We start from the raw sequence: 54,640 nt of genomic DNA on the forward strand, positions 1-54,640 counted from the left end.
TGGGCGAGTGCCGCGGCCGACAACACGCCGGACCACTTCGGCACGAAGCGCCACCTCGAGAACACCGGGATCGTCGAGCTCGAGGGGTCGTTCGACGACGGCTGGCGCCTCGTCGACTGGGAGGGCGAGCCCGTCGGCGGCGAGCAGCTCATCGACCGGACGGCGCAGGACCCGACCGGCGAGCGGTTCTGACGCGACCAGCAGACAGACGGGAGGCGCGGTGCCAGCTGGCACCGCGCCTCCCGTCCGTGGTCGGTCGCGTGGACTACGCGAGCTGCGAGGCGGACGTCAGCGGCACGATCACCCGGTGCGCTTCGCGCAGGACGTCGAGTGTCTGCTGGACCTCGTCCGCACGCTCCTCGGGCGTCCAGCCGAGCGACCCGGCGAGCACGTCGGCCAGCTCGTCGAGCAGGTCGATCGTGACGCCGCCGACGAACGCGAGGTTCGTGCGGCGCAGCACCACGTCGACCAGGTGCACGGCCTGCTCGTGCTCCGCGAAGTACGCGACCTCGGCGCGGGTCAGCGCCGGGTCCGACTCGAGGGGCTCGACCGGTCCGTCGACCAGGACGTCGACGACCTCGGCGGCACGGGTGCCGTAGCGCTCGAGCAGCCCCTCGACGACGGACGCGTCGAGACCGTCGCGGTGCGACTTGATCCAGAGGGCGCGCTGGGCGTCCGTGGTCGGGAAGTCCTTGCCGCCGCCGATCGCCATGCCGGTCGTGTCGACCGTCCGGGTGATGCCGAGCTTCGTCGTGACGTCGGTGGAGAGGTGCGCGGCGAGGGCGCGGAACGTGGTCCACTTGCCGCCGACGAGCGACAGCACCGTGGTCCGCGGCAGCCCGGCGATCGGGGTGTCCACGATCCGGTAGTCACGCGAGACGAAGCCGGGGGCGGTGTCCTCGTGCCGGGGGAGCGGGCGGATGCCGGAGTAGCTGTAGACGATGTGGTCACGGGTGAGCGCGATCTGCGGGAAGACGTGCTCCACCAGGCCGAAGAAGTAGTCGATCTCCTCGTCGGTGGTGGTGACGGGCTTCGCCGGGTCGGCGTCGATGTCCGTCGTGCCGATGAGCACCCGGCCCTTGAGCGGGTAGATGAGCACGATGCGGCCGTCGTTGTTCTCGAAGAACAGCTCGCGGCCCTTCGTCGCCTCGAGCAGCTCGGGGTTGTCGACGACGATGTGGGAGCCCTTCGTGCCGCCCATGAACTTCGTCTCGCCGCCGAACGCCTGGTTCGTGAGGTCGGTCCAGGGGCCGGACGCGTTCACGACGACGTCCGCCGTGAAGACGAACTCCTCGCCGGTCTCACGGTCGCGGAGCAGGACGCCACCGTCGCGGGTCCCGGCGGCCTCGACGTAGTTCACCGCACGGGCGGTCGACGCCGAGCCCTCGCCCGTCCCCGCGGCGAGGCCGTCCTTGAGCACGTCGAGCGCGAGGCGCTCCGGCTCGTGCACCGAGGCGTCGTAGTAGGTGCCCGTGTACTTGAGGTCCTTGTTGAGCGCCGGCATGTCCGCGAGTGCGGCCTTCTTCGTGAGGAAGCGGTGCTTCGGGACCGAACCGCCGTCGCGCGAGAAGGAGTCGTAGATCGTCATGCCGATCTTGATGAGCGCGGCACCGCGCTCCTTCGTCGAGCGCTGCTTGTGCGTGAGCATCCGCAGCGGGGCGTTCATGATGCCCGAGAAGGTCGAGAAGATCGGCATCGTGGTCTGCAGCGGCTTGACGTAGTGCGGGGCGATGCGGATGAGGCCGTTGCGCTCCTGCACGCTCTCGCGGACGAGGCGGAACTCGCCGTTCTCGAGGTACCGGATGCCGCCGTGGATCATGTGGCTCGACGCGGCGGACGCGCCCGAGGCGTAGTCACCGCGCTCGACGAGGGCCACGTCGACCCCCTGCAGGGCGAGGTCGCGGAAGGTGGCGATGCCGTTGATGCCGCCACCGACCACGAGGACCTGTGCGTTCGGGCGCTCCGTGAGCGCGTTCACCGTGTTCCGGGGCTGCGTCTTCTTCGACATTGCTGCGTCGCTTCCTTCGTGGGTTCCGTGGTGGTTCGACATCGATCGTGCGCCTCCGTGAGAAGGCGGGCAACTCGCGTGCACGAACGTGCAGCACACGTGTCCGGACGGGCCGATCGAGGGTCGGGAGGCACGACAGGGGTTGCAGAGGCCGTGCACGTCCGTGCATGCTCGGTTCCCATGAGTGACGCAGCGCAGCCCATGCGCACGCAGCAGGCGCTGCGCGCCGCGCATCTGTACTACCTGCAGGACCTGACGATGGACGCGATCGCCGACGAGCTCGGCACCTCGCGGTCGTCGGTCTCCCGCCTGCTGAAGTACGCGCGGGACACCGGACTCGTCGACATCCAGATCCGCTCGCCCCTCGACCAGGCCGCGGCGCTCAGCCGGAGCATCCGATCGCGCTTCGGGGTGCACGCGCACGTCGTGCCGGTGCCGGACCACACGAGCGACGTCGACCGACTCGAACGCGTCGCGCTGTCCGCTGCGCGCATCCTGACGCAGTACGTCGAGTCGAACATGGTGATCGGGATCTCGTGGGGCTCGACCGTCAGCGCGGTGAGCCGCTACCTCGTGCCGAAGACCACGCACGGCTCCACGGTGGTGCAGATCAACGGCGCCGCGAACACCCGGACGACGGGCATCGTCTACGCGTCCGAGATCCTGCGGCGGTTCGGCGAGGCGTACGGCGCGTTCGTGCAGCAGTTCCCGGTCCCGGCGTTCTTCGACGACCCGGCCACGAAGCAGGCGCTCTTCCGGGAGCGTTCGATCCGCCGGGTGCTCGACCTGCACGAGCGCATGGACCTCGTCGTCTTCGGTGTCGGAGCGCCCCAGGCCCCGGTGCCCTCGCACGTGTACTCCGGCGGGTACCTCGACCCGTCCGACCGCGACGAGCTGACCAAGGCCCAGGTCGTCGGTGACGTCTCGACGGTGTTCTACCGCGCGGACGGCTCGTGGAAGGACATCGGGGTGAACGCCCGAGCCGGGGCTCCGGACCTCGACACGATCAAGCGTGCGCCGCGCCGGGTCTGCGTCGTGGCCGGACGCTCGAAGGCCGCGTCGCTGAAGGGTGCCCTCGCCGCCGGGTTGATCACCGACCTCATCCTCGACGAGAGCGTCGGGCAGGCGATCCTGCAGCCCTGACCCCGGGGGTTCGGTCCCGATTGTCGGTGGTGTCCCGTAGGTTCTCGACCATGGTTGCCACGATGGACACCCGCCACTCCGGTGGCGCCAGCAGCGTCGGGGACACGCGGTACTCGCGGCGGATCGCGGGCACCGACGTCGACCAGGCGCTCGCCTTCTTCACCGGGGACTACGACTTCCGCTCGCCCGCGGTCCGGCGGACCCACCGCGACACCCGCTGGGACTTCGCCGGCGTGGGCGACGAGCTGTTGTCGCTCCGGTCCTCGCGCTTCCTGGTCGACCTGCGGAGCGACAGCCGTGTCGACGACGCGTTCCTGATCGCCTGGATGCGCAGCGGGTCGAGCACGATCACGTACGGCGGCACGAGCGTCGAGCTCGAACCGGGCGTCCCGGTCGTGCTGCCCTTCGCCGACACGTACGAACTGCACCACCGCGACATCGGCCTCAACCTCGTGCACCTCGACGCGGGGTTCCTCCGCTCGGTCGTCGGCGAGGACGACTTCGCGTTCGAAGCGCTCCGCCGCCCGACCGCCGACGGCATGCGGGCGTGGCAGTCGGTCGTGCGGGCGTACTCGTCGACCTGGCTGGACGTCGGGCACGAGCTCACCGCGGTCGCCCGGCGTGACATCGCCGAGGCGTTCGCCACCGCGGCGGTCGCGGCCTTCCCCGAGCGGAGCCGCTGGCGCACGACGGTCACCGGCAGCGGGCCCGAGCACGAGCGGGTCCGGCGTGCGCTCGAGTACGTCCACGAGCACGCGCGCGAAGCGATCGGGACGCCGGAGATCGCCGCGGCGGCGGGGCTCAGCCCGCGCGGTCTGCAGCAGTCCCTCCGTCGGCACCTCGACCAGACGCCGGGCGACCTGCTCCGCGGCGTCCGGCTCGACGGTGCCCGTGCCGACCTGCTTCGTGGCGACCGTGACGACACCTCGGTGGCCGACATCGCCAGGGCGTGGGGCTTCGGGCACCTCGGGCGCTTCTCGGCCACGTACCGGGCACGGTTCGGGGAACTGCCGAGCGAGTCCCTCCGCGCTCGGTAGCGTGGCGGGATGGACACCGTCGTCACCGCTCTCCGTTCCGCGCTCGCCGACCCGGACGGCGTGGTCGTCCGGACGGAGCGCGGTGTGCTCGACGCGGCACGGACGGACAAGTCCGGCTGGATCGCCCCGGGTGGGCCCGTCGCCGTGGTCGAGGCCCGGACGGTCGAGCACGTGCAGGCGACCCTCCGGACGTGCTCCGGGCTCGGCGTCCCGGTCGTCCCGCGTGGCGCCGGTACCGGGCTCGCAGGCGGGGCGAACGGCACCGAGGGCACCGTCGTCCTGAGCGTGGCGCGCATGCACCGCATCGTCTCGGTCTCGACGGAGGACGAGTACGCGGTGGTGGAGCCCGGCGTGCTGAACGGCGACCTGAACGCGGCCGTCGCCGAACACGGCCTGCGGTTCGCGCCGGACCCGGCGAGTGCGGCCATCGCGAGCGTCGGCGGGAACATCGCCACGAACGCCGGCGGCCTGCGGTGCGTGAAGTACGGCGTCACCAGAGAAGCGGTGCTCGGCCTCGACGTCGTCCTCGCGGACGGGCGGCTCGTCGCCACCGGGCACCGCACCGTCAAGGGCGTCACCGGCCTCGACCTCACGGCGCTGCTCGTCGGGTCGGAGGGCACGCTCGGGGTGATCGTCGGCGCGACCGTCCGGCTCGTGCCGATCCCGGCGGGGGAGCCGGCCACCCTCGGCGCCGTGTACCCGACCGTCGAGGCCGCCGCCCGCGCCGCGGCGTCCGTCGTCGCCGGGGCGGAGCGTCCGTCGACGGTCGAGCTGCTCGACGCCGCCGCACTCGAGGGGATCGCGGCCCACCTCGGGCCGCAGGTGATCGCCGAGACGGTGGGGAGCACCGCGGCGGGCGGGGTGTTCCTCCTCGTGGAGTACGACGGGCCGGGTGCGACGGAGGCGGCGCTGGGTGCCGTGCCGCGCCTCCAGGCCGAGGGCGGGACCGTGCACCTGGCCGGGTCGGCGGCGGAACGCGACCGCCTGCTGACGATCCGTCGGTCGTTCCACCCGGCCATGGAGGCGCGTGGCCGGGTCCTCATCGAGGACGTCGCGGTGCCGCGCAGTCGGCTCGCCGAGATGTTCGCGCGCGTCGAGGCCATCGGGGAGCAGTACGGCATCGCGATCCCCACGGTGGCGCACGCCGGGGACGGCAACCTGCACCCGAACTTCGTGTTCGAGGGCGACGAGGTGCCGCAGCACGTGTGGGACGCGGCCGACGCGATGTTCCGGGCGGCGATCGAGCTCGGCGGGACGCTGACGGGGGAGCACGGCGTGGGGGTGCTCAAGCGGCGGTGGATCGGCGACGAGCTCGGTGACGACGTGCTCGAGCTGCAGCGGGGGATCCGACGGGTGTTCGACCCCGCGGGGATCCTCAACCCGGGCAAGGTGTTCTGACGCCGAATCTCGGCACACGGAACCAGGCCACATTGCTCAGATGTTCGGCCGAAACAGTCCTGTAACGAACCTCGGCGCATCGTGGGTGTCGAACGCGCACCGCCCACGAAGGAGTCAGTGATGCTGATCGGCGTCCCAACCGAAGTCAAGAACAACGAGTTCCGCGTCGCCGCGACACCCGCCGGTGTCGCCGAGCTGGCGCTGCACGGACACGAGGTGCTCGTGCAGTCCGGAGCCGGTGACGGGTCGTCCTTCCCGGACGCCGAGTACGCCGCGGCCGGGGCCACCATCGTCCCGACGGCCGCCGAGGTCTGGGCGCGCGCCGAGATGATCCTGAAGGTCAAGGAGCCGGTCGCCGCCGAGTACGCCTCGATCCGACCAGGGCAGGTCCTGTTCACCTACCTGCACCTCGCCGCGGACCGGCCGCTGACCGACGCGCTCGTCGAGTCCGGGGCGACGGCCATCGCGTACGAGACCGTGCAGCTGCCGGACCGGTCGCTGCCCCTGCTGTCACCGATGTCCGAGATCGCCGGGCGGTTGTCGGCGCAGGTCGGCGCGAACCACCTGATGCGGGCGAACGGCGGGCGCGGGCTCCTGCTCGGCGGCGTGCCCGGCACCCCGAAGGGCCGCGTCGTCGTGATCGGCGGCGGGGTCGCGGGCGAGCACGCGGCGACGATGGCGCTCGGCGTCGGCGCCGAGGTCACCGTGTTCGACATCAGCCTGCCGCGCCTGCGTGCGCTGGATGCCCGGTTCGACGGACGCATCACGACGCTGCGGTCCTCGGCGCACGCGATCGCCTCGGCCCTGCGCGAGGCCGACCTCGTCATCGGGTCGGTGCTCATCCCCGGGGCATCGGCGCCGAAGCTCGTGACCGACGCCATGGTGGCGGACATGCAGCCCGGGTCGGTGCTCGTCGACATCGCGATCGACCAGGGCGGGTGCTTCGAGGGCTCGCACCCGACCACGCACGACGACCCGACGTTCGCCGTGCACGACACCGTCTTCTACTGCGTGGCGAACATGCCGGGAGCGGTGCCGCGCACCTCGACGATCTCGCTGACGAACGCGACGCTGCCCTACGCCGTGGCGATCGCGAACCAGGGGTGGGGGGCGGCGACCGCTGCCGACCCGGCCCTGGCGCTCGGGGTGAACGTGCACGCGGGGCAGGTCGTGAACGCCGCCGTGGCGGCGGCGCACGGCCTGGCGGCCGCCGCGCGCTGAGCGCGGGCGCGCGCGCGGCCGCACGCCGCGGCGCCGCGCGCGGCCGGGCCGCGGCGCTTCGCCGAGACTCGGCCCGACGGACGGTTTCGCGGCGCCCAGCCCGCGAAGGTGTCCGCGCAGCCGAGTCTCGGCTGCCGCCCGTGTGCCGCGCGTGGGCGCGCACTTTCGCGCTGAGCGACAGTTCACGCGGCCCGCGGGCCGTGAACTGTCGCTCAGCGCGAAACGTCGGGACGGGCCGCAGCCCCGCGCGCGCTCAGGCGGCCGCGACGCGCGCCGGCGCAGCCGCGCCGCGCCACCCCGCGCGAGCCCGCACCACGAGCGTCACGACGACCGCCGTAGCCGCGGCCACCACCGCCGCGACGGCGGTCGGCGTCGACACGAGCGGCCCGTCGAGCCGAGCGACCGCGACCCACGCCAACCCCCACGCGAGCGACGCCGTCGGCGCCAAGCGCCCCCGGCCCCACACCGCGAGGAGCACCCCGACGAGCCCGGCCACGAGCGCGATCACCACGCCCCAGACGTCCAGCGACAGCCCGAAGCCCCGGAAGCCCGCGGCCGTCAGCACCGCGGCCGTGTTCGCCGCCGTCGCGACGCACACCCACCCCAGGTAGAGCCCGAACGTGCCGTCGGTGACGATCGCCTCCACGATCCCGGAGGGCTTCGACCGCCGCAGCAGCACGAACGTCCACACCAGCACGGCGAGCAGCGCGACGATGATCGGCTCGCTCAACCACAGGAACCCGAACTGCACGCTCAGGATCCACGCCGCGTTGAGCAGGAGCGAGAGCACCGCCGGCACCGTCAGCCGCGCGTGCCGGTCGTCGTCGGCGGTGCGGAAGCACTGGCGGATCGCGTAGGCGAGCAGCCCGACGTAGATGACGCTCCAGATCGAGAACGCCGGCCCGTCCGGCGCGATCGCCGTCGACGAGGCCGAGAGTGCTCCGCCGGCAGCGTCCTGGATCGGCGTCCCGCCGGCAGCTCCCGAGCCGACGAACGCGCCGACCACCGCGACCACCGCGCTCACCGCGACTGCGATCCGCTTCCAGATCCTCTTCATGTCAGCCCCTTTCGTCAGCATGCTGATGACCTGCACCGTAGGCGCGTGGCCGGGCCCGGCGCGCAGCGCACGTCCAGCAGACGGGGGACGGGCCGGACTGGAGGCGCGGTGCGGGCCCGACCCGCGCCTCCTGGCCCGCACGTCGGTCGCGTCCGACCCCCGCACGCTCGCCCTGCGTACGGTGGTGACGTGTCTGTCGAACTGAACACCGTCTACGTCGACCGGATCGCCCCGATCCCGAGTCCCTCGCTCGACGACACCTTCCGCATGCTCGAGGACCAGGGAGCGAGCGCGTGCATCGTGCTCCACCAGCCCGACGCCGAGGAGCTCGGCGACGTCGCGGTCGCGCTCGGCCTGCACGAACTCGCGGTCGAGGACTCCGCCGAGGGGCACCAGCGGCCGAAGCTCGAGCGCTACGGCTCGACGCTCTTCGTCGTCCTCAAGCCCGCGCTGTACAACGACCAGCAGGAGGAGGTCGCGTTCGGCGAGGTGCACGCCTTCGTCGGGGAGGACTTCTTCCTCGTGGTCGTGAAGGCCGACCCCCGTGGCAAGCAGACCGTCCCGCGGGCACTCCAGCGGATGAGCGGCAAGCCGGGGCTCGTGACGGTGGGCCCGCAGGCGCAGCTCTGGGCGCTGATGGACTCGATCGTCGACGGGTACGTGCCGGTGATCGACGGCCTCGAGGAGGACATCAACCAGATCGAGGACCAGCTCTTCGCGGGTGAGGCCGGGGTCTCCCGTCGCATCTACGAGCTGTTCGGCGAGGTCGTGGACTTCCAGCGCGCGGCCCGACCGCTCATCCACATCATCGAGAACCTGCACCGCGGGGCGGAGAAGTACCACCTCCCGGTGGAGATGCAGCGCCGGTTCCGCGACGTGCTCGACCACGCGATCCGTACGGTGGAGCGCCTGGACACGTTCCGGCAGCTGCTGCAGAACGCGCTGACGGTCGACTCGACCCTGGCGGCGCAGAAGCAGAACGACGACACGAAGAAGATCTCGGGCTGGGCGGCGATCCTCTTCGCCCCGACGCTCATCGCGGCGATCTACGGCATGAACTTCACGCACATGCCCGAGCTCTCCTGGACGTGGGGGTACCCGCTGGCGATCGTCGCGATGGTGGCGTTCGCCGCGGTCCTGTGGGTGGTGTTCAAGGTCAAGCGCTGGTTCTGACCCGGATCGGTGTGCATCCGCACACGCCGTGCGCGCGTCGACTTGCTGGGAGCGCTCCCAGAGCGCGAGACTCGTCGAGCCGTCATCGTCGCCGACTGGAGCACTCATGCCGCACGACCTCGTCCACCTGACCGCCGGGGGCGTCTCCCTCGTCCTCGACTGCCGCGACCGTGCCCTGCCCGCGGTGGTGCACTGGGGCGCGGCGCTCGGTCCGCTCGACGACGCGGAGCTGGCCGCCCTGGCCGAAGCAGATGTGGCGCCGGTCGCGCCGAACGAGGCGGACGTGCCGGTCCGGCTGGCGATCCTGCCCGAGCCGCACCGGGGGTGGACCGGGCGACCGGGGCTGTCCGGGCACCGGGACGGGCGCGACTGGTCCCCGGCGTTCACGGTCACCGAGCTCGAGGTGACCGGCGCCGCCGACACCGCGGGCACCGCCGACACCGCCGACACCGCGGGCACCGCCGACACCGCCGGCGCCGCGGACATCGCGGGCGCCCGCACCGACACCGCCGGCGCCGCCGACGCCGCGGGCCCCCGCACCGGCACCGCGGGCACCCCCGCCCCCGCCCCCGCCCCCGCCCCCGCCTCCGTCACCGCCCACGCCGCGGACGCCACCGCCGGCCTCGCCCTCCGCCTCACCGTCGAGATGCTCCCCTCCGGCCTCGTCCGCACCCGCGCCGCCGTCACCAACACGGCCGCCGGCACCTACACCGTCGACGACCTCACCCTGGCCCTCCCGGTCCCGTCGCCCGCCCGCGAGGTCCTCGACTTCGCCGGCCGCTGGGGCAAGGAACGCACCCCGCAGCGCCGCGAGCTCGTCGTCGGCACCCACGAGCGCGAGGGCCGGAAGGGTCGGACGGGCGCCGACGCCGCCACGGTCCTGAGCGTCGGCGTCCCCGGGTTCGGGTTCGCCCACGGCGAGGTCTGGGGCGTGCACACGGCGTGGAGCGGCAACCACAGGCACCTCGCGGAACGCCTCGCCACCGGCCGCCAGGTCGTCGGGGGCGGCGAACTCCTGCTCCCCGGCGAGGTGCGCCTCGGCACCGGGGACAGCTACGAGGGACCGTGGGTGTACGCCGCGTACGGGGACGGCCTCGACGACCAGGCCCGCCGCTTCCACCGGTGGCTCCGCAGCCGCCCGCAGCACCCGAGGACGCCCCGCCCGGTGACGCTCAACGTCTGGGAGGCGGTCTACTTCGACCACGACCTCGCCCGGCTGACCGATCTGGCCGAGCGCGCCGCACGGCTCGGGGTCGAGCGGTACGTGCTCGACGACGGGTGGTTCCGGCACCGTCGTGACGACCACGCGGGCCTCGGCGACTGGTACGTGGACGAGGGCGTCTGGCCGGACGGCCTCGGTCCGATCGTCGACCGGGTGCGGGCGCTCGGCATGCAGTTCGGCCTGTGGTTCGAGCCCGAGATGGTCAACGAGGACAGCGACCTCGCCCGAGCCCACCCGGAGTGGATCCTGCAGGCGGACGGTCGCCTGCCGGTGCGGTCCCGGGACCAGCAGGTGCTGAACCTCGCGATCCCCGGGGCGTTCGCGTACCTGCTCGAGCGCATGACCGCGGTCATCGGCGAGTACGGCGTCGACTACGTCAAGTGGGACCACAACCGCGACCTCGTCGAGGCGGGCCACCCCGGCGGCGGCGCAGCGGTCCACGAGCAGACCCTGGCGGCGTACCGGCTCATGGCGACGCTGAAGGAGCGGTTCCCGGCACTCGAGATCGAGTCGTGCTCGTCGGGTGGCGCCCGCGTCGACCTCGGCGTGATCGAGCACACCGACCGCGTCTGGGTGTCGGACGACATCGATCCGCTCGAGCGGCAGCAGATGCACCGGTGGACGCAGCAGCTCCTGCCCCCGGAGCTGCTCGGCTCCCACGTCGCGAGCGGCCGGAACCACACGACCGGCCGGGTGCACGACCTGGCGTTCCGTGCCGGGACCGCGATCGTCGGGCACTTCGGCATCGAGTGGGACCTCGCGCAGGCGTCGGACGCCGAGGAGACCGCGCTCGCCGAGTGGATCGCGCTCCACAAGGAGTGGCGGGGGCTGCTGCACGGCGGCGACCTCGTGCGCGTCGACGAGGTCGACGAGACCCGGCTCGTGTCCGGCACGGTCGCCGCCGACAAGCGGCAGGCGCTGTTCTTCTTCGTCAGCACCGGCCGGTCCGAGGTGTCGGGTACCGGCCGCGTCACCTTCCGCGACCTCGACCCGGACACCGCGTACCGGGTCGACCCGGTCGTGGTCGGCGACGGGCACGGCATCGTGCCGCCCCCGTGGTGGTCGGGGGACCGGGTGTTCCGTGGGCGCGCGCTCGAGACGGTCGGCCTGCAGCCGCCGCTCGTACCGGCCGACTGCGTGGTGCCGTACCGGCTCACGGCCGTCTGACTGCAGCGGGTGCGGCCACCGCCCAGGAGGCGCGGCTCGGCCCGGCAGCGTCCGCCCGGTCGCGGGGGCGGTGCCGACGTGCCGCTAGGCTTCCGGTCATGCCGCACCCTGGACACGCGACACGTGCGACCCCGGTCTGGGCACTCAAGCTCGCGGTCGTCACCGGACTGGTGGGGGTGGCAGGCGGCATCGCCGGCATCTCGGTGTGGCTCGCGCTGCAGCTCATCCAGTTCGTCGCGTTCGGGTACCCGTTCGGCGGCCACCTCGAGGCCGCAGACGCACCGAGTGCCCTGAACCGCTTCCTCGCCCTCGTCGCCGCCGGCCTCCTGACCGGCGTCGCCTGGTGGGCGCTCCGACGCTGGGGCCGCCCGGTCGTCTCCGTGCCCGCGGCCGTCGGCGGGAAGCGGATGCCCGCCCTCGCGACGGTGGCGAACGCGGGCGTGCAGATCCTGGCCGTGGGGCTGGGCGCCTCGATCGGCAAGGAAGTGGCGCCGCGCGAGATCGGGGCGTGGCTGTCCCAGCTCGTGACGGCACGGGCCGGGCTGACCGCTCGCGAGACGAAGATCCTCGTCGCCTGCGGAGCCGCCGCCGGCCTCGCCGCGGTCTACGACGTCCCGCTCGGGGGCGCCCTGTTCGCGGTCGAGGTGCTGCTCGGCGAGCTCACCTTCGCGACCGCGCTGCCGGCCTTCGCGACGAGCGCGGTCGCGGCGTTCGTGGCACGCCTCGTGATCCCGGACGAAGTGCTCTACCACGTGCCGGCGATGCACCTCTCGCCGTCGCTGCTCGTCTGGGCGGTGATCGTCGGGCCGGTCCTCGGGTTCGCGGGCGTCGGCTTCGTGAAGCTCACGAACCGGCTGCAGGGCCTCGCGCCGAAGGGATGGCGGCTCATCGTCGTGCTGCCGGTCGTCTTCGCCATGGTCGGACTCATCGCCGTGCCCTTCCCCGAGATCCTCGGCAACGGGCGGGCGCTCGGCGTCCTCGCGATGAACACCTCGCTCGAGGACGGCTCCGTCGCCGGGCTCTCGCCGATCCTGTTCCTGCTCGCGCTCGGGGTCATCCGCACGATCACGACCTCGGCCACGATCGGTGCCGGGGCCGTCGGCGGCACGCTCACCCCGTCGATCGCGATCGGCTCCGCGGTCGGCGGTGGACTCGGTGGCCTCTGGCTGCTGCTCTGGCCGACCGACGGGCCGAGCCTCACGGCGTTCGCGTTCATCGGCGCCGCGGCCTTCCTCGCGACGACGATGCGGGCGCCCTTCACGGCCCTCGTGCTCGTCGTCGAGTTCACCCAGCAGGGGACCGACATCCTCATCCCCTCGCTCCTGGCGGTGTCCGGGTCGGTCGCCGTCGGCTACGTGCTCGCCCGTCGACGCAGCGCGCAGATGGTGTGAACACTTCGTCACGATCCGGCACACCCGACGGGCCACGGGCCTACGATCGGCCGCACGACGGGGCACCGGGCTCCGTACCGGCGACGAGGAGCAACCGATGGCGGGGTTCGACGACATCACGAAGAAGGCCCAGGACTTCCTGCAGGACAACAAGGTCCAGGACGCCCTGAAGAGCGAGAAGGCCGAGGACATCAGCGACAAGGTGCTCGGCGGTGTCGCCGACGCGGTCAAGAAGGCCACGGGTGGCAAGTACGACGACAAGATCGACGGCGCCCGTGACGCGGCGGACAAGCAGATCGGCAACGAGTGACGCGGTTCCCGCGCACCGTACGGACGGCCCCGGACCACGTGTCCGGGGCCGTTCGCCGTCAGCGGTACCCGTCCGACTGGACTCCGGGCCGCGAGCAGACCACCATTGTCTGGTGACTGTCGTGGCGCCCAACCAACCGCTCACCGAGTCCGAGGTCGAGGCGATCAAACGGGACTTCCCGATCCTCCAGCAGGAGGTGAACGGGTTCCCCCTCGCCTACCTCGACTCCGGGGCCACCGCCGAACGACCCCGCCAGGTGCTCGACGCCGAGCGACGCTTCCTCGAGCACGACAACGCCGCCGTGCACCGTGGTGCGCACACCCTCGCCGCGCTGAGCACCGACGCGTACGAGGACGCCCGGGCCACCGTCGCCGGGTTCGTCGGGGCGGCGTCACCGTCCGAGGTCGTGTGGACCGCGAACGCCACCGACGCCCTCAACCTCGTGGCGTACGGCATCGCGAACGCCAGCCGCGGCCGTGGGGGACCGGACGCCGAGCGCTTCCGCATCGGACCCGGCGACGAGGTCCTCGTCACCGAGGCCGAGCACCACGCCAACCTCGTCCCGTGGCAGGAGCTCGCCGCGCTGACCGGTGCGACGCTCCGCTGGGTCCCCGTCGCGGACGACGGCACCTGGACGGCCGAGGACGCCGTCGCCCTGGTCTCCGACCGCACGAAGGTCGTCGCCTTCGCCCACGTCTCGAACGTCACCGGCATGGTCGCCCCGGTGTCCGCCGTCGTCGCGGCCGCCCACGCGCACGGTGCCCTCGTCGTCCTCGACGCCTGCCAGTCCGCACCGCACCGGCCGCTCGACGTGCAGGCGCTCGGCGTCGACTTCGCGGCGTTCTCCGGGCACAAGATGCTCGGGCCGAACGGCATCGGCGTGCTCTGGGGCCGGCACGAGCTGCTCGACGCCCTGCCCCCGTTCCGGACCGGCGGATCGATGATCACCACGGTGACGATGGAGCACACCGACTTCATGCCGGCACCCGAGCGGTTCGAGGCCGGCACCCAGCCCGTGTCGCAGGCCGTGGCGCTCGCCGAGGCGGTCCGCTACCTGCAGGGCATCGGCATGGAGCGGGTCCGTGCGCACGAGGAGCACCTGGCCGAGCGCATGCTCACCGGACTCGCCGCGATCCCGGGCATCCACGTCGTCGGTCCGCCCGCCGGCGTGCCGCGGTCCGGTCTCGTGTCGTTCGACGTCGACGGTGTGCACGCCCACGACGTCTCGCAGTACCTCGACGCGCAGGGCATCGCGGTGCGCTCCGGCCACCACTGCGCCCAACCGCTGCACCGTCGGCTCGGCCTCGTCGCCACCAGCCGTGCGAGCACGTACGTCTACACGACCGAGCAGGACGTCGACCGGTTCCTCACGGCCGTCGGCGAGGTCCGCGGCTACTTCGGAGCGACCGCATGAGCGCCCTCGACTCCCTCTACCAGCAGGTCATCCTCGACCACGCGAAGGCCCGGCACGGCGACGGCGAGCTGCCCGACGCCGACGCCGAGCACTTCGAGCGCAACCCCACCTGCGGCGACGAGATCACCGTCCGCGTGCGCCTCGAGCCCGGCACGGACCGCATCGCCGGTCTCGCGTGGCAGGGCGACGGCTGCTCGATCTCGATGGCGTCGGCGTCGGTCCTCACGGACATGGCGGTCGGTCGCACGGTGCCCGAGCTGCTCGCGCTCACCGAGGAGTTCCGCACGATGATGCGGTCCCGCGGTGCCGGCGAGCCCGACGAGGACGTGCTCGAGGACCTCGTCGCGTTCCACGGCGTCTCGAAGTTCGTCATGCGGGTCAAGTGCGGGATGCTCGCGTGGGTCGCGGCCGAGGCCGCCGCGCGCGAGGCGACCACGCGCTCCTGACGCGACCGATCTGCGGTCCAGGAGGCACGGTGCGGGCCCGCACCGTCCCTCCAGGCCCGCAGTCCCACGTCATGGTTCGTCACCTTCCGCCGCCCGCCCTGGGACGGCACGTACCGTCACGCCCGTGAGCACGAGCAGCGAGCACCGACAGATCCGGTTCAACGCCTTCGACATGAACTGCGTGGCGCACCAGTCCTCCGGGCTCTGGCGGCACCCGCGGGACCGGTCCCGGCACTACAACGACCTGTCGTACTGGACCGACCTCGCGCAGCTGCTCGAGCGGGGCAACTTCGACGGGATCTTCATCGCCGACGTGCTCGGGACGTACGACGTCTACGGCGACTCGAACGAGGCCGCGCTCCGCACCGGGTCGCAGGTCCCCGTGAACGACCCGATCCTGCTCGTGTCCGCGATGGCGTCGGTGACCGAGCACCTCGGCTTCGGGATCACGGCGGGGACCGCGTACGAGCACCCGTACCCGTTCGCCCGGCGCATCTCGACGCTCGACCACCTCACGAAGGGCCGCATCGGCTGGAACGTCGTGACCGGGTACCTGCCGAGTGCCGCGCGGAACATGGGGCAGACCGACCAGCTCTCGCACGACGACCGGTACGACGTCGCCGACGAGTACCTCGAGGTCCTCTACAAGCTGTGGGAGGGCTCGTGGGAGGACGACGCCGTGGTCGAGGACCGCGAGACCGGCGTCTTCACCGACCCCGCGAAGGTCCACCCGATCGAGCACCACGGCACGCACTTCGACGTCCCGGGCATCCACCTGTCCGAGCCGTCGGTCCAGCGGTCGCCCGTGATCTACCAGGCCGGGGCCTCGCCGCGCGGCATCCGGTTCGCGGCCGAGAACGCCGAGGCGGTGTTCGTGGGCGCACCGACCGTCGAGCAGCTCGCGTCGACCGTCCGGAAGGTCCGTGACGCCCTGGAGGCTGCTGGTCGCGACCGGTACGCCGCCCGCGTCTACACGTTGCTCACCGTCATCACCGACGCCACCGACGAGCTCGCCCAGGCCAAGTACGAGGACTACCTGTCCTACGCCTCGGAGCTCGGCGCGCTCGTGCTGAACTCCGGCTGGATGGGCGTCGACCTGTCGCAGTGGGACCTCGACGAGCCGCTCGGCGACGTCGAGTCGAACGCGATCCAGTCCGCAGCGGCGAACATCGCGGCGGCCACCGGGTCCGACGGGTCGAAGTGGACGATCCGGGACCTCGCCCGGCACACGGCGATCGGCGGCCTCGGCCCGGTCGCGGTCGGCGGCGGGGCGACCATCGCCGACCGGCTCGTCGAGATCCAGGAGCAGACGGACGTCGACGGGTTCAACCTCGCCTACGCGGTGACCCCGGGGACGTGGGAGGACGTCATCGAGTTCGTCGTGCCGGAGCTCCGTGCCCGCGGCGTCTACCCCGACGGCTACGAGCCCGGATCGCTGCGGCACAAGCTGCACGGCCGCGGTGACCGGCTGCCGGCGGAGCACCGCGGGGCGTCGTTCCGGGTGGGGCAGTCCGCAGCCGTACGCTGAACGGGTGATCGGGTCGTCGTTCGTCGTGCGTGCCGCCGTCGAGGACGAGGTCACCGCGTGCGTCGACCTGTGGACGCGCGCCGTCGCCACCCGTGACGGTGTGCCCGAGTCGGACGCGGTCCGGGAACGCGCCCGGTCGAAGTTCGCGGTGCCCCGCGTCGCGCTCGTCGTGGCGTCGACGGAGCCGGACCGTGGTGCGGCCGCGGCGATCGCCGGGTTCGCGCTCGTCACCGCTCCGGGGACGGGGCGTCCGGGGGACCCGGAGGACGCGGCCTACCTCTCGCTCCTCGCCGTCGACCCGCGGGCCCAGGGGCACGGACTCGGACGGTCCCTGCTGCTGGGCGCCGTCGCCGAGGCCGGAGCCGCGGGCCACCGCCGAGCCCTGCTGCACGCGCTGGACGACAACGCGCCGGCGCTCCGGCTGTACCGCAGCGCGGGGTTCCGTCCCGTGGGCGACCCCTTCGCGCACGCACTGAGCGGTCGGCCGACCCGGGTCTGGGTCACCGACGGCGTCGACGCTGCCGACGACTGAGCCGTCAGGACGGTTGGGGCTCCGGCTCCGGCTGCGGTGCGGGGAGCGCGTCCGCCGCGCTCGGCCACGGCGCCCACTTCGCCCGTGGTGCGACGAGCAGGTACGGCTGCGGCGTCGGGTAGCTGACGAGTTCGAGCGTCGAGCCCCACGGGGTCCGGGTGTACACGAACCGGTTCCCCTCGCCGACCTCGAGGCCGCGGAGGTCCCGAGGATCTGAGTTGCGGGTGCCCCCGGCTGCCTCGATGCGGGCGAGCGTGCCGTCGAGGTCGTCCGTGTACATCGCGAGGTGCTGCCACCCGAGGTCCGCGGGGTGCACGGGACGATGCTGGTCCGGTCCGTGGTACTCGAACAGCTCGAGCCCCGGTCCGTCCGGCAGTGCGAGCATCCGCATCGCGCCCTGTGCCATCGTCGACGGGATCCCCAGGTAGCGGTGCGCCTCGGCCGTCGCGTTCGGCTCCTCGGTGCGGCAGCGCATGTCGTACAGCACGACGGCGTCGAACGCCGCCTCGAAGAACGCCGTGGCGGCATCGATGTCCGGCACCGTGACGCCCACGTGGTCGATCCTGATTCCCGCGCTCATGGGCCGATCCTGACATCCGGGCGCCCGCACGTTCCGCCCGGGTGCCGAGGGTGCGGTGCCGATGCGGCTTCCCGCACGCCGCAGACCGGTGAGGTGAGGCTGCCCTCACCGGAAAACCCCTGATCAGGGTAGCCTCACCATGCTGGCGCCGACCCGCGCCGAGTGGCATCCTGACTCGCATGTCGACCGCTGCGGACCTCGTCCTGCCCTCCACGGACCACGACGCCACGAGCGCCGCCCGGCTCAACTGGCTGCGCGCCGGCCTGCTCGGGGCCAACGACGGCATCGTCTCGGTCGCGGCGGTGCTCGTCGGCGTCGCCGGAGCCGGCGCGGGGACCGGTCCGGTCATCGCGGCGGGCACCGCGGCCCTCGTCGGCGGTGCGGTGTCGATGGCCCTCGGCGAGTACGTGTCCGTCAGCGGTGCCCGTGACGCCCAGCGCACCGGCCAGGCCGCCCACCAGGCCGAGCTCGAGGCGGAGTCGGAGGACGCCGGCACGATCGCCGCCCACTACCGGAGCCTCGGCGTCGACCCGGCCGTCGCGAGCGCCGTCGCCGACGAGCTCGTCCGACCCGAGGTGCGCCGTCGACGGGCAGCGGTCGCGCTCAGCGATGCCGAGGACGAGGTGGTGAGCCCGTGGCGTGCCGCGTGGGTGTCGGCGGCGACCTTCACGACCGGTGCCGCGCTGCCCTTCCTCGCGATGCTCCTCAGTCCCGAGCCCGCCCGCGTGGCGGTGACGGTCGTCGCGGTGCTCGTCGCGCTCGCCGCCACCGGGACGACCGGTGCCACGCTCGGTGGTGCGCCGCGTACGCGGGCGACGATCCGTGTCGTGACCGGGGGAGCGCTGGCCCTGGCCGCGACGTACGCGGCCGGGGCGGTCCTCGGGGCGCACGCGCTCTGAGCCGGCAGACGGCGGTCGGTGTCCGTGTCGGAACGATCGTTCCAGGACGGGCGTCACGACACACGACCGTTACACGGGGGTAACGGGCCGGGCGCAGTGTCTCCGTAGCGTCGTGGCAGAGGCGGGCACCGCTCGCCCTTCCCACTCCTTCGGAGGACGCCATGGCAACAGAGATCCAGCCCCCGGTCGCCGCGCCCCACGCCCCCCGCACGACGGCAGCACCCGCCGGTGCCGGCGTCGTCCGCCCCGGGTACGACCCGGCGCTCACCAACGAGGACCTCGCTCCGCTCCGCAAGCAGACGTGGACGAGCTACAACATCTTCGCGTTCTGGATGTCGGACGTGCACTCGGTCGGCGGCTACGTCACCGCCGGGTCGCTGTTCGCCCTGGGCATCGCCAGCTGGCAGGTGCTCATCGCCCTGGTGGTCGGCATCCTCATCGTGCAGGTGTTCGCGAACCTCGTCGCCAAGCCGTCCCAGCGCACCGGGGTGCCGTACCCGGTGATCAACCGCGCGGTGTTCGGCGTGCTCGGGGCGAACGTCCCCGCCATCATCCGCGGGCTCATCGCGATGGCCTGGTACGGCGTGCAGACCTTCCTCGCCGCCCAGTCGCTCAACATCGTCTTCCTCAAGTTCATCCCGGCCTCGGCGGGACTCCTCGAGCACTCGTTCCTCGGGCTCTCCGCGCTCGGTTGGATCTCGTACGCCATCCTCTGGGTCGCACAGGGCGCCCTCTTCTGGATGGGCATGGACGCGATCCGGCGGTTCATCGACTGGGCCGGCCCGGCGGTGTACGTCATCATGATCGCCCTCGCGATCTACCTCGTCAGCCGTGCCGGCATCGGGAACATCTCGTTCACGCTGTCCGCCGGTGCGCCGCTGTCGTTCGGCGCGAGCATCCCGGTGATGCTGTCCGCGATCGCCCTCGTGGTGAGCTACTTCTCCGGCCCGATGCTGAACTTCGGCGACTTCTCCCGCTACGCGAAGTCGTTCGACGCGGTGAAGCGCGGCAACCTCTGGGGCCTGCCGATCAACTTCCTGTTCTTCTCGGTGCTCACCGTCCTCTGCGCCAGTGCCACGGTGCCGGTGTTCGGCAAGCTCATCACCGACCCGATCGAGACCGTGCAGGCGATCGGGGCGCCCTTCGCGATCCTCCTCGGCGGGTTGACCTTCGTCACCGCGACCGTCGGCATCAACATCGTCGCGAACTTCATCAGCCCCGCGTTCGACTTCTCGAACGTGGCCCCGCGGAAGATCAGCTGGCGGGCGGGCGGCATGATCGCGGCCGTCGGGTCCGTCCTCCTCACCCCGTGGAACTGGTACGGCAACGACCAGGCGATCCTGTACACGCTGGGGGTCCTCGGCGCCCTGATCGGCCCGCTGTTCGGGATCCTCATCGCCGGCTACTACATCGTCGCGAAGCAGCGCATCGCCGTCGACGACATGTACACGAAGGACCCCGCGGCCCGGTACTGGTACGTCAAGGGCTTCAATCCGAACGCGATCTGGACGCTCGTCGTCACCGGTGCGGTGTCGGTCGCCAGTGCGGTCCTGCCGTCGGCGCTCGGCGTCGTCCCGTGGCTGTCGAACTACAGCTGGTTCATCGGGTGCGCCCTCGGCCTCGTCGTCTTCGTCGGGATGGAGCGCCTCCGTCCGAGCATGCCCGTGCTGGCCGCCGACGACCCGTCCGTCGACGACGGCGCCGCGGTCGGCCGGGCCTGACCGACCGAGCCGTTCAACCCGCACCACCCGCACCACCGGAAGGAACTCGATGCGCATCCGCGTCGTCAACCCCAACACCACCTCCTCGATGACCGCGGCGATCGGCAGCGCCGCCGCCGCGGTCGCCGGGCCCGGGACGATCGTCGAAGCCGTCAACCCCACCATGGGGCCGGCGTCGATCGAGAGCCACTACGAGGAGGCGCTGGCCGTCCCCGGGCTCCTCGAGCAGATCGCGCTCGGCGAGCAGGACGGTGTCGACGCGTTCGTGGTCGCGTGCTTCGGGGACCCCGGGCTCGACGCGGCACGCGAGGTCGCGTCCGGACCCGTCATCGGCATCGCGGAGGCGGCCTTCCACGCCGCCGCGATGCTCGGGCGCCGGTTCGGCGTGGTGACCACCCTGAGCCGGACCACCGGCCGGGCGCACGAGCTCGCCGAACGGTACGGGTTCGCGTCGCTCGTGACCGAGGTCCGGGCGTGCGAGGTCCCCGTGCTCCGCCTGGAGGACCCGGACTCGGACGCCCGGGCGCTCGTCGTCGAGGAGTGCCGGGCCGTGCTCGCGGGCGGCGCCGACGCCGTGGTGCTCGGCTGCGCCGGCATGGCGGACTTCTGCGCGGAGGTGTCCCGGGCCGTCGGGGCGCCGGTCGTGGACGGTGTCGCGGCGGCCACCGTGCTCGCCGAGTCCCTCGTGCGCCTCGGGCTCACGACCGGGCGACGCGGCGAGTACGCGCCACCCCCGGCCAAGCCGATGGCGGGACTGCTCGCGGGGTTCGAACGCCGGCCGATGGCGGGCGCGACGGTCGGGGCGGGCGCATGACGCGCCTCCAGGGCCCTGCCGGGGACACGACGGCCGCACCCGCACCCGCTGACCTGGTCCTGCGCGCCGGCCGCGCCTGGATCGACGGCGCCTTCCGGTCCGCAGCCGTCGTCGTCCGCGACGGGCGGGTCGATGCTGTCGTGGCCGTGGACGAACCCGTCGACGCCGTCGAGGACCGCACGGTGCCCGACGCGCACGTCCTGCTCCCGGGCCTGGTCGACACGCACGTGCACGTGAACGAGCCCGGTCGCACCGAGTGGGAGGGGTTCGCCTCGGCGACCCGTGCGGCCGCACTCGGCGGCGTCACCACGATCATCGACATGCCGCTCAACTCGATCCCCGCGACGACCACCGTCGAGGCGCTCGAGGTCAAGCGCGCGAGCGCCGCGGGCCGCGTCGCCGTCGACGTCGGGTTCTGGGGCGGTGCCGTCCCGGCGAACCTCGGGTCGCTCGACGGCCTGCACGACGCCGGCGTGTTCGGCTTCAAGTGCTTCACCGCGCCGTCCGGGGTCGACGAGTTCCCGCACCTCGACGCACCGCAGCTGCGCGCGGCGATCGAGGAGGTCGCCCGCATCGACGCCCTGCTCATCGTGCACGCCGAGGACCCCGAGTTCCTGGTCGACCACGCGGCACTCGGCGGACACTACGAGGACTTCCTCGCCACCCGCCCGGTCGACGCCGAGCGGTCCGCGATCGCCCGAGTGGTCGAAGGTGCCCGCGAGACGGGCGCGCGCGTGCACGTCCTGCACCTGTCGGACGCTGGCGCGCTGCCGATGATCCGCGCCGCGAAGGACGACGGCGTGCGGATCACGGTCGAGACCTGCCCGCACTACCTCGCCTTCGAGGCCGGCACGATCCCCGACGGGGCGACCGAGTTCAAGTGCTGCCCGCCGATCCGCGACGACGCCAACCGCGACGCGCTCTGGGCCGGGGTCCTGGACGGGACGATCGACATGATCGTGTCCGACCACTCGCCCTCCACCGCGGACCTCAAGACCGACGACTGGGGGACCGCCTGGGGCGGGATCGCCGGGCTGCAGGTCGGCTTCCGTGCCGTGTGGACGGAGGCCCTGCGCCGCGGCGTCACGCTCGAGCAGCTGCTGCCGCACTTCACGACCGGCCCGGCGGCGCTCGCCGGCTTCGCCGACCGCGGACGCATCGCGCCGGGCGCACTCGCGCACTTCGCGGTGTTCGACCCGTCCGCCTCGGCGGTCGTCGACGCGGCCGGGCTCGCGCACCGCAACCCCGTCTCGGCGTTCGCCGGCCTGGAGGCGCGGGGCAGCGTCACCGAGACCTGGTTGCGCGGGCGGCTGGTCGCCACCGCGGACGGCGGCGTCACGTCCGTCAGCGGAGCGCTCGTCGACCGACCCGTGCTCGCGGGAACACCGCTGTAACGATCGTTCCGATACGATCTCCACCGGAACGAGAGGACCGAACATGCTCCCTGTGAACCCACCCGCCCGTCTGCTCATGGGACCGGGGCCGATCACCGCCGACCCGCGGGTGCTCCGTGCCCTGTCGACCCCGCTCGTCGGGCAGTACGACCCGTGGATGACCACCACGATGAACGAGACGCAGGAGCTGTACCGGCGGGTGTTCGGCACCACGAACGAGGCGACCGTCCTCGTCGACGGCACCTCCCGCGCCGGCATCGAGGCGGCGCTCGTCTCCCTGCTCGCCCCGGGGGACCGCGTGCTCGTGCCGGTGTTCGGGCGCTTCGGGCACCTGCTCGCCGAGATCGCCGGGCGTGCCGGGGCCGAGGTCCACTCGATCGAGACCGAGTGGGGGCAGGTGTTCACCCCGTCGGCGATCGAGGACGCGATCGCGCGGGTGCGCCCGAAGGTCCTGGCGATCGTGCAGGGCGACACCTCGACCACGATGAACCAGCCGCTCGACGAGCTCGGAGCGATCTGCGAACGGTACGGCGTGCTGTTCTACACGGACGCGACCGCCACCGTCGGGGGCAACCCGCTCGAGGTCGACGCCTGGGGCATCGACGCCGTGAGCGCGGGGCTGCAGAAGTGCCTGGGCGGACCGTCCGGCAGCGCGCCGCTCACCGTCTCGCCGCGGGCCGTCGCCGTGCTCGACCAGCGTCGCAGCGTCGAGGCGGGCATCCGCGAACCCGGGGACGAGGTCGCCGACGAACCCATCCGGTCGAACTACCTCGACCTCGCGATGATCCTCGACTACTGGGGCCCGCGACGGCTCAACCACCACACCGAGGCCGCGTCGATGCTCTACGCCGCGAACGAGTGCGCCCGGATCCTGCTCGAGGAGGGCCGCGACGCCGTGGTCGCACGGCACGAGACCGCCGGTCGCGCGATGACCGCCGGGGTGCAGGCACTCGGGCTCGGTGTCTTCGGCGACCTCGGGCACAAGATGCACAACGTCGTCGCGGTCGAGATCCCGTCGGACGTCGTCGGCGACCAGGTCCGCGCCGCGATGCTCGACGACCACGGCATCGAGATCGGCACGTCGTTCGGGCCGCTGCACGGACGGGTCTGGCGGATCGGCACCATGGGCTACAACGCGCGCAAGGACACCGTCGTGACGACCCTCGCCGCGCTCGAGCACGCCCTGCGCCGGGCCGGGCACGCGGTGCCGTCCGGCGGTGGCGTGGACGCGGCGCTCGACGTCTACGCCGGCGCCGGTGCCGTCGCTGCCGGGGTGTCGGCGTGAGCGCGCCGTCCGTGGTCCGGGCCTCCGCGACCGCCACCGCCGACGCGACGCTGATCGCCGGGTGGTGCGACGAACTCGCGACCGTCACCGAGGAGCCCGGCCGGATCACCCGCGTCTACCTCTCGCCGGAGCACGCACGGGTCAACGCGATCGTCGCCGGCTGGATGCGCGACGCCGGCCTCAGCACCTGGCAGGACGCGGCGGGCAACCTGCACGGCCGCGTCGACGGTGCGACCCCGGACGCCCCCGTGCTGCTGCTCGGGTCGCACCTCGACACCGTGGTGGACGCCGGCCGGTACGACGGGGTCGTCGGGGTCCTCATGGCGATCCGGACGGTGGCGCGCGTGACCGCCGACGGCCCGCTCCCCGTCGCGCTCGAGGTCATCGCGTTCTCCGACGAGGAGGGCACCCGTTTCGGCAAGGCGCTGCTCGGGTCCTCCGCGGTCGCCGGTGTCTGGGACGAGTCCTGGTGGCACCTCGCCGACGGCGACGGGGTCACCCTCCGCGACGCCTTCACCCGCTTCGGGCTCGACCCGTCGCGCGTGCACGAGGCCGCGGTCGAACCGTCGGTGCTCGCCGGATACCTCGAGGCGCACATCGAGCAGGGACCGTACCTCGAACAGGCCGGTCAGGCGCTCGGCGTCGTCACGAGCATCGCGAGCGCGCGGCGGTTCACCGTCGAGGCGGTCGGCGAGGCCCGGCACGCCGGCGGCACCCCCTACGACCGACGGCACGACGCGCTGCTCGCCGCCGCCGAGGCCGCCCTCGCCGTCGAACGGATCTGCCGGGCGTCGCAGCACGTCGGCACGGTCGGCACCATGACCGTCGAGCCCGGAGCCGTGAACGTCGTCCCGGGGCTGGCACGGTTCTCGGTCGACCTGCGCGGGGAGTTCGACGAGGGACGCGACGCCGTGTGGGAGGAGATCACGAAGGCGTTCGCGCTCATCGGGGAGCGCCGTGGCGTCAGCGTCGAGCCGACCGAGGTCCACCGTGCGCCGGCGGTGTTCTGCGCACCGCGCCTGATGGACGCCGTCCGGGCGGGCATCGAGTCGACGGGGGAGCCCCGTCCGATCGAGCTGTTCTCCCGCGCGGGACACGACGCCATGTCGCTCGGGCTCGTGACCGACGTCGCGATGCTCTTCCTCCGCAACCCGGACGGCATCAGCCACCACCCCGACGAGTTCGTCTCCACCGAGGACATCGCCCTCGGGCTCGACGCGCTCGCGGTCGCTGTCGGACGGGTGGCCGCAGCGTGAGCACCGCGGGCCCCGACGTCCGGGCGCGCATCGACTCGGTGTGGGAGCAGCTGTCCCCGGCCGAGCGACGCGTCGCCGCGATGGTGCGCCACGACCCCGAACTCCTGCTCGTCGGGACCTCGGCCGAGCTCGCCGCCGAGTCGGGCACCTCGAAGGCCACGGTCTCCCGGCTCGTCCGGTCGCTCGGCTTCCAGGACGCCGCCGAGGTCCGGCAGAACCTGATGTCGGCACGGGGCTCCGGCCTGCCGTGGGCCGCCGAGGACGCGGCGCACGTCGACCAGCGCGCCGTCGAGTCGCGCAACCTCGACGCCGCGTTCGCCTCGCTCGCCCGGGCCGACCGTCCCCGTCTCGCCCGTCGGATCGTCCGCGCGCGCCGGGTGCTCGTGGCGGGGGAGCGCGGGGCGTACCCGATCGCCCTCCAGCTGCGCGCCCAGCTCGCGCAGGTCCGACCGGACGTCCGCATCGGCCCGGCCCCGGGGCAGCGCCTCGGCGAAGAGGTGGCCGACCTCGACCGACGCGACCTCGTCATCCTCGTCACGGTGCGCCGGCACGCCGCCGGCATCGGCAAACTCGTGCGGCACTGCGTCGCCAGCGGCGCGGACGTCGTCGTCCTGGGCGACCCGACCGCGGCGGTCATCGCGGCCCCGGCGGCCACGGCGATCCTCTGCCCGGTGGACTCCCCGTCGGCGTTCGACTCGATGGCGGCGCTGTTCGCCGTCGTCGCCGCGGTCGCGAACGACGTGTACGAGGCATCCGGCCCGGGCGGACGCGCACGGGTGGACGCGGTGGCGCAGGCCTACGACGCGCTGGGGGAGCTCGCCGCGCCCTGACCCGTGCCGTCGCCGTGCTCGTCGTCGCCGGCACCGCCGCGCTCGTCGGCGAGTTCGGCCGCCAGCGAGGCGTTGCGCTCCCGGATCAGCTGCGGCAGGTACCGGGCCAGCGCGAGCCGCTCGGCGACGACCCCGAGCACCCCGAGCGGTGCGCGGAACTCGATCTCGTCGACCATCCGCGTGCCGCCGGCCGACGGCTCGAACCGGTGCTCGTGCCGGAACCGGGCGAACGGTCCACGCACCTGTTCGTCGACGAACCGGTGGGGCGCCTCCAGGGCCGTGATCCGACTCGTCATCCGCCACACGATCCCGAAGTGCCGCGCGCGCCACGTGACGGACTCACCGAGCCCGATCGTGCCGGCCGTGGTGCCCGCGACCGCGCGCTCGTCCGTGGCGGCCATGGACCGCTCGTGCGCGCCGATGTCGAGCGACAGCGCGAACGCGCGCTCCGGCGGGGCGGCGAGGTCGGTGACGACCCGGAACGCGACGGTCACGACGTCGGCCAGTCCGGTCGGACGGATCGGTCGTCGTCGCGCAGGACGGCTGCCAGCAGCTGGTCGTGGCGCCGGCCGTGCTGGAGCACCGCGGACCGCTGACGCCCTTCGAACCGCATGCCGAGCCGCTGCGCGACGGCGATCGACGCACGGTTCTCCGCCATCGCCCGCCACTGCACGCGCGCGAGGCCGAGCCCGTCGGGAGCCGGCGCGAACGCCCACTGCAGCACGCGGTCCGCCGCCTCGGTCACGAAGCCGTGCCCGCGGGCGTCCGGGTGGGTCGCGTACCCGATCTCCGCGCCGCCGCCGGCGAACCCGAAGAGCCCGACGGTACCGAGCAGCCGCGGGTCGTCGGCACGGCGGAGGGCGAACTCGTAGCGGGAGTCCGACGCCCAGCCGTCCTGCACCACGGCCGTGAGCCAGTGGCGGGCCTCGGCGTGACCGTACGGTTCGGGCATCGGGATGAACGCCACCACGTCGGGATCGGTCGCGTAGGCGACGACGTCGTCGGCATCGGAGAGCTCGGGGACCGAGAGGACCAGCCGCTCGGTCCGCAGCGTGACGGGGTCCATGGTGCGAGCCTAGCCACGGCGGTCGTCGCGGTAGCGTCGGTGGCATGACGTTCGACGCGCTCCCGTTCCCGGTCATCGACGGACACAACGACCTGCCCTGGGAGCGGCGCGAGACCCAAGACTCCGGGGTCGAGGGCATCGACTCCGAGCAGGGGTCCCTGCACACCGACCTGCCGAAGCTCCGTGCCGGCGGGGTCGTCGGGCAGTTCTGGTCGGTGTTCGTCCCCACCGACGTCCCCGATCCCGTCCGCGCGACGCTGCAGCAGGTCGACCTCGCGCACCGGATCATCGAGCGGTACCCGGAGTCGCTCACCCTCGCCCGGACCGCGGCCGAGGTCGTCGCGGCCGTCGACGCCGGGCGCACCGCGTCGCTGCTCGGCGCCGAGGGCGGCCACTCGATCGGTGACGACCTGGCGGTGCTCCGCGACCTCGCCCGGCTCGGGGTCCGGTACATGACCCTCACGCACAACGACGACACACCCTGGGCCGACTCGGCCACCGGCTCCCACCCGCACGGCGGCCTGACCGACCGCGGGCGCGAGGTCGTGGCAGAGATGGAGCGGATCGGGATGCTCGTCGACCTGTCGCACACGTCGCCGGAGACCATGCGCGACACCCTCGACGTCGCCACCCGGCCCGTGGTGTTCAGCCACTCGTCGACGATCGCGGTGAACGACCACCCGCGGAACGTCCCGGACGACGTGCTCGCCCGCCTGCGCGACAACGGCGGTGTGGTGATGATCACCTTCGTGCCGAAGTTCGTGTCCCGGGCGTGGGCCGAGTGGGAGGACGCCGGTTCGGTGGGGGAGCCCCCGCTCGTCACGGTGTCGGACGTGGCGGACCACGTCGAGCACGCGCGCGAGGTCGCCGGCGCGGCGCACATCGGGCTCGGCGGCGACTACGACGGGACGCCCGTGCTGCCGCCGGACCTGCGGGACGTGTCGCGGTACCCGGTGCTGGCGGCGGAACTGCAGCGTCGTGGCTGGGGCCCGGAGGACCTGCGTGCCCTGGCCGGGGGCAACGTGCTGCGGGTGCTCGCGGCGACGGACGATCGGTTCGCGCGGACGGCGCACGTGCGCTGACCGGCGGCCCGCCGGGCTCGGGCTCGGTGTGCGCAGAGTTTCGCGCTCACCGACAGTGTTCGCGGTGGGAGACGCGAGAACTGTCGGTGAGCGCGAGAGGTCGCGAGCGGATCAGGCCGCGCGCTCTGCCGAGACCACCGGCTCAGCCACCGACACCGACACCGCCACCTGCGCAGGCGCGTCCGGCGCCACGACCCGGGTCGACCGGAACACGACGGTCCGGTAGAGCACGAACCGGACGACCATCCCGAGCCCGACGCCCACGACGTTCGCCGCGATGTTGTCGGCGAGGGCGCTCTCGAATCCGAGCAGGGTCCGCGACGCCCGGAGGCACCCGATGCCGATCCCGCCGGCGACGACGTTGACCGCGAGGAACGACACCACCTGCCGTGCCGCCTCGCCGCGGGTGGCGACGGCGCTCGACGCCCGGAAGGTGAACCACCGGTTGCCGACGTACGACACCACGATGGCCACGGCGGTGGACACGGTCTTCGCGGCGACGGACTCGACGTCCGCGAGCAGGAGGACGTTGAACAGGCCGGTGTCGACCACGTAGGCGACTCCGCCGACCCCGAGGAACCGGAGCGCCTGGAACACGAGTGCCCTCATCGCGCGGCACGCAGACGCTGCGGACGGAAGACCCGCGTCACGCCCCACCCGGTCACCCGGAGCAGCGCCTCGACCACGATCGAGCCGGACATCTTCGACTCGCCGCGCTCGCGCTCCACGAACGTGATCGGGACCTCGGTCACGACCGCTCCGGACCGCAGGGCGCGCCACGCGAGGTCCACCTGGAAGCAGTACCCCGCCGACTGGATGCCGTCGGCGAGCAGTCGCTCGACCGTCGCCGCCCGGATGGCGCGGTACCCGCCGGTGAGGTCGCGGACGCCGACCCCGAGGGCGATCCGCGAGTACAGCGAGCCACCGCGGGACAGCAGGACACGGTGCCACGGCCAGTTCACGACGCTGCCACCCGGGACCCAGCGGGAGCCGATCACGAAGTCGGCGCCGTCGGCGGAGGCCCGGAGCAAGCGGTGCAGCTGTTCGGGCTGGTGGGATCCGTCCGCGTCCATCTCGACGAGGACGTCGTACCCGCGGTCGAGCGCCCAGGCGAAGCCCGCCAGGTACGCCCCGCCCAGACCGTCCTTGACCGACCGGTGCAGGACGTGGATCCGGGTGTCGTCCGCGGCGAGGCGGTCGGCGATGGCGCCCGTCCCGTCGGGGCTCGCGTCGTCCACGACGAGGACGTGCGCGTCCGGCGTGGACGACGTCACCCGGGCGACGATCCGTTCGAGGTTCTCACGTTCGTCGTAGGTGGGGATGATGACGATCACGTGGCGGTCGTCGACGGTCATGGCAGGCTCCGATCAGCAGTCTGCCAATATTCTACATCCGTTATTTTTATGCTGCAACCGCCATCGTGGCGCCAGAAGCGCCGGTCAACCGTAGGTCGGGTACTGCGGCCAGCCCTCGGGACTGTCCTCCCAGTCCTGCTGCCGCCCGTACACCGTGCGGTCCATGATGTGCGCCACCGGCAGGATCGCCTCCGTCCCGCGCGCACCGGTCGCGTAGGTCAGGTACGGCACACCGTCGCGCAGCAAGTAGTACGAGTAGCCGGGCACCGGGCCGTCCCAGTCGTCGCTGTGCACGGTCCAGCCCCAGTCGTCGTGGTAGCTCGTCGTGCCGGACGACACCCACGTGTGCGGCCACCCGTGCTGCTGCCGCCAGGCCTCGAGCCGCTCGATCGGCCCCTCGGAGACCATCGCGAACGCGATCCCCTCGTCGTCGAGGCGGCCCATGTCGGCGGGCAGGTTGTCGACGGCCCACGTGCAGCTCGGGCAGCCGGCGTCCCAGTCCCGTCCGTACATGACGTTCTGCACGAGGAGCAGGTACTTCCCGGCGAACAGCTCCGTCAGTCGCACGGGACCGTCGGGACCCGTGAACTCGTAGTCGTCGACACGGACCATCGGGAGCCGTCGGCGCGCGGCCGAGACGCGGTCGCCGTGGCGGGTGAGTTCCTTCTCGTCGCGCACCTGCGCGGCGAGCGCCGTGTCGAACGCTGCGCGGTCGACGACGGGTGGCGTGGCGTCGGGCTGCTGCTCCTTGGACATGGCGACCTCCTCGTCGTTGCGGCGCACGGTACGCGCGTCGCGGTCGCGGCGTGACGGACGGGAGGCGCGGCGCGCGCCCGGTGCGGAGCACGCGTCACGCAGGCAGCACCATCCGGGGTCGGATCGCTAGGATCGCAGCGCACGCCGTGCCTCCAGGGCGGAGGCACGCGACCTGACCCGAAGAGGACGGTACCGATGAGCGGCACGATCCACGACAACATCTCGCAGGCGTTCGGGAACACGCCGCTGGTCCGGCTGAACCGCCTCCCGAAGGAGGGCGGCGCCGAGGTCCTGGCGAAGCTCGAGTTCTACAACCCGGGTGCGAGCGTGAAGGACCGGCTCGGCGTCGCGATCATCGACGCAGCCGAGGAGTCCGGCGAGCTGCAGGCCGGCGGGACGATCGTCGAGGGGTCCTCCGGCAACACGGGCATCGCGCTCGCACTGGTCGGGGCTGCTCGCGGGTACCGGGTCGTCATCACGATGCCCGAGACGATGAGTGTCGAGCGTCGCGCCCTCATCCGCGCGTACGGTGCCGAGATCGTCCTCACCCCGGGGCCGGAGGGCATGAAGGGCGCGGTGTCGAAGGCGGAGCAGATCGTCGCCGAGACGCCCGGCGCGATCCTGGCCCATCAGTTCGAGACGCCGGCGAACGCGGCCATCCACCGGAAGACGACGGCGGAGGAGATCCTCCGCGACACCGAGGAGCACGTCGACGTGTTCGTCGCGGGCGTCGGCACGGGCGGCACGATCACCGGTGTCGGCCAGGTCCTCAAGGAGCGTGTGCCCGGTGTGCAGATCGTCGCGGTGGAGCCGAAGGACTCGCCGCTGCTGACCGAGGGCAAGGCGGGTCCGCACAAGATCCAGGGCATCGGCGCGAACTTCATCCCCGAGGTCCTCGACCAGTCGGTCATCGACGAGGTGTTCGACGTCGAGCTGGACGACGCGCTCCGGGTCGCCCGCGACCTCGGCACGCAGGAGGGCATCCTCGCGGGCATCTCGTCCGGCGCGATCATCCACGCGGCGATCGAGATCGCCGCACGTCCGGAGAACGCGGGCAAGCGGGTCGTCGCGATCGTGTGCGACACCGGTGAGCGCTACCTGTCGACGGTCCTCTTCGAGGGACTCACTGCGTGAGTCGTCCCGCCCGACGAGGCGTGCTGCGGACCGTCCGGGAGGACCTGGCCGCAGCACGCCGCGGTGACCCCGCGTCCCGTGGCGACCTCGAGAACGCGATCGTCTACTCGGGGCTGCACGCCGTCTGGACCCACCGACTGACGCACCGGCTCTGGATCGCCGAGGGCCTGCCGGGGTCGCGGTTCGCGGCCCGGGTCCTCGCGCAGGTCGCCCGGTCGGTCACCGGCATCGAGATCCACCCCGGTGCCCGCATCGGCCGCCGGTTCTTCATCGACCACGGCATGGGGGTCGTCATCGGGGAGACCGCGGTGGTCGGCGACGACGTCGTGCTCTTCCACGGGGTGACCCTCGGCGGCCGCGGGGGCGACCACGGGCCCGGAGCTCGTCGGCACCCGGCGGTGGGGGACCGCGTCGTGCTCGGTGCCGGGTCGTCGCTCATCGGCGCGATCACGGTCGGCGCGGACTCCGTCGTCGGCGCGAACACGGTGGTGACGAAGGACGTCCCACCGGGGTCGGTCGTGACGGGTGTCGCCGGGACGGCGCGCCCGCGCTCGGGACACGAGGGCGTCCCGCCCCTCTGACGGGTCGGGGTCAGCTCTTCTCGCAGGCGATCCCGTCGCCGTCGGCGTCCATCTTCTTGTTCGCCGCGTACAGCGCGTCGTCCTTCTTCACCGTGCCCTTGAGCGCCCGGTACGTGACCTTGCCCTTCGAGGTGACGCGGTTCTTCGTGACGGACTTCTTCGCGATCCCGCCCGAGTACACCTTCTGCACAGCGGTGCAGTTCTTGTAGACGGTGGGGGCGGCCTGCGCGGTCGAGGCGCCGCCGACGACGGCGGTCGCAGCGAGCACGGCGGTGGCGGCGGCGATGCTGAGGGTTCGGGTGATGTGCACGGCCTGAGGATAGTTCGGAACCGGAGTCCGCACGCACCCCAGAACGAGGTGCACCGTCGGCGGTCCGGTGCATGCTGGAGCACATGGACGGCGAGACGCTGCACGAGGTCGCGATCCGCACCGCGATGGCCCTGCCCGCGGTGGCGGAGACCCAGCCCTTCGGTGAAGGCGCGTTCGTCTACAAGGTCGTCGGCAAGATGTTCGTGATGACCTCCGAGCTCCGTGGCGTGCCGATCGTGAACCTCAAGTGCGCGCCGCCCCACGGTGCCGCCCTGGTGCGCGACCACGCCGAGATCACCCCGGGCTGGCACATGAACAAGCAGCACTGGATCACGCTGTCACCCGGGGACGGCATCGACGAGACCCTGGTCGAGGACCTCGTCGGCAACGCGTACGACCTCGTCGTCGCGAAGCTGCCGCAGGCGAAGCGCCCGATCGACCCCGTGCGCCGGACGCAGCAGGACTGACCACGGCCCGGCGGACCGCCCGCACTCAGGCGGTCGCGCGCGCCAGGACCTTCGACACGTCCCGGACGACCTTCGGCGCGAGCCCACCCGTCCCCGGGCCACCGGGACCCGTCCCGCGCCCCGACGACAGCACGGCCTGTGCCTGCTCGGGCGTCAGGCCCGTGAAGAGCTGGCCGATCGTGACGCCGTGGTCCGGTCGGTGGGTGACGACGACCGGGTCGCCGGCGGACACGGGCCCGGACCGCACCACGCGGAGGTAGGCGCCGGGGCGGCCCTCCTCCGTGAACCGCTTGACCCACTTGTCCACCCGCATCCGGCGGGCGAAGGTGCCGCAGGGGATCCGCGGGATCGTGACCTCGAGCTCGAGGGTCTCGCCGATCCGCCAGCGTTCCCCCGTCACGGCGCCGGTGACGTCGACGCCCGTCGTGCGCAGGTTCTCGCCGAACAGCCCCGGCGGGACGTCCCGGTCGAGCAGGTCCGCGAAGTACGCCGCGTCCTCGTCCGCGTAGGCGTACACCGCCTGGTCCTCGCCACCGTGGTGCTTCCGGTCCGCCTGCACGTCGGCGTACAGCCCGAGCGGACGGACCCGGACGGGGCCGTCGACGGGGCGCTTGTCGATCGCGGTGACCCCGATGGTGCCGGAGTCGGGCAGCAGGCGGTCGACGCGGCAGACGGCGGTGACGAGGGACATGCCCCCAGCCTGCCGCAGAACCCGCGAACGCAGAAGTGTGACGATCCGGCTGTTCGTTCCGTCCCATCGGTGAGCACCCCGATGGAGGACCCCGTCATGACCGACACCGCACCCGCAGCACACCTCGCGACCACCGCGCTCGTCCGCGTCGGGCACGAGCACGTCCTGGCGCAGGCACGCGTCCGGTCGCTGTCCGCGCGGCCCGTCGGCCCGATGAAGGTCCGCCGCACGCACGGACACCAGGCGCACACGGCCTAGCGGCTCGACGGCACCGCACTCAGGAACCCCCGACCCCACACCAGTAGAAGGAAAGCGTGCACCACCAGCCCCTCACCGACCTCGACGACGCCGTCCTCGCTGGTCGATCGTCCGACGGCGACGTCCGGGCGTTCGAGGTCCTCATCCGGCGCCACACCCCCCTGCTCCGTGCCTACGCGCGCCGGACCCTCGGCTCGACCGACGAACTCGACGACGTCGTGCAGGAGACGTTCATCACCGCCTGGAACCAGCTCGACACGCTCCAGGACGGCGCCCGGGTCAAGGCGTGGCTCATGCGCATCCTCAGCCGGAAGTGCATCGACCGCATCCGGGCCCGGCGGTTCCACGACGACGTCACCGAGCTCGAGGTCGAGGCACCGGCGGACGACGCGCCCGAACGCGTCGCCGAGGCCCGCTCCCGCGAGGAAGCGGTCGAGACGGCGCTCGCCGAACTCCCCGAGGCGCAGCGCCGCACGTGGGTGATGAAGGAAGTCCTCGAGTACTCGTACGAGGCCATCGCGGAGGAACTGGACCTCCCGACCTCGACCGTCCGGGGACTGCTGTCCCGGGCGCGCAAGAACATGATCCGTCTCATGGAGGGATGGCGATGACCGAACCCGATCCCGTCCGGCTCGACTCCCTCGAACCCGACGACCTCGACGGCCACACGATCGACGAGCTGGCCGACTACCTCGACGCCGGCATGCAGCCGGCCGACCCGAGCATCGACCACTCCGCCGCGTGCCAGAACGCCCTCGCCGCCATCGTGCGGCTCCGGCAGTCCTCGCTCGGCTCGCTCGAGGCCGCCGCCGAACAGGAAGCACCCGCCGACGAGTCGTGGATCAGCGGCGTGCTCGCGAACATCTCGCTCGAGGCACGCGCCGGCCGTGACGTCCCCCTCCGCCCGGCGGCGCCCACCGAACGCCCGGTCATGACCGAGGGCGCCATCCGCTCGCTCGTCCGGACCGCCGGCGACGCGGTGCCCGACGCCCTCATCGCGCGCTGCACGCTCGAGGGGGACGTCACCGAGCTCGGTGCCCCGGTGCGCATCGTCGTCGAGATCGCCGTCCGCGCCGGGTCGACGATCCAGCGCGTGGCGTCGGACATCCGCGAGACCGTCGCCGAGGTCCTCGCGACCGAGACCGACCTGCTCGTCGAGTCCGTGGACGTCGTGGTTCGCGACCTGCTGCCACCGTCCGACGACGAGCCGGACCCCGACGCCGAGGAGGAACGAGCATGAGCAGCCACGACGAGACCTTCGCCGCGATCGAGGCAGCGGTCGTCGCGGTCCCCGGGGTCGCCGAGCTCTACCGGGCACGCCCGACGCTCGGCAGCGCGGTCGGTGCGGCAAAGAACCTCGCGACCCGCACCACGGTCGCGCGCGTGGTGCTCGACGACGACGTCCTCCGCATCGTGATCGGCACCGACGGTTCCGTCCCGGCACCCGAGACGGCACGCGCGGCGCACCTCGCGGCGCTCGCCGCAGCGACCGAGCACGGCCTGCCGCTCAGCCGGGTCGACGTGCGGATCGCGCGCGTCGGCTGACGCACCCGCCTGCGGTTCGGGAGGGACGTCGCGGGCCCGCGCCGCGCCTCCCGTCCGTCAGCCGGTCACCGTCACGGGCCCCGCTCACGTCCGCCCGCGGGTCACGGTCGTCGGTCCGCGACCTCCAGCACGACGACCACGGCGGCGACGAGCAGTGCCGTCGCCACGAGGGACACCGACGGCACGGCGATGCTCGCGAGGACCGCGAGCGCGAGTGCCACGACGACGACGTTCCAGCCGAGGCTGAGCGACGGGCGGAGCGCCAGCGCCCAGATCGACAGCACGAACAGCGCGACCGGCACGGCGATCGTGGCGGCGACGGTCGCGTGCGACAGGTCGGCCTCGCCCGCGTCGGCGCTCACCGCGACCTCGATCCCCGCCGGGAGCGCCCCGGCCGCGGCGAAGACCAGGTAGTGGCCGTAGCCGAACACGAGCGCGGTCGGCAGGGACCGGATGTGGTCGTGCTGCTCGCGGGAGAAGTAGATCCACCACAGCCCGGCGACGATCACGAGCCCGCACGCCGCCAGCACGAGGAGCGACCCGAGGTGGTCGGCGTGCGCGATGCCGTCGATGACCGCGTTCGCCGAGGCCACGAGCCCCTCGCCGAGGACGATCAGCGTGAAGAGGGAGTACCGCTCCGCGATGTGCCGGGTGTGCCACGGGGTGGTCTGCGTGCCGGCCTCCACGAACGGCGGGACGAGGACCTCGAGCAGGATGAGCACCGGGATGACACCCCACGAGACGCGGTCCGGCAGCAGGAGCGCGAGCACCCAGAGCACCTGCACGACGACGATGCCGCCGGCGTACCGGAGTGCGGTCCGCCGGTACTCCGACGACGACGCGGCGACCCGGAGCCACTGCCCGACGAGGGCGAGCCGCATGATGACGTAGCCGAGCACGACGACCGTGGTCGACCCCTCGACCATCGCGGCGTGCACCCCGGCGGCGAGCACGAGCACCCCCGCCATCTGCACGAAGGTCATCACGCGGTAGAGCCAGTCGTCGGTGTCGAACGAGGTGGCGAACCAGGTGAAGTTGAGCCACGCCCACCAGATCGCGAAGAAGACGAAGGCGTACGCGAGGACGGCCGACGAGACGTGCCCCTCGACCTCGATCTCGTGCAGGTTCGTCGCGGCTAACCCGACGGCGACCACGAAGACGAGGTCGAAGAGGAGCTCGAGGGGGCTGGCCGCGCGGTGCGCCTCGGTGGGGTCGCGGGGTGCCATGCGGCGGAGTCCGATGGTGGTCACCTGCGTATGCCTACACGACGAACGACCCCGGGTGCAGGACCCGGGGTCGTTCGTCGTGCGTGCCTGGCGTCGGCTCAGTAGAAGTTCGACGCCTGCGAGTGCGACCACGCGGCGCACGGGGTGCCGTACGCGTCGCTGATGTACTGCAGGCCCCAGGTGATCTGGGTGGTCGCGTTCGTCCGCCAGTCGGACGCGATCGTGGCCATCTTCGACCCGGGGAGCGCCTGCGGGATGCCGGTCGCGCCGCCGTTCGCGTTGACGGCCTGGTAGTTCCAACCGGACTCCTTGGTCCACAGGTTGTCGAGGCACTGGAACTGGTCGGAACCCCAGCCGTACTTCGACGAGGCGAGCGAGCTCGCGGTCGCCTTGGCGCCCTCGACCGTGTTCGCGGCGGCCTGCTTGCGCGCGGCCTCGGCGGCTGCTGCCCGTTCGGCCGCGGCGCGCTTCGCTGCGGCGGCAGCGGCGGCCTTCGCGTCGGCGTCCTGCTTGTCCTGCGCGGCGCTGGCGTCCGCGACCGCCGTCGTGGCGTCGACCGTCGAGGAGATCCGCGAGGTCAGTGCCGCGCCGGAGAGCGTCCGGTAGTCGTCGAGCGCGTCGATGCGGCGCTCGAGGACGCCGGTGTCGGTCTTCTCGTTCGCCGAGTCGGCGATCGTCTCGGCCGTGGCGATGGTCGCCGCGGCCTGGGCCCGGTCGAGCGCGGTCCCGGCGAGTGCCGGTGCCGCGGTCGCGCTGGCGGTCGGCATGCCGAGGGCCTCGCCGATCGCGGGTTGCGTGCCGACGGTGGCGATGCCTCCGGCGACCGCGAGGACGGCGGCCCCGCCCACGATGAGCGTGGTGGGGCGGCGGAGCGCGCGGCGGAGGCGCCGGTTGGGGGAGTTCAGGGCCTCACGTCGGGTCGAGGCGGTGGTGGTGGGGAGGTCGGTGTTGCGTCCTGTCATCGATTCCGGTGGTCGGCCGGCTCGTGGTGCGTGACTCGTGACGCTGCACGCGGGGTGGGGGAGCGCGCAGGGGTGCGGATGAACGAGACGTCCGTCGTCAGGAGTTCGCGAGCCGGGGGAGGACCGGACGGTGGTGTGGGGCCCGTCCGTCCGCCGACGGGCGACCGTGGGGTGGCCGCCGCTGGGCGAAGCCGCCACGATGACCGGTGTTGCTGGGTGCACCGTCCAGTTTGTCTGGCAGAACCGTCCGTCCACCCGTTGGTAACGGTTCGGTAACGGGCTGGTCAGGCCCGGGAGGTGTGAGCTTCCTGGGTGCGCTCACCCTGCGCGACGCGTTCGAGGGCGTCGAGCGCGGCGGCGATGGCGTCGACGTCGGTGTCGGGCAGTTCGGCGATGAGCTCGGCGACGATGCCGGTGCGGGTGGAACGGGCTCGCTCGACCGCTGCGATGCCCTCGGGGGTGGCCGTCACCATGAACGCCCGACCGTCCCGGGGGTCCGCCTCGCGCTCGATGAACCCGCGCTGCTCGAGCTCGGTCAGGATGCGGGTCATCGTCGGCTTCGTGACGACCTCGATCCGCGACAGGTCGCCCGGGCGCAGGGGTCCCTCGCGTTGGATCGTCGCCAGCGCCGAGACGATGCCGTACCCGAGCGAGGCCGAGTCCGTGCGGGCCCGCCGGTTGATCCGGCCGACCGCCGCGGCGAGGCGCGCGGCGATCTCGGTACGGTCCGGCTGGCGGTGGCTCATGCGGTGCTCCGGGTCGCTCGACGGGGTGGTCGGGGCGATGCTACCGGCTCGTCGGACGGTGTGACTGGGAGCGTCGCGCGGGTCGCCGCGCTGTCACCGACCGCCGTGGCGGACGGAGCACGCCCGCCTCGCGAGGGCGAGACGGGCGTGTTCCTGTACGGGCGTTCAGGCGGGGTCAGCGTTTCTCGCCGGGGAGCAGGTGGATCGCCTCGGTCGCGAGCTCCGCCTCGATGTTGTCCCCGGACGCGGTGGCCTCACGCAGACGGCGGAAGTCGGCCGTCATCTGGTCCCAGTCGACGAGCTCGTCGAGGTTCGGCAGCCGCAGTCGGAACGCGAGGCCGTCCATGGTGTCCCGGCAGACGCGCTGGAGGTTCTCGTTGCCGCACTCCTCGACGTAGCGGGCGAACACGGCGAGGGCGTCACGGTTCACCGCGGCGACGTCGTGCGACTCGTAGTCCGCGATCGTGGCGTCGAGCTGGGCGAGGATCTTCTTCTTCGCGCTCGCACCGAGGCGCGGGACCGCCAGCCGCACGACCCCGCCGAACAAGACGCCCAGGGTCTGCAGCGCCTCGACCACCTCGGTCGGGTCCGGCGTGGTGACGCGGGTGTAGCGGTTCGGCGCCATCTCGATCAGGCCGGCGCGTGCGAGCTGGCTCAGTGCTTCGCGGATCGGGGTACGGGAGACGCCGAGCCAGGCGATGAGCTCGTCGTCGTTGAGCCGCTCGCCGGGCTCGAGCGTGCCGTCCATGATCGCGGCGTGGATCTTGAGCCGGACGGTGTCGCGGAGCAGCTGGTGCTCGGTCGGTGCACTGCTGGGGACCGGCATGCGGGTTCCTCCGGGATCGTGGCGTCGGCGGGCGTCCCACCGGTCGGTGCGGACGCACGGTTCACCGTACCTGATATGTGAACGGTGTCCCTGTCGGCTCGGAGCGTGTCAGTCGTGGGGGTGGAGCAGCCGGAGGGTCACCGGGTCCTCGGTGCCGTCGTACCAGCGGTCGAGGACGGCCCGGAACGGCTCCGGGTCGGCGGCGGCCGTGGCGAACAGGGTCATGGACGACCGGAGCTTCAGCGCGTCTATGCCCCCGAGCAGGTCGTCGGCGGTCCGGGCCGGGGCGGACTCCGCCGCACGGGTCGCCTCGAGCAGCCGCGGGCCGAGGACGGGGTGGTCGAGGTACGCCCGGGCCTCGTCGGGGCTGTCGAGTGCGTACCGCTGCGCGGTGGGCGAGCGGCCGAGCCCGGCGAGCTGGGGGAACACGAACCACATCCAGTGCGACGACTTCCGGCCGCGCCGCAGCTCGGCGAGCGCGGTGTCGTGCACACCCTGCTGCGCGCGGACGAACCGGTCGAGGTCGAACCGGTCCGTGCCGCGCTGGTCGGTGTCGTGCGGATCGTCGCTCACCGGACCACGTCCCCCCAGGCGTAGCGGACGGTCGTGCCGTCCACGACGAGCAGCGAGTCGGGTTCGCGGTCGAGGAGCCCGGGCATCCCGACGGCGTCGGGCAGGTCGCCGCCGAGCCGCTCGAGCCGTGCCGACCGGATCGTCAGCGGCGGGTGCTGGCGCTGCCAGAACAGCGTCTGCGCGAGGTGCCGGGCGTGGATGCCCTGTCGGGTGGTGAGGTCCGTCGCCAGCCGGTCGTCGACGACGTCACCGGCCACGACCCGGACGGTGGCGTCGTGGCGGGGTCGCACCGCGCCTCCTGGCCCACCCGTGCTGCCCGGCCAGACCGGACCGCCGGGCCACGCCGCGCCGGACCCTGGTCCGCCCCGGCGTCCGCGGAGCCAGCGGACCGGGTGGAGGGAGCGTGCCGGGTGCCGCACCGACCGGTAGGACAGCGTGTCCCCACGACGTCGCGCCCGCGCGTGCGCGAACGTGTACGGCACCCCGAGCAGGGCGTGCGCCGCCACGATCGCGGGCACGTTCGCGGTGTCGACCGTGCGGTAGGCGACCCCGCGGCGACCGCGGTCGTCGACGGTGAGCACCTCGATCGTCACCTCGGTCATCGAGCCGAGGCGTCCGGACGGCGGGAACGGCGGCACCCGGGTCTCGCGGAAGACGTACGCCGTGAGGCCGGCCCACGCACTGCCGTCGACGACGTCGGGGCGGGTGCCGCGCGGCACCAGACGCGCGAGCGACTCGGGGTCGTGACGCCAGTGCGCGAAGACGACGTCCTCCCACGCGTGCACCGTCACCGGTCGGTGCAGCAGGGGGACCGCGGCTCGGTCCCGCGCGGGCTCGGTCACCGTCGTGGCGCGTGCCGGCCGACGCGCACGGCCCAGGCGACGAGGGGTGCCTGCAGCGGCAGGCGGAGCACCGACACGAGCCGCATCGCCCGCGTCGACCGCGGGCTGTCGAGCAGGTCGTTCGCCATCTTCACGTTCGCGGGGAAGACGGCGAGGAACAGCGCGGCGGCGGCCCAGCCCGCGGCACGGCGGGTGGCCGGGATCGCCAGGCCGGTCGCGATGCCGAGCTCGGCGGCGCCGGACGCCAGGGTGGTCAGGCGCGGCGGGAGGGCGTCCGGGACGATCCGGTCGTAGCCCCTCGGCCGCAGGAAGTGGGTGACGCCGGCCCCGCCCAGCACGACGGCGAGGAGGGTGGCGGTCCGGGTGGCGCGTCGTGCGCGCTCGCGTCGTCGCATGCGTCCATGGTGCCCGCGGCGCGCTCGGGACGCACGGAGAGTCCCCAGGTCGGCTCAGCTCAGCTCAGGTCAGTGCGGTCGCGACGAGGTCGAGGACGACCGCCGCGACGTCGGCCTTGCTGCCGGAGGCCTCGCGGACCACCTCGCCGCCGGGGACGAGCACCTCGACGGCGTTCTCCTCGCGTTCGAACCCCGCGGACCAGCCGACGTGGTTTACGACGAGCATGTCCGCCGGCTTGCGGGCGATCTTGGCGCGGCCGAGCTCGATGCGCGCGGCACGGTCGGGTTCGGTCTCCGCCGCGAAGCCGACGATGATCTGGCCGGTCCGGCGGGACGCGACGAGGTCGGCGAGGACGTCGGGGTTCCGCACCAGCTCCAGCGTCATGGTGTCGCCCTGCGCCTCCTTCTTGAGCTTGTCGGCTCGCACCTCGGCGGGCCGGTAGTCGGCCACGGCCGCGGTCATCACGACGACGTCGGCATCGGCTGCTGCGGTGTGGACGGCGTCGGCGAGTTCCAGGGCGGACCCCACCGGCACGACGGTCGCGTCGAGTCCGGCGGTCAGCGACGCGTCCACGTTCGCGCTCACGAGCGTCACGGCCGCGCCGCGTCGGGCCGCGTCGGCGGCGATCGCGACGCCCTGACGACCGCTCGAACGGTTGCCGACGAACCGGACCGGGTCGAAGGGCTCGCGCGTGCCGCCGGCGCTCACGACGACGCGGACGCCGGCGAGGTCGCCGAGCTCACCGCGGGCGCCGGTGGTCCCCGCCTTCTCGGCGGCGGCTGCGGTCGGCGGGAAGGCGGTGTCGGTCGGGAGGCGCGGGTCGTCCCCGTCGCCGCGACCCGCGTCCGTCGGGTGGTCCGCGCCGGTCCGGCCGGCCGGTGCCGGGTCGTCCAGCACCGCGAGGGCGCCGGCGACGATGTCCTCGGGCTCCGCCATCCGGCCGATCCCCGCGTCGTCGCCCGTCAGGGCCCCGACCACCGGGCCGACGAACCGGACGCCGCGCTCCCGCAGGGTCTGGACGTTCGCCCGGGTCGCCGGGTGCTCCCACATCTGCGGATGCATCGCGGGAGCCACGACGACGGGTGCCTCGGTCGCGAGCAGCGTCGTGCCGAGCAGGTCCCCGGCGAGCCCCGCGGTCATCCGGGCGAGCGCGTCCGCGGTGGCGGGGGCGACGACCACGAGGTCCGCCCGGCGCCCGAGCGAGACGTGGCGCACCTCGGCGACGTCCTCGAACACGCTCGTGGTGACCGGGTTGCGGCTGAGCGCCTCGAGGGTCGGCAGCCCGACGAAGCGGAGCGCGCCCTCGGTCGGGACGACGTGCACGTCGTGTCCCCGCTTGACGAGGTCGCGGACCACGCCGACGGCCTTGTACGCGGCGATGCCCCCGGTGATCCCGACGACGACGGTCAGACGGCGCTCTGCTGCTGCGTTCACACCGGTCACGCTACCCGGCACGTCGTGCGAGGATCGATCCCATGTGCACCGTCGTCGTCCGCGTCGACCCCGGGTCCGAGTGGCCCGTCACGATGCTCGCCATGCGCGACGAGTCGCCGGAGCGGCCGTGGGACCCGCCGGCAGCCTGGTGGCCCGAGCGCGACCCGTCGATCCGCGGCGTCCGCGACCGTTCGGCGGGCGGGGCGTGGCTCGCGGCGTCCGACGGCGCCGGGCTCGCGGTCGTGCTCAACCGGGGCGAACCGGTGCCGAGCGACGACGGCACGTGGACCACCCGCGGGGTCGTGCCGCTCGACGCGGTCACCGGGGCGCTCCCCGGCCACGACGGCACCCTGCCCACGACGCGCGCGTTCAACCTCGTGCGGGCGACGGCCGACGGCGCCGAGGTCACGACCTGGGACGGCACCGAGGTCCGGACGACCGCGCTCGGCCCCGGCGTGCACATGGTCACGCACGGCGAACCGGACGACCCCGCGGCGCCGCGCATCGGGCGGTGGCTCGACGCCTTCCGTGCCGTCGACGCTCCGGTCGGGCCGCCCGTGCTCGGCCCCTTCGACGAACTGCGGGCGGCCGACGCCGGTGCCGACGCCGGCGACGGGTGGGGCGGCTGGTTCGGACTGCTCGCCGGATCGGCGTCGCTGCCGGCCGACGACCCGGACGCGATCCTCCGGGACGCGCACGAGCCGGACGGGCACTTCGCGACGCTGTCGATCGTCGCCGCGGCGGTCGGCCCCGGGCGCACCGTCCTGCAGCACGCGCGGCTGACCGAGCCCGGCCGGTTGGACGGTTCGGTCGAGCTGCACCGCGCCTGAGCGCGGTCCGCGCCGAGCCGAACCGCGCTGCACCGCGCCTGAGCGCACCCGCAGCGCGCACCCGCGGCCGGGCATGGCCGGAGCGCGTACCTTCACCGTTCGTGACCACCGCAACCCGGAGCGTGCTCGCCGTCCTCACGGCGGTCGTCGTGGCCGTCTCCCTCGGGGCGTGCGCCTCGAGCCCGCCGGCCGCTGCCGACGCGACGCCCCACCCGACGGCGACGACCCGCCCCTGGGACGCCGCCGCGGGTGTCGGCGTGGTGGTCGTCGGCGACTCGATCAGCGGCGGGCACGGCCTCACCACCGCCGAGGCGTGGCCGGCCGTCGTCGCGGACGCCCAGGGCTGGTCGCTCACGAACCTGTCGTGCGACGGTGCCGGTGTGGCCGCCCTCGGTGACGACGACGACTGCGCGAGCGACTACGCGACCATCGTCGGGCGTGCGGTCGACCTCCGTCCCGAGGTCGTCCTCGTGCAGGCGAGCTCGAACGACCTCGGACTCGACACCGCCGAGGTCCGGAGCGCCACCGACCAGGTCGTCGACGAGGTGCACCGTCGGCTGCCGCACGCGCGGCTCATCGGCCTCAGCGCCATCTGGAACCAGGACGCCCCTCCCGCGCAGCTCGCGTCCGTCTCGGGGGCGCTCCGGCACGCCCTCGCCCGCGAGGGCGGCACCTACGTCGACATCGGCGAGCCGCTGCGGGGGCACCCGACGTGGATGCAGTCCGACGACGTGCACCCGACCGTGCGCGGACAGCGGGCCATCGCGGCGGCGGTGACGGCCGCGTTCGAACGCGACCACGTGCGGTTCTGACGGCGGACGGGCGGGGACGAGCCGCGCCTCCTGGACCGTCCGGGCGACTCAGACGGGCGGGGTGGTCCCGGTGAGGTCCTCGGCGACCGCCCAGAGGGAACGCGCCAGGTCGGCCTTCCGTGCCGAACCGGGGATCGACACGGTCGTGGTCGGCCCGACGAGCCCGAACGGCCCCGACGGTCCGTAGTACGCCCCGCCGACCGCGTTCGGCCCGACCGCGGCGTACAGCAGCGGCTCGGAGCCCTGCTCGACGTCCTGCGTGAAGGGCAGCGCGCGGTTCGAGGACCGGACCGGCTTCGACCGGCCGAGCGACCGCCCCGCCGACTGCAGGTTCGTCCGGGTGTAGCCGGGGTGCGCGGCGGTGCTCACGAGCGGCCAGTCGAGCTCGACCGACAGCCGGTGCAGGTGCAGCGCCAGCAGCAGGTCGGCGAGCTTCGACTGCGCGTACGCCCGCCAGCCGTTGTAGCCGCGCTCCCACTGGAGGTCGTCGAAGCGGATCCGGCCGGGGATCGCCGCGAGGCTCGACATCGTGGCGACCCGCGCGTCTGGTGAGCGCAGCAGTGTCGGGAGCAGCAGGTTCGTCAGGGCGAACGGGCCGAGGAAGTTCGTGCCGAACTGCAGCTCGAAGCCGTCGACCGTCTCGAACCGCTTCGGCGGCGCCATCACCCCGGCGTTGTTGACGAGGACGTCGAGCGTCCGGTCGTCCGCGGCGATGCCCGCGGCGAAGCGCCGCACGCTCGCGAGGTCGGCGAGGTCGAGCTCCCGCACCTCGACGTCGGCACCGGGGTGCGCGGCACGGATGTCGGCTGCGGCCTGGTCGCCCTTCGCGATCGTGCGGACGGCGAGGACGACGGACGCGCCGGCTGCGGCCAGGCGCGTGGCGGTCTCCTTGCCGGTTCCGCTGTTCGCGCCGGTGACGACGATGCGGCGGCCGGTCTGGTCGGGGATCTGCGGCATGGGCGTGACCGTACTCCGCCGGGGGTGCGGATCCGGTGCGAGGGTGCTAGATTGATGCGAACGCATGAACATGCAGATGCATGGACGTGCGGTCGGGAGGACAGGACACCATGAGCAACGCATTCGGCACCGACCGCCCCTCGGACGTGCCACCGCCCGCCCCCGAACGGATCGGCCCCGTACAGCTCGGCCTCGACACGTTCGGCGACGTCACCGAGCTGCCCGACGGCAGCGTCAAGTCGGACGCCCAGAGCATCCGCGACGTCGTCGACCAGGCAGTCCTCGCCGACGAGGTCGGCCTCGACTTCATCGGCGTCGGCGAGCACCACCGTGCTGACTTCATCGTGAGCGCCCCCGAGGTCGTCCTCGCCGCGATCGCCGCCCGGACCTCCTCGATCCGGATCGGGTCCGCCGTCACCGTGCTCTCGTCCGACGACCCGGTGCGGGTGTACGAGCGCTTCGCCACCGTCGACGCGATCTCCGACGGTCGTGCCGAGGTCATCCTCGGCCGCGGGTCCTTCACCGAGTCCTTCCCGCTCTTCGGGTACGAGCTCTCCGACTACGAGGTCCTCTTCGAGGAGAAGCTCCAGCTCTGGGCAGCCCTCCGCGGTGGCGACGCGGTCACCTGGTCCGGCACGAAGCGCGCCTCGCTCGTCGACCAGGACGTCTACCCGAAGCTCGAGCACGGCCCCATCCCGACCTGGATCGGCGTCGGCGGGTCCCCGCAGTCCGTCATCCGTGCGGCGTCGTACGGTCTGCCGCTGTTCCTCGCGATCATCGGCGGGCAGCCCGCGCAGTTCGCGCCGTTCTCGCGCCTCTACCGCCAGGCGCTCACGCAGCTCGACCTGCCGCAGCAGCCGATCGCGATGCACTCGCCCGGGTTCGTCGCCGCCACCGACGAAGAGGCGGCCGAGCGCTACTGGCCGTACCACAAGGCCGTCACCGACCAGCTCGGTCGGGAGCGCGGCTGGCCGCCCCTGGACGTCGCCGGCTACCGTGCCGGGCTGTCCGCGGGCGGGTCGCTCTACGTCGGGTCGCCGGAGACGGTCGCCCGGAAGATCGCGCGGAACATGCGGATCCTCGGCGTCTCGCGGTTCGACATGCGGTACGCGACGGGGCGTCTGCCGCACGAGGACATGATGCGGTCGATCGAGCTCTACGGCACGCAGGTCGCGCCGCGGGTGCGCGAGCTGCTCGCGGTGCCGGTGCCGGTCGCGTAGGCGCTGGGTCGGCCGCGGCGGGTCGGCCGGGTCGGCCGCGGCGGCGCGGCCGGGTCGGCCGGATCCGTCCGGGTCGGCCGGATCCGTCCGGGTCATTCCGGGTCCGTCCGGCGGGCCTGGAGGCGCGGCTCGCCCCGTCCGCGCCGCTCACGGGGTCGCCGGGTACGGTCCAGGGCATGTCGTCACGCCCCGCTGCACTCGAACGTCGGTTCCGTGGTCGGATCATGGGCGTCGGCACGACCTCGGGCATCCGCATCGTGGTCGGCATGTGGGAGCGCTCGCCGTTCGGAGCCTTCACGGACGTCTTCCTCGAGCTGCCGGACGGCTCCTCGGTGCTCCTCGCGCCCGACGAGATCGTGGCCGCGTACGTCTCCGGGACCTACCGGTTCGACACGGTCTCGGTCGTCGACGTCTCGGCTCGCCGGACCGCCAGGGGACTCGAGCTGTCGGCGGGTGCCCTCGAGGCCTCCATCGACGTCGGCACGATCTCCCCGCTCGGGAGGGTGCTCCGCATCGTCCCCAAGCAGATCGCCCGCGACCCCCGGTGGCTCGCCGCGATCGACCCGGTCGCCCGGTTCGTCGCTCCCGGGTCGGGGACCGCGGGGTCGGCGGGCAACGGGCGTCGCGAGTACTACGGCGTGACCGGGGCGCACGACGTCACGGGCGTGCGGGGGACCTGGGCGGGGGAGTCGCTCGGGTCGTTGGCGCCGCTCGACCCGCCCGTGGCGTTCGGGTTCGCCTCGATGCCGCGGATCCCGCAGGTCGTCGACGTCGAGACGACCATCCGCGAGCCGGTCTGAGGCGCGGCGCGCGTCCAGGCGGTCGGGGCGACCCGGAACGACATCGTCGCCGTCGTACGACGTCGGTGTTGTCGCTCCTTGCGGGCGCAACAGTTGCACGCGCGCGGCAGCGACATCGTCGAGGTCGTACGACATCGGTGTTGTCGCACACTCCCGCACACTCCCGCCCGCGCCCACGCCCGCGCCCGCGCACGTGACCGCGCCCGCGACCCCGACCGCGCCCGCACGGCCCCGACCGCGCCCGCACGGCCCCGCAGCCCCGTCCGCCGGACGCGCTCAGCGTCGAGGGGCAGACTGGCCGGAACGGACAGCGCCCCGAGGGCCGGCCGCACGTCGAGCACAACGGGGCGCACGACGCGAGAGGAGCACCATGACCGACACAGAGGCAGACCAGCGCGCAGCCATCTCGGACATCGTCCACGGAGCCCACACGGCACTCCTGACGACCGTGAGCGAGGACGGCCAGCTCCACGCACGGCCGCTCGCCGTGCAGGACAAGGCGTTCCACGGCACACTCCGCTTCCTCGTGCAGGACGGGAGCGAGAAGGTCGAGGACATCGCCCGGAACCCGCACGTCAACGTCGCGATCGAGTCGCAGGGCGGGTACCTGTCGATCGCCGGGACCGCGACGGTCAGCCAGGACGACTCCGTCATCGACGAGCTGTGGTCCCCGTTCGCCGAGGCCTGGTTCCCGGACGGCCGCGAGGACCCCTCGATCCGACTCCTCACGGTCGAGGGCGACTCGGTCGAGTACTGGACGCAGGACACCGGCCCGGTCGGCAGCCTCGTGCAGACCCTCAAGGCCGCCATCGGCAAGCAGAGTCAGCCGGACACCGGCGACCACGGCACGATCGAGCTCTAGCGCCGAAGACGGACGCTCGGCACCGCGCCCGGTCCCCGCACACCGCGGGTGCCGGGCGTCGTCCGTCCGGTCACGGCGGGCCGAGCAGCCACAGCACGGCGACGAGCACCGGCTGCCCGAGGACCGCGCACACCACCAGGGTCCACCGCATCCACGGCTTCGCCACGAGCTCCGGCGACCCGAACAGCGGCGCGAGCGGCATCAGGAGCCGGGGCGTCGAGGCCATCGGCAACGACACCGCGAAGACGTAGAGCGCGTACGAGGCCGAGAAGACCACGGTCGTGAACCCGAGGCGCCGGGTCGACCGACGCAGCAGCCAGACCGGGTACGACACGAGCAGGAACACCACGATGAGGATCCCACCCACGCCCAACCACCGGCCGGCGATGAGGAACCACGGTGTGAGCGGCACGAAGTCCACCCGCCCGATGAAGTTCACCCACCAGGACATCTCGGTCTCGAGGTAGGCGTTCGGCGACCCGGTCACGTGCGCGGCGATGAGCGGCCACGCGAACCCGGCGACCACCATCACGACGCCGGCGGCCACGACCCGCACGCGCTCCGCCACGGGGAACGCGTCGAGGGACCGGACCCCCTCGGTCCGACGCGCCCGGATCCACCGCACCAGTGCGACGACCCCGAGGACGAGCGGGATCGCGAGGGCTCCGGGCCGGGTGAACGCAGCGACGACCCCGAGCACCGTGAGGAGCCCGTACCGCCGACGGTCGAGCGCGAGGAGCGCCCCGAACACGAGGGCGAGGAACGTGCTCTCGGCGTACCCGACCTGCAGCAGGAACGACAGCGGACCGCACGTGAAGAAGAAGACCGCCCACATGGCCGCCGCCGACCCCGCACGGTCGCGGACGAGCCGGTGAAGCAGGTAGGTGGCGAGGAGTCCGGCGAGGAGTGCGATCGCCGGTGCGCCGACGTCGAACGGCACACCGGTCGACGCGGTCAGCATCCGGATCGTGAAGGGGAACGCCGGGAGGAACGCCCACGCGTTCTGCGCGACGTGGCCCGCGGCGTCGAGCGGCAGGGTCGTCGGGTACCCGTGGACCGAGATCTGCTCGTAGTACTGCCCGTCCCACGCCGTCAGGAAGTTGAGGAAGCCGTGGTCGTTGCCCCAGATCGCGTTCTCCGGCAGGGCGCGCCCGATGAGCGGGAACGCGAGCGCCAACCAGAACGTCGACATGATGCGCCCGCCGGTCCACACCAGGAGCACGGCGGCCCACGCCGGCAGGGCGGTCGCGAGGTCGAGGACACGGCGGCGTCCGCTCGCGATCGACTCCGTCAGGGTCCCGTCCAGGCGGCTCACCGCGGCGCTCCGCGGTGTTCGGGCATGGCAGAGGGCACGGTACGAGCGTAGACGGCGATTGCTTGGGTGTTCCTCACGGCTCGGCTCGGGAGGCGCGACTCGCGTTCTGCAGACCGGAACGAGTCCGACGGACGGCCGGGTCCGGCGCGGGGCGCTCACCTAGCCTGGGAGCGTCGTCCTCCGGCCGCGACGGCGCGGTCGGTGCCGTGGCGACGTCCGACCGACCCCGATCGACACCGAGGAGCACCGTGCCGAACAAGACCGCCATCGTGACCGACAACGCGCCGAAGCCCGCCGGCCCGTACAGCCAGGGGATCGTCGCGAACGGCTTCCTCTACACCGCCGGCTTCGGTCCGCAGGACCCGGCCACGGGCGAGATCGCCGACGACGTCGCCGGTCAGACCGCCCAGGTGCTCGCGAACGTCGCCGCCGTCCTGGCCGAGCACGGCGCCACGCTCGACGACGTCGTGAAGTCGACCGTCCACCTCGAGCACTCCGACCGCGACTTCCCCGCCTTCAACGAGGAGTACGCCAAGCACTTCTCGCAGCCGTACCCCGTCCGCACCACGGTGCAGTCGCACCTGGCGAACATCCTCGTCGAGATCGACGTCGTGGCGGTGCTCCCGACGGCGGAGTGACCCGGCCGGCCCCGGCGTGATCGCTCGGCGTGCTCGCTGAGCGAAGCCTCATCGACCCCCGGTGCGCGCACCGCCCGGACGGCTCCACGTCGTCCGGCGGATGCCGGCACCGGGGGTCGCGTGCGTCAGGACGCCGTCGGTGAGTACCGGGACGCCCGCGACGAGGACGTCGTCGACGCCTTCGGCCAGCAGCATCGGCTCGGCGTACGTCGATCGGGCACGGACGCGCTCGGGGTCGACGACGACGAGGTCGGCGATCCACCCGGGCGCGACGGCGCCGCGGTGCCCGAGTCCGAAGCGCTCGGCGGGCAGGGTCGACAGGTGCTGCTGGACCTCCCACCACGTGAGCAGCCCGGGCCGCGCGTAGTCCCCGAGGTACCGTGCGAAGGTGCCGTACGCACGGGGGTGCGGGTGCGTCCCGACGAAGATGCCGTCGGACCCGCCGGTGTGGCCGCCGGACCGGAACAGCTCCGCCAGCTGCTCGGGCGTCCGCGGGTGCGGCACCCGCATCACGACCGTGACCTGCAGGTCCGAGTCGACCAGGACGTCGAGCGCGAGGTCGACCGCGTCCGTCCCGGTGGCCGTGGCGGCCTCGGCGAGGGTGCGGCCCTGCAGCGCGTGGAACTCGGGCGCGGGGACGTGCGACAGCGTGATCTGCTCGGCCCAGCCCGGTCCGAGGTCGGCGCGCCCGAGGACCCGTTCGAGCACCGCGGCGCGGACGGCAGCGCGCTCGCCGTCCACTGCGAGCGCCCGGGCGAGGTCGTCGGTGCCCGGCCGGGCCAGGCCCGCGGGCAGGAGCAGCATCGACAGGATCGTGCAGCCGCGCGAGTACGGGTAGGCGTCGAACGACAGCGGGGCGCCCTGGGCCTCGGCGTGGGCGAGCTCCGCCAGCGCGAGGTCGACGGGAGCGTGGAGGTGCGAGACGTGGGCGCGGCCGCCGCCGGCGCGCACGATCCGGACGACCTCCTCGATGCCGGCGCCGGCGTTGGTCTCGTAGCCGCCGCGCATGTGGGTCACGTAGGTGCCGCCGGCGGCCGCGGACTCGGCGGCGAGGGCGGCGATCTCCGCGGTGCCGGCGTGGAGTCCGGGGACGTAGTCGAGGCCGGTCGCGAGCCCCACGGCGCCGTCCGTCATGCCCTGCCGCACGAGGGCGCGCATGGCGTCGAGCTGGCCGGGGTCGGCCGGGGCCGGGTCGTCGCCCGTGACCTCGTGCCGGACGGTGCCGGCCGGCACGAGGGTGGCGACGTTCAGCGCGGTCGTGCCGTCGTACGTCGCGAGCAGCCCCGCGATGCCGCCGCCGCGGTACGTCGGGTGGGGGCCGTCGATCGCCGCGAAGTACCGTCCGGCGTAGGAGCCGTCGCCCGGTGCCGGACCGACGCCGTCCTGTCCGGTGACGATCGTCGTGACGCCCTGCCGGAGGAGGGCGAGCTGCACGGGCTCGTCGAACACGAGGGACCCGGCGTGGGAGTGCGCGTCGACGAACCCGGGCATGACGAGCCGCCCGGTGCAGTCGATCACCGTGGCGTCGGCCCCGGCCCGGAGGCGCTCGCCCGGCCCGCCTCGCTCGGCGACCAGGCCGTCGCGGACGAGGACGTCCGATCGGTGGGCCGTGCCGTCGGTGTCGACGACCGAGCCGCCGGTGAGCAGGACCTCGGACGTCACCGTGCGAGCCCCGCGACGAGTCGTTCGGCGCGGGTGCGGAGGCCGTCCAGGTCGCCGGTCGTCAGGGCGTCACCGACGAGCGGCGAACCCAGGCCGACGGCGACGGCGCCGGCCGCCAGGTACTCGGACGCGTCCTCGACGCCGATGCCGCCCGTGGGGATGACGTCGACGAAGTCGAGCGGGGCGAGGACCTGCTTGAGGAATGCGGGGCCGCCGAGCTGTGCGGCCGGGAACACCTTGACCGCGCGCGCCCCGAGCTGCCAGGCGCGGACGATCTCGGTCGGGGTGGCGGCGCCCGGGTACCAGCCCAGACCACGCTCGTGCGCCCGTTCCCCGATGTCCGCGTCGAGGTGCGGGCTCACCGCGAACACGGCACCCGCGGCAGCGGCCTCGTCGAGCTGTCGTGGTTCGAGAACCGTGCCGACGCCGATCGACGCGCCCGTGCCGTAGCGATCGGCGGCCCAGGCGATGCCTTCCCGCCAGCGGGGCGTGTTGGTCGTGATCTCGATCGCCCGGACCCCGGCCTCGACCAGTGTCGCGACGACGTCCTCGACGTGGTCACCCGTCCCGCCGCGCAGGATCGCGATCGCGGGGCCGGCGGCGTGCCGGTGTCGGACGCGGGGAGCGGTGGACGGGTCGGTGCTGGTGGTGTTCGTCATGGTCTTCGTTCCTCGCCTCAGCGGTCGACGCGGTCGTGGACGGCGTGGTCGACGTCCGTGGGGGTGGTCGGGTCGTGCAGCGCGGCCGGGTCCGGACGGCGCCAGTCGCTCTCCACCGTGCAGGCGAGCGCACCGGCGTCGGCGGCGCGGTCGAGCGCCTCGGCCGTCGTGGCTCCGCCGAGGGTCGCCGCGAGCCAGCCCGCGACGAAGGCGTCACCGGCACCGACGGGGTCGACGACGCGCACCGGGGTCGCCGGGCGCCGCAGGAACGCACCGTCCACCGACGCCACCGCGCCCCGGGAGCCGAGCTTGACGACGGCACGACCCCGGCCGAGGGCGGCGAGCTCGTGCGCGAGCGTCTCGTCGTCGCCCTCGTCGTCGCCGAGTCCGAGCACGAGTCGGGCCTCGTCGTCGCCGGCGAACACGATCGACGACCGTGCGGCGACGTCCCGGTAGCGGGCGCGGGCGGTCTCGGCGTCGATGAGCTTGGGCCGGTGGTTCACGTCGAAGGACACCGGGACCCCGGCGGCGTCCGCGCGGTCGAGCGCGGCCTCGACGGTGGCCCTGGCGTCCGCGGAGAGGGCGAGGGTGATGCCCGTGACGTGCAGGAGCGCGGCGCGTTCGACGGCGCTCGCCGGCAGGTCGCTCGCCCGCAGCGCCGACCCCGCCGAACCCCGGCGGTGGTAGGTCACCCGCGTGCGTCCGTCGGCCAGGCGCTCCTTCATCATGATGCCCGTCGAGCGGTCCGGGTCCGGCACCGCGACGACGTCGACACCCGCGCTCCGGACGTCGCGCGTCACGCGGTCCCCGGCGGGGTCGGTGCCGACGCGACCGATCCACGTCGTCGGGACACCGGCGCGCACGAGGCCGATCGCGACGTTGCTCTCGGCTCCGCCGGTGTCGACCCGCATGTGCTCGAGGTCGGGGACCGCACCCGTGTCCCCGCCGGTGAGGAGCAGCATCGTCTCCCCGAAGGTCAGGACGCGGCCGGTCACCGGGTGCCCTTCGCCAGGGCGAGCTGGGCGGAGGAGGAGCCGAGCGCGACCGAGATCTCCAGCGCGGTCCGGACGACGCCGTCGCCGAGTTCGCGGACGGCCGCGGCGGGGAACCGGGAGGCGAGCCCCGAGATGCTCATCGCGCCGACGACCTGGTTCGCGTGGTCGAGCACGGGCGCGGCGACGCAGCGGATGTCGGGCTCGTTCTCGCGGTCGTCGATGCCGTAGCCACGGCCGTGCGTCCGGTCGATCTCGGCGCGCCAGCGGTCGTCGTCCACGATGGAGTGCTCGGTCATCGCCGTGGCCGGTTCCGCCAGCACCCGGTCGAGCAGCTCCGGCTCGCCGAACGCCACCATCGCCTTGCCCGAGGCCGTGTTCCGCATCGGCAGTCGGTTGCCGATCCGCGACCCCATCCGGACCGTGCCGCGCGTCTCGACCTTGTCGACGTAGACGATGTCGGTGCCGTCCGGGACGACGAGGTGGCAGGTGAGCCCCGTGCGTTCCGCGGTCCGCCGGAGGAACGGGGCTGCGGCGGCGCGGAGGTCGATGCCCTCGAGGTAGCTCTGCCCGAGCAGCAGCGCCCCGAGCCCGAGGGTGAAGCCGGCGTCCGGGGTGCGGCGCAGCAGGTCGTTCTCGAGCATCGGGGCGGTCAGCCGGAGCACGGTCGACTTCGAGGTGCCGAGCTCCGCGGCGAGCACGGTCAGCGACACCGACGGCTCGCCGTTCCGGGTGCGGTCGGCGATGCGGTCGAGCAGCCGCAGCCCGCGTCGGAGCGACAGGGCGGCGTTCCGTGCCGGAGCGTCCTCGGTGGAGGCGGCGACGGGGGTGGTGGCGCGCATCAGAACCACGTCGCGATCGTGTCGAGGACGGTCTCGTCGTCGTCGATGACGGTCACCTGGCGCCACTTGTCGAAGACGGTGCACGGGTGCGAGATGCCGAACACGACGACGTCGCCGGGCGTGAGCCCGGGTGCCCCGTCCGCCAGCGCGAGGTAGCAGTGCTGGTCGTCGAGGCGGGTGACGGTGACCGCCCCGGGGTCGGGTGCGACGGGGACGACGCCAGCCGCGCCTCCTGGGCCGACGTGCCGGACGGAACGGACCACCGGCAGCCCCTCGTCGAACGAGATGTCCCGCTTGCCGACCGCGACGAGCGCGAGCCCGGGCTCGGGGCACGACGTGACGCGTCCCCAGACCTCGATCGCGGCCAGGAGCGAGCCCTCGTCGGGGTGGCGGCCGAAGGGGGTGCGCTCGGCGTAGAAGCCGTCGTCGTGGGTGAGGGACGCGCCGGACCGGAGCAGCACGTCGAGGTCGTCGGGGCGGGTGGCGACCGCGTCGACCACGCCGTCGAACCAGGCGCTGCCGCCCATGCTGAGCAGGGCGCGCGGGGCCTCGACCAGCGGGCGGACGGCCGCCGCGACGGCGAGCACCCCCTCGACGTAGGCGCGGGCGGCGCGGACGTCGGGCAGGCCGCCCTCGTACCCGGCGACGCCTCGGAACGAGAGCCCCCGGTCGTGGGCGAGCTGTGCGAGGTCCTGTGCCTGCTGTGCGGTGCGGACGCCGGTGCGACCGCCGGGGAAGCCGACCTCGACGACCACGTGCAGGTCGCCGTCGACCGCGTCCTGTGCCGCGCGGCCGGCCTCGACCCCGGCGGGGGAGTCGACCCAGCAGAGGACGTCGGCGTCCGGGTCGGCGGCGCGGCGGGAGGCGAGCCAGGCGAGACCGGTGGGGTCGAGGACCTCGTTCGCGACGACGATCCGGTGGACGCCGTGCTCCCACGCGACCATCGCCTGCTGGACCGAGGCGACCGTGACGCCC

The 54,640-nt window shown here is 73.2% G+C and carries 59 protein-coding genes (2 of these 59 only partly in view); 34 read left to right on the plus strand and 25 right to left on the minus strand.

The window, feature by feature from the left end; all coding sequences use genetic code 11:
* Positions 1 to 192: the end of a histidine phosphatase family protein gene (locus ACIPEP_RS03750; protein WP_070418258.1), read on the plus strand. Its footprint begins 465 nt before the window's first position; only the last 192 of its 657 coding nucleotides appear in the window; its start codon lies beyond the left edge, outside the window; the stop codon is at positions 190 to 192.
* A gap of 73 nt (positions 193 to 265) precedes the next feature.
* Here the strand turns inward: ACIPEP_RS03750 and ACIPEP_RS03755 are convergent, their stop codons facing one another.
* Positions 266 to 2,008 (minus strand): glycerol-3-phosphate dehydrogenase/oxidase, encoded by a 1,743-nt coding sequence (locus tag ACIPEP_RS03755; RefSeq protein ID WP_071294593.1) that lies wholly within the window; start codon positions 2,006 to 2,008, stop codon positions 266 to 268.
* 180 nt (positions 2,009 to 2,188) lie between these two features.
* Between ACIPEP_RS03755 and ACIPEP_RS03760 the strand changes: the two genes are divergently transcribed.
* The 4 genes from ACIPEP_RS03760 to ald all read left to right on the plus strand — a co-directional run bounded on the left by ACIPEP_RS03760 (position 2,189) and on the right by ald (position 6,807).
* Entirely contained in the window at positions 2,189 to 3,151 is a 963-nt protein-coding gene (locus ACIPEP_RS03760) for a sugar-binding transcriptional regulator (protein ID WP_022905765.1), read from the plus strand.
* A gap of 50 nt (positions 3,152 to 3,201) precedes the next feature.
* Positions 3,202 to 4,188, plus strand: coding sequence for a helix-turn-helix domain-containing protein (locus tag ACIPEP_RS03765; RefSeq protein ID WP_402716540.1), 987 nt, complete (start codon positions 3,202 to 3,204; stop codon positions 4,186 to 4,188).
* Positions 4,189 to 4,197: 9 nt separating this feature from the next.
* The gene (locus ACIPEP_RS03770) at positions 4,198 to 5,586 is read left to right on the plus strand and encodes an FAD-binding oxidoreductase (protein WP_402716541.1); all 1,389 of its coding nucleotides are present in this window, start codon (positions 4,198 to 4,200) and stop codon (positions 5,584 to 5,586) included.
* A 120-nt stretch (positions 5,587 to 5,706) separates the two neighbouring features.
* Entirely contained in the window at positions 5,707 to 6,807 is a 1,101-nt protein-coding gene (gene ald / locus ACIPEP_RS03775) for an alanine dehydrogenase (protein WP_402716542.1), read from the plus strand.
* Between the two features lie 253 nt (positions 6,808 to 7,060).
* On the opposite strand, the gene ACIPEP_RS03780 is transcribed toward ald, so the two are convergent.
* Positions 7,061 to 7,864, minus strand: coding sequence for a tryptophan-rich sensory protein (locus tag ACIPEP_RS03780; RefSeq protein WP_402716543.1), 804 nt, complete (start codon positions 7,862 to 7,864; stop codon positions 7,061 to 7,063).
* Positions 7,865 to 8,053: 189 nt separating this feature from the next.
* On the opposite strand from ACIPEP_RS03780, the gene ACIPEP_RS03785 reads away from it, so the two are divergent.
* From ACIPEP_RS03785 to ACIPEP_RS03820, 8 genes are all read left to right on the plus strand, one after another.
* Positions 8,054 to 9,037, plus strand: coding sequence for a magnesium and cobalt transport protein CorA (locus ACIPEP_RS03785; protein WP_070418265.1), 984 nt, complete (start codon positions 8,054 to 8,056; stop codon positions 9,035 to 9,037).
* 106 nt (positions 9,038 to 9,143) lie between these two features.
* A complete protein-coding gene (locus ACIPEP_RS03790; RefSeq protein WP_402716544.1) occupies positions 9,144 to 11,426 on the plus strand; it encodes an alpha-galactosidase in 2,283 nt (760 codons plus the stop codon).
* A gap of 98 nt (positions 11,427 to 11,524) precedes the next feature.
* Positions 11,525 to 12,817 carry a chloride channel protein gene (locus ACIPEP_RS03795; protein ID WP_402716545.1) on the plus strand — a complete coding sequence of 431 codons (1,293 nt, stop codon included), beginning with the start codon at positions 11,525 to 11,527 and terminating at the stop codon, positions 12,815 to 12,817.
* A gap of 97 nt (positions 12,818 to 12,914) precedes the next feature.
* A complete protein-coding gene (locus ACIPEP_RS03800; protein WP_070418268.1) occupies positions 12,915 to 13,127 on the plus strand; it encodes an antitoxin in 213 nt (70 codons plus the stop codon).
* Positions 13,128 to 13,248: 121 nt separating this feature from the next.
* Entirely contained in the window at positions 13,249 to 14,541 is a 1,293-nt protein-coding gene (locus ACIPEP_RS03805; RefSeq protein WP_071294586.1) for a SufS family cysteine desulfurase, read from the plus strand.
* Positions 14,538 to 14,987, plus strand: coding sequence for a Fe-S cluster assembly sulfur transfer protein SufU (gene sufU, locus ACIPEP_RS03810; protein ID WP_092386206.1), 450 nt, complete (start codon positions 14,538 to 14,540; stop codon positions 14,985 to 14,987). Before ACIPEP_RS03805 ends, sufU begins: the two co-directional genes overlap by 4 nt.
* A gap of 124 nt (positions 14,988 to 15,111) precedes the next feature.
* Complete coding sequence (locus tag ACIPEP_RS03815) at positions 15,112 to 16,515, plus strand: LLM class flavin-dependent oxidoreductase (protein ID WP_071302694.1); 1,404 nt, start codon at positions 15,112 to 15,114, stop codon at positions 16,513 to 16,515.
* 4 nt (positions 16,516 to 16,519) lie between these two features.
* Positions 16,520 to 17,047: a GNAT family N-acetyltransferase gene (locus ACIPEP_RS03820; RefSeq protein ID WP_402716546.1), complete on the plus strand. Its 528-nt coding sequence runs from the start codon at positions 16,520 to 16,522 to the stop codon at positions 17,045 to 17,047.
* A gap of 4 nt (positions 17,048 to 17,051) precedes the next feature.
* Here the strand turns inward: ACIPEP_RS03820 and ACIPEP_RS03825 are convergent, their stop codons facing one another.
* A complete protein-coding gene (locus tag ACIPEP_RS03825; protein ID WP_092386210.1) occupies positions 17,052 to 17,627 on the minus strand; it encodes a VOC family protein in 576 nt (191 codons plus the stop codon).
* A 179-nt stretch (positions 17,628 to 17,806) separates the two neighbouring features.
* On the opposite strand from ACIPEP_RS03825, the gene ACIPEP_RS03830 reads away from it, so the two are divergent.
* The 7 genes from ACIPEP_RS03830 to ACIPEP_RS03860 all read left to right on the plus strand — a co-directional run bounded on the left by ACIPEP_RS03830 (position 17,807) and on the right by ACIPEP_RS03860 (position 25,826).
* Positions 17,807 to 18,526 (plus strand): VIT1/CCC1 transporter family protein, encoded by a 720-nt coding sequence (locus ACIPEP_RS03830; RefSeq protein ID WP_402716547.1) that lies wholly within the window; start codon positions 17,807 to 17,809, stop codon positions 18,524 to 18,526.
* A 161-nt stretch (positions 18,527 to 18,687) separates the two neighbouring features.
* Positions 18,688 to 20,247, plus strand: a complete 1,560-nt coding sequence (locus tag ACIPEP_RS03835; protein WP_070418275.1) for an NCS1 family nucleobase:cation symporter-1 — start codon at positions 18,688 to 18,690, stop codon at positions 20,245 to 20,247.
* Positions 20,248 to 20,296: 49 nt separating this feature from the next.
* Positions 20,297 to 21,061: an aspartate/glutamate racemase family protein gene (locus ACIPEP_RS03840; protein WP_070418276.1), complete on the plus strand. Its 765-nt coding sequence runs from the start codon at positions 20,297 to 20,299 to the stop codon at positions 21,059 to 21,061.
* Positions 21,058 to 22,455: an allantoinase AllB gene (gene allB / locus ACIPEP_RS03845; RefSeq protein WP_402716548.1), complete on the plus strand. Its 1,398-nt coding sequence runs from the start codon at positions 21,058 to 21,060 to the stop codon at positions 22,453 to 22,455. Before ACIPEP_RS03840 ends, allB begins: the two co-directional genes overlap by 4 nt.
* A gap of 43 nt (positions 22,456 to 22,498) precedes the next feature.
* Entirely contained in the window at positions 22,499 to 23,740 is a 1,242-nt protein-coding gene (locus ACIPEP_RS03850) for a pyridoxal-phosphate-dependent aminotransferase family protein (RefSeq protein WP_402716549.1), read from the plus strand.
* Positions 23,737 to 24,996: an allantoate amidohydrolase gene (locus ACIPEP_RS03855; RefSeq protein ID WP_402716550.1), complete on the plus strand. Its 1,260-nt coding sequence runs from the start codon at positions 23,737 to 23,739 to the stop codon at positions 24,994 to 24,996. Before ACIPEP_RS03850 ends, ACIPEP_RS03855 begins: the two co-directional genes overlap by 4 nt.
* A complete protein-coding gene (locus ACIPEP_RS03860) occupies positions 24,993 to 25,826 on the plus strand; it encodes a MurR/RpiR family transcriptional regulator (protein WP_402716551.1) in 834 nt (277 codons plus the stop codon). The genes ACIPEP_RS03855 and ACIPEP_RS03860 overlap by 4 nt, the downstream gene beginning before the upstream one ends.
* Here ACIPEP_RS03860 and ACIPEP_RS03865 read toward each other — a convergent pair.
* Positions 25,793 to 26,320 (minus strand): SRPBCC family protein, encoded by a 528-nt coding sequence (locus tag ACIPEP_RS03865; RefSeq protein ID WP_402716552.1) that lies wholly within the window; start codon positions 26,318 to 26,320, stop codon positions 25,793 to 25,795. The genes ACIPEP_RS03860 and ACIPEP_RS03865 overlap by 34 nt on opposite strands.
* Entirely contained in the window at positions 26,317 to 26,892 is a 576-nt protein-coding gene (locus ACIPEP_RS03870) for a GNAT family N-acetyltransferase (RefSeq protein ID WP_402716553.1), read from the minus strand. Before ACIPEP_RS03870 ends, ACIPEP_RS03865 begins: the two co-directional genes overlap by 4 nt.
* A 44-nt stretch (positions 26,893 to 26,936) precedes the next feature.
* Between ACIPEP_RS03870 and ACIPEP_RS03875 the strand changes: the two genes are divergently transcribed.
* A complete protein-coding gene (locus tag ACIPEP_RS03875) occupies positions 26,937 to 27,974 on the plus strand; it encodes a dipeptidase (RefSeq protein ID WP_402716554.1) in 1,038 nt (345 codons plus the stop codon).
* Between the two features lie 111 nt (positions 27,975 to 28,085).
* Here the strand turns inward: ACIPEP_RS03875 and ACIPEP_RS03880 are convergent, their stop codons facing one another.
* From ACIPEP_RS03880 to ACIPEP_RS03890, 3 genes are all read right to left on the minus strand, one after another.
* Positions 28,086 to 28,583, minus strand: coding sequence for a GtrA family protein (locus ACIPEP_RS03880; protein ID WP_402716555.1), 498 nt, complete (start codon positions 28,581 to 28,583; stop codon positions 28,086 to 28,088).
* Complete coding sequence (locus tag ACIPEP_RS03885) at positions 28,580 to 29,329, minus strand: polyprenol monophosphomannose synthase (RefSeq protein ID WP_402716556.1); 750 nt, start codon at positions 29,327 to 29,329, stop codon at positions 28,580 to 28,582. The genes ACIPEP_RS03880 and ACIPEP_RS03885 overlap by 4 nt, the downstream gene beginning before the upstream one ends.
* Before the next feature lie 84 nt (positions 29,330 to 29,413).
* Complete coding sequence (locus tag ACIPEP_RS03890; RefSeq protein ID WP_402716557.1) at positions 29,414 to 30,085, minus strand: DUF899 family protein; 672 nt, start codon at positions 30,083 to 30,085, stop codon at positions 29,414 to 29,416.
* A 195-nt stretch (positions 30,086 to 30,280) separates the two neighbouring features.
* Between ACIPEP_RS03890 and cysK the strand changes: the two genes are divergently transcribed.
* The gene (gene cysK / locus ACIPEP_RS03895; RefSeq protein ID WP_071294571.1) at positions 30,281 to 31,219 is read left to right on the plus strand and encodes a cysteine synthase A; all 939 of its coding nucleotides are present in this window, start codon (positions 30,281 to 30,283) and stop codon (positions 31,217 to 31,219) included.
* On the plus strand, positions 31,216 to 31,800 hold the full coding sequence (gene epsC / locus ACIPEP_RS03900) for a serine O-acetyltransferase EpsC (protein WP_229086908.1): 585 nt from the start codon (positions 31,216 to 31,218) through the stop codon (positions 31,798 to 31,800). The genes cysK and epsC overlap by 4 nt, the downstream gene beginning before the upstream one ends.
* Before the next feature lie 10 nt (positions 31,801 to 31,810).
* Here epsC and ACIPEP_RS03905 read toward each other — a convergent pair whose 3' ends face one another.
* Positions 31,811 to 32,110, minus strand: coding sequence for an excalibur calcium-binding domain-containing protein (locus tag ACIPEP_RS03905; protein ID WP_139201839.1), 300 nt, complete (start codon positions 32,108 to 32,110; stop codon positions 31,811 to 31,813).
* Positions 32,111 to 32,193: 83 nt separating this feature from the next.
* Here ACIPEP_RS03905 and ACIPEP_RS03910 point away from each other — a divergent pair, with 83 nt between their 5' ends.
* Positions 32,194 to 32,577: an MmcQ/YjbR family DNA-binding protein gene (locus ACIPEP_RS03910; RefSeq protein ID WP_071294602.1), complete on the plus strand. Its 384-nt coding sequence runs from the start codon at positions 32,194 to 32,196 to the stop codon at positions 32,575 to 32,577.
* Positions 32,578 to 32,602: 25 nt separating this feature from the next.
* Here ACIPEP_RS03910 and ACIPEP_RS03915 read toward each other — a convergent pair whose 3' ends face one another.
* On the minus strand, positions 32,603 to 33,268 hold the full coding sequence (locus tag ACIPEP_RS03915; protein ID WP_083403161.1) for an MOSC domain-containing protein: 666 nt from the start codon (positions 33,266 to 33,268) through the stop codon (positions 32,603 to 32,605).
* A gap of 96 nt (positions 33,269 to 33,364) precedes the next feature.
* Here ACIPEP_RS03915 and ACIPEP_RS03920 point away from each other — a divergent pair, with 96 nt between their 5' ends.
* The 4 genes from ACIPEP_RS03920 to ACIPEP_RS03935 are packed head-to-tail and all read left to right on the plus strand — an operon-like array spanning position 33,365 to position 35,071.
* Entirely contained in the window at positions 33,365 to 33,526 is a 162-nt protein-coding gene (locus ACIPEP_RS03920) for a hypothetical protein (protein ID WP_156794863.1), read from the plus strand.
* Between the two features lie 56 nt (positions 33,527 to 33,582).
* On the plus strand, positions 33,583 to 34,137 hold the full coding sequence (locus ACIPEP_RS03925; protein ID WP_070418286.1) for an RNA polymerase sigma factor: 555 nt from the start codon (positions 33,583 to 33,585) through the stop codon (positions 34,135 to 34,137).
* Positions 34,134 to 34,766 (plus strand): hypothetical protein, encoded by a 633-nt coding sequence (locus tag ACIPEP_RS03930; protein WP_071302884.1) that lies wholly within the window; start codon positions 34,134 to 34,136, stop codon positions 34,764 to 34,766. The genes ACIPEP_RS03925 and ACIPEP_RS03930 overlap by 4 nt, the downstream gene beginning before the upstream one ends.
* Complete coding sequence (locus ACIPEP_RS03935; protein ID WP_070418287.1) at positions 34,763 to 35,071, plus strand: hypothetical protein; 309 nt, start codon at positions 34,763 to 34,765, stop codon at positions 35,069 to 35,071. Before ACIPEP_RS03930 ends, ACIPEP_RS03935 begins: the two co-directional genes overlap by 4 nt.
* Positions 35,072 to 35,172: 101 nt before the next feature.
* On the opposite strand, the gene ACIPEP_RS03940 is transcribed toward ACIPEP_RS03935, so the two are convergent.
* The 8 genes from ACIPEP_RS03940 to ACIPEP_RS03975 form a co-directional block, all read right to left on the minus strand.
* Complete coding sequence (locus ACIPEP_RS03940; protein ID WP_402716558.1) at positions 35,173 to 36,321, minus strand: low temperature requirement protein A; 1,149 nt, start codon at positions 36,319 to 36,321, stop codon at positions 35,173 to 35,175.
* 74 nt (positions 36,322 to 36,395) lie between these two features.
* A complete protein-coding gene (locus ACIPEP_RS03945; RefSeq protein WP_402716559.1) occupies positions 36,396 to 37,259 on the minus strand; it encodes a phospholipase in 864 nt (287 codons plus the stop codon).
* 284 nt (positions 37,260 to 37,543) lie between these two features.
* Positions 37,544 to 38,005: a MarR family winged helix-turn-helix transcriptional regulator gene (locus tag ACIPEP_RS03950; protein WP_070418288.1), complete on the minus strand. Its 462-nt coding sequence runs from the start codon at positions 38,003 to 38,005 to the stop codon at positions 37,544 to 37,546.
* 175 nt (positions 38,006 to 38,180) lie between these two features.
* A complete protein-coding gene (locus tag ACIPEP_RS03955) occupies positions 38,181 to 38,831 on the minus strand; it encodes a GntR family transcriptional regulator (protein ID WP_071294568.1) in 651 nt (216 codons plus the stop codon).
* Between the two features lie 108 nt (positions 38,832 to 38,939).
* Complete coding sequence (locus ACIPEP_RS03960; RefSeq protein ID WP_402716560.1) at positions 38,940 to 39,404, minus strand: DUF1810 domain-containing protein; 465 nt, start codon at positions 39,402 to 39,404, stop codon at positions 38,940 to 38,942.
* Positions 39,401 to 40,246: a DUF2071 domain-containing protein gene (locus ACIPEP_RS03965; protein WP_071294566.1), complete on the minus strand. Its 846-nt coding sequence runs from the start codon at positions 40,244 to 40,246 to the stop codon at positions 39,401 to 39,403. Before ACIPEP_RS03965 ends, ACIPEP_RS03960 begins: the two co-directional genes overlap by 4 nt.
* Positions 40,243 to 40,641 carry a hypothetical protein gene (locus tag ACIPEP_RS03970; protein WP_071294565.1) on the minus strand — a complete coding sequence of 133 codons (399 nt, stop codon included), beginning with the start codon at positions 40,639 to 40,641 and terminating at the stop codon, positions 40,243 to 40,245. The genes ACIPEP_RS03965 and ACIPEP_RS03970 overlap by 4 nt, the downstream gene beginning before the upstream one ends.
* Positions 40,642 to 40,705: 64 nt before the next feature.
* Entirely contained in the window at positions 40,706 to 42,052 is a 1,347-nt protein-coding gene (locus tag ACIPEP_RS03975; RefSeq protein ID WP_402716689.1) for a bifunctional phosphopantothenoylcysteine decarboxylase/phosphopantothenate synthase, read from the minus strand.
* Between the two features lie 65 nt (positions 42,053 to 42,117).
* Between ACIPEP_RS03975 and ACIPEP_RS03980 the strand changes: the two genes are divergently transcribed.
* The gene (locus ACIPEP_RS03980; protein ID WP_336697538.1) at positions 42,118 to 42,906 is read left to right on the plus strand and encodes an NRDE family protein; all 789 of its coding nucleotides are present in this window, start codon (positions 42,118 to 42,120) and stop codon (positions 42,904 to 42,906) included.
* A 101-nt stretch (positions 42,907 to 43,007) separates the two neighbouring features.
* Positions 43,008 to 43,718: an SGNH/GDSL hydrolase family protein gene (locus ACIPEP_RS03985; protein ID WP_402716561.1), complete on the plus strand. Its 711-nt coding sequence runs from the start codon at positions 43,008 to 43,010 to the stop codon at positions 43,716 to 43,718.
* 48 nt (positions 43,719 to 43,766) lie between these two features.
* Here the strand turns inward: ACIPEP_RS03985 and ACIPEP_RS03990 are convergent, their stop codons facing one another.
* On the minus strand, positions 43,767 to 44,675 hold the full coding sequence (locus ACIPEP_RS03990; protein WP_402716562.1) for an SDR family oxidoreductase: 909 nt from the start codon (positions 44,673 to 44,675) through the stop codon (positions 43,767 to 43,769).
* 110 nt (positions 44,676 to 44,785) lie between these two features.
* On the opposite strand from ACIPEP_RS03990, the gene ACIPEP_RS03995 reads away from it, so the two are divergent.
* The 3 genes from ACIPEP_RS03995 to ACIPEP_RS04005 all read left to right on the plus strand — a co-directional run bounded on the left by ACIPEP_RS03995 (position 44,786) and on the right by ACIPEP_RS04005 (position 47,557).
* Complete coding sequence (locus ACIPEP_RS03995) at positions 44,786 to 45,895, plus strand: LLM class flavin-dependent oxidoreductase (RefSeq protein WP_402716563.1); 1,110 nt, start codon at positions 44,786 to 44,788, stop codon at positions 45,893 to 45,895.
* Between the two features lie 176 nt (positions 45,896 to 46,071).
* Entirely contained in the window at positions 46,072 to 46,695 is a 624-nt protein-coding gene (locus ACIPEP_RS04000; RefSeq protein WP_402716564.1) for a hypothetical protein, read from the plus strand.
* A gap of 370 nt (positions 46,696 to 47,065) precedes the next feature.
* The gene (locus tag ACIPEP_RS04005) at positions 47,066 to 47,557 is read left to right on the plus strand and encodes a pyridoxamine 5'-phosphate oxidase family protein (protein WP_070418296.1); all 492 of its coding nucleotides are present in this window, start codon (positions 47,066 to 47,068) and stop codon (positions 47,555 to 47,557) included.
* A 70-nt stretch (positions 47,558 to 47,627) separates the two neighbouring features.
* Here the strand turns inward: ACIPEP_RS04005 and ACIPEP_RS04010 are convergent, their stop codons facing one another.
* Positions 47,628 to 48,872, minus strand: coding sequence for a hypothetical protein (locus ACIPEP_RS04010; RefSeq protein ID WP_402716565.1), 1,245 nt, complete (start codon positions 48,870 to 48,872; stop codon positions 47,628 to 47,630).
* A gap of 248 nt (positions 48,873 to 49,120) precedes the next feature.
* Here ACIPEP_RS04010 and ACIPEP_RS04015 point away from each other — a divergent pair, with 248 nt between their 5' ends.
* On the plus strand, positions 49,121 to 49,510 hold the full coding sequence (locus ACIPEP_RS04015) for a RidA family protein (protein ID WP_070418297.1): 390 nt from the start codon (positions 49,121 to 49,123) through the stop codon (positions 49,508 to 49,510).
* Between the two features lie 48 nt (positions 49,511 to 49,558).
* Here ACIPEP_RS04015 and ACIPEP_RS04020 read toward each other — a convergent pair whose 3' ends face one another.
* The 5 genes in view from ACIPEP_RS04020 to ACIPEP_RS04040 are tightly spaced (at most 17 nt apart) and all read right to left on the minus strand, a layout consistent with a single transcriptional unit that may run on beyond the window.
* On the minus strand, positions 49,559 to 51,172 hold the full coding sequence (locus tag ACIPEP_RS04020) for an amidohydrolase family protein (RefSeq protein ID WP_402716566.1): 1,614 nt from the start codon (positions 51,170 to 51,172) through the stop codon (positions 49,559 to 49,561).
* Positions 51,169 to 51,831 carry a bifunctional 4-hydroxy-2-oxoglutarate aldolase/2-dehydro-3-deoxy-phosphogluconate aldolase gene (locus ACIPEP_RS04025; protein WP_402716567.1) on the minus strand — a complete coding sequence of 221 codons (663 nt, stop codon included), beginning with the start codon at positions 51,829 to 51,831 and terminating at the stop codon, positions 51,169 to 51,171. The genes ACIPEP_RS04020 and ACIPEP_RS04025 overlap by 4 nt, the downstream gene beginning before the upstream one ends.
* A 17-nt stretch (positions 51,832 to 51,848) precedes the next feature.
* Positions 51,849 to 52,826: a sugar kinase gene (locus tag ACIPEP_RS04030; protein ID WP_402716568.1), complete on the minus strand. Its 978-nt coding sequence runs from the start codon at positions 52,824 to 52,826 to the stop codon at positions 51,849 to 51,851.
* Positions 52,823 to 53,665: an IclR family transcriptional regulator gene (locus tag ACIPEP_RS04035; RefSeq protein WP_402716569.1), complete on the minus strand. Its 843-nt coding sequence runs from the start codon at positions 53,663 to 53,665 to the stop codon at positions 52,823 to 52,825. The genes ACIPEP_RS04030 and ACIPEP_RS04035 overlap by 4 nt, the downstream gene beginning before the upstream one ends.
* On the minus strand, positions 53,665 to 54,640 hold the 3' portion of the coding sequence (locus ACIPEP_RS04040) for an alanine racemase (RefSeq protein ID WP_402716570.1). It continues 239 nt past the right edge of the window; the window shows 976 of its 1,215 coding nt (coding positions 240–1,215); its start codon lies beyond the right edge, outside the window — the gene reads right to left on this strand; its stop codon occupies positions 53,665 to 53,667. Before ACIPEP_RS04040 ends, ACIPEP_RS04035 begins: the two co-directional genes overlap by 1 nt.

Origin of the sequence: Curtobacterium sp. NPDC087082 (genome assembly GCF_044745045.1) — a bacterium.
Lineage (GTDB): Bacteria > Actinomycetota > Actinomycetes > Actinomycetales > Microbacteriaceae > Curtobacterium.

Coding starts and splice junctions, on each gene's coding strand:
- ACIPEP_RS03800 (WP_070418268.1), top strand. CDS start 12,915: ATGGCGGGGTTCGACGACATCACGAAGAAGGCCCAGGACTTCCTGCAG.
- ACIPEP_RS03790 (WP_402716544.1), top strand. CDS start 9,144: ATGCCGCACGACCTCGTCCACCTGACCGCCGGGGGCGTCTCCCTCGTC.
- ACIPEP_RS03870 (WP_402716553.1), bottom strand. CDS start 26,892: ATGGACCCCGTCACGCTGCGGACCGAGCGGCTGGTCCTCTCGGTCCCC.
- ACIPEP_RS03825 (WP_092386210.1), bottom strand. CDS start 17,627: ATGAGCGCGGGAATCAGGATCGACCACGTGGGCGTCACGGTGCCGGAC.
- ACIPEP_RS03830 (WP_402716547.1), top strand. CDS start 17,807: ATGTCGACCGCTGCGGACCTCGTCCTGCCCTCCACGGACCACGACGCC.
- ACIPEP_RS03910 (WP_071294602.1), top strand. CDS start 32,194: ATGGACGGCGAGACGCTGCACGAGGTCGCGATCCGCACCGCGATGGCC.
- ACIPEP_RS03760 (WP_022905765.1), top strand. CDS start 2,189: ATGAGTGACGCAGCGCAGCCCATGCGCACGCAGCAGGCGCTGCGCGCC.
- ACIPEP_RS03950 (WP_070418288.1), bottom strand. CDS start 38,005: ATGAGCCACCGCCAGCCGGACCGTACCGAGATCGCCGCGCGCCTCGCC.
- ACIPEP_RS04025 (WP_402716567.1), bottom strand. CDS start 51,831: ATGACGAACACCACCAGCACCGACCCGTCCACCGCTCCCCGCGTCCGA.
- ACIPEP_RS03970 (WP_071294565.1), bottom strand. CDS start 40,641: ATGCGACGACGCGAGCGCGCACGACGCGCCACCCGGACCGCCACCCTC.
- ACIPEP_RS03840 (WP_070418276.1), top strand. CDS start 20,297: ATGCGCATCCGCGTCGTCAACCCCAACACCACCTCCTCGATGACCGCG.
- ald (WP_402716542.1), top strand. CDS start 5,707: ATGCTGATCGGCGTCCCAACCGAAGTCAAGAACAACGAGTTCCGCGTC.
- ACIPEP_RS03780 (WP_402716543.1), bottom strand. CDS start 7,864: ATGAAGAGGATCTGGAAGCGGATCGCAGTCGCGGTGAGCGCGGTGGTC.
- ACIPEP_RS03980 (WP_336697538.1), top strand. CDS start 42,118: ATGTGCACCGTCGTCGTCCGCGTCGACCCCGGGTCCGAGTGGCCCGTC.
- ACIPEP_RS03770 (WP_402716541.1), top strand. CDS start 4,198: ATGGACACCGTCGTCACCGCTCTCCGTTCCGCGCTCGCCGACCCGGAC.
- ACIPEP_RS03935 (WP_070418287.1), top strand. CDS start 34,763: ATGAGCAGCCACGACGAGACCTTCGCCGCGATCGAGGCAGCGGTCGTC.
- ACIPEP_RS03990 (WP_402716562.1), bottom strand. CDS start 44,675: ATGCCGCAGATCCCCGACCAGACCGGCCGCCGCATCGTCGTCACCGGC.
- ACIPEP_RS03880 (WP_402716555.1), bottom strand. CDS start 28,583: ATGAGGGCACTCGTGTTCCAGGCGCTCCGGTTCCTCGGGGTCGGCGGA.
- ACIPEP_RS03795 (WP_402716545.1), top strand. CDS start 11,525: ATGCCGCACCCTGGACACGCGACACGTGCGACCCCGGTCTGGGCACTC.
- ACIPEP_RS03890 (WP_402716557.1), bottom strand. CDS start 30,085: ATGTCCAAGGAGCAGCAGCCCGACGCCACGCCACCCGTCGTCGACCGC.
- ACIPEP_RS03885 (WP_402716556.1), bottom strand. CDS start 29,329: ATGACCGTCGACGACCGCCACGTGATCGTCATCATCCCCACCTACGAC.
- cysK (WP_071294571.1), top strand. CDS start 30,281: ATGAGCGGCACGATCCACGACAACATCTCGCAGGCGTTCGGGAACACG.
- ACIPEP_RS03955 (WP_071294568.1), bottom strand. CDS start 38,831: ATGCCGGTCCCCAGCAGTGCACCGACCGAGCACCAGCTGCTCCGCGAC.
- ACIPEP_RS03875 (WP_402716554.1), top strand. CDS start 26,937: ATGACGTTCGACGCGCTCCCGTTCCCGGTCATCGACGGACACAACGAC.
- ACIPEP_RS03765 (WP_402716540.1), top strand. CDS start 3,202: ATGGTTGCCACGATGGACACCCGCCACTCCGGTGGCGCCAGCAGCGTC.
- ACIPEP_RS04035 (WP_402716569.1), bottom strand. CDS start 53,665: ATGCGCGCCACCACCCCCGTCGCCGCCTCCACCGAGGACGCTCCGGCA.
- ACIPEP_RS04000 (WP_402716564.1), top strand. CDS start 46,072: ATGTCGTCACGCCCCGCTGCACTCGAACGTCGGTTCCGTGGTCGGATC.
- ACIPEP_RS03850 (WP_402716549.1), top strand. CDS start 22,499: ATGCTCCCTGTGAACCCACCCGCCCGTCTGCTCATGGGACCGGGGCCG.
- ACIPEP_RS03930 (WP_071302884.1), top strand. CDS start 34,134: ATGACCGAACCCGATCCCGTCCGGCTCGACTCCCTCGAACCCGACGAC.
- ACIPEP_RS03835 (WP_070418275.1), top strand. CDS start 18,688: ATGGCAACAGAGATCCAGCCCCCGGTCGCCGCGCCCCACGCCCCCCGC.
- ACIPEP_RS04005 (WP_070418296.1), top strand. CDS start 47,066: ATGACCGACACAGAGGCAGACCAGCGCGCAGCCATCTCGGACATCGTC.
- ACIPEP_RS03945 (WP_402716559.1), bottom strand. CDS start 37,259: ATGACAGGACGCAACACCGACCTCCCCACCACCACCGCCTCGACCCGA.
- ACIPEP_RS03755 (WP_071294593.1), bottom strand. CDS start 2,008: ATGTCGAAGAAGACGCAGCCCCGGAACACGGTGAACGCGCTCACGGAG.
- allB (WP_402716548.1), top strand. CDS start 21,058: ATGACGCGCCTCCAGGGCCCTGCCGGGGACACGACGGCCGCACCCGCA.
- ACIPEP_RS03920 (WP_156794863.1), top strand. CDS start 33,365: ATGACCGACACCGCACCCGCAGCACACCTCGCGACCACCGCGCTCGTC.
- ACIPEP_RS03995 (WP_402716563.1), top strand. CDS start 44,786: ATGAGCAACGCATTCGGCACCGACCGCCCCTCGGACGTGCCACCGCCC.
- ACIPEP_RS03915 (WP_083403161.1), bottom strand. CDS start 33,268: ATGTCCCTCGTCACCGCCGTCTGCCGCGTCGACCGCCTGCTGCCCGAC.
- sufU (WP_092386206.1), top strand. CDS start 14,538: ATGAGCGCCCTCGACTCCCTCTACCAGCAGGTCATCCTCGACCACGCG.